34 protein-coding genes (1 of these 34 running past the window's edge) are annotated in these 57,671 nt (G+C 64.4%); 14 read left to right on the top strand and 20 right to left on the bottom strand.

Annotation, left to right across the window (positions count from 1 at the left end):
- The 8 genes from GLS40_RS17585 to GLS40_RS17550 form a co-directional block, all read right to left on the bottom strand.
- Positions 1 to 266, bottom strand: the beginning of a protein-coding gene (locus GLS40_RS17585) for a TniB family NTP-binding protein (protein ID WP_160383864.1). 739 nt of this gene lie to the left of the window's left edge; the window shows 266 of its 1,005 coding nt (coding positions 1-266); its start codon is at positions 264 to 266; the stop codon falls past the left edge of the window.
- Positions 259 to 2,016, bottom strand: a complete 1,758-nt coding sequence (locus GLS40_RS17580) for a Mu transposase C-terminal domain-containing protein (protein ID WP_160383863.1) — start codon at positions 2,014 to 2,016, stop codon at positions 259 to 261. Before GLS40_RS17580 ends, GLS40_RS17585 begins: the two co-directional genes overlap by 8 nt.
- Positions 1,974 to 2,426, bottom strand: a complete 453-nt coding sequence (locus tag GLS40_RS17575) for a hypothetical protein (RefSeq protein ID WP_160383862.1) — start codon at positions 2,424 to 2,426, stop codon at positions 1,974 to 1,976. Before GLS40_RS17575 ends, GLS40_RS17580 begins: the two co-directional genes overlap by 43 nt.
- Positions 2,423 to 3,115 carry a hypothetical protein gene (locus GLS40_RS17570; protein WP_160383861.1) on the bottom strand — a complete coding sequence of 231 codons (693 nt, stop codon included), beginning with the start codon at positions 3,113 to 3,115 and terminating at the stop codon, positions 2,423 to 2,425. Before GLS40_RS17570 ends, GLS40_RS17575 begins: the two co-directional genes overlap by 4 nt.
- 187 nt (positions 3,116 to 3,302) lie before the next feature.
- Positions 3,303 to 3,578, bottom strand: coding sequence for a helix-turn-helix domain-containing protein (locus GLS40_RS17565; protein ID WP_160383860.1), 276 nt, complete (start codon positions 3,576 to 3,578; stop codon positions 3,303 to 3,305).
- Between the two features lie 816 nt (positions 3,579 to 4,394).
- Positions 4,395 to 5,030, bottom strand: coding sequence for a hypothetical protein (locus GLS40_RS17560; RefSeq protein ID WP_160383859.1), 636 nt, complete (start codon positions 5,028 to 5,030; stop codon positions 4,395 to 4,397).
- Between the two features lie 363 nt (positions 5,031 to 5,393).
- On the bottom strand, positions 5,394 to 6,326 hold the full coding sequence (locus tag GLS40_RS17555) for a DUF4238 domain-containing protein (protein ID WP_160383858.1): 933 nt from the start codon (positions 6,324 to 6,326) through the stop codon (positions 5,394 to 5,396).
- Positions 6,327 to 6,551: 225 nt separating this feature from the next.
- The gene (locus GLS40_RS17550; RefSeq protein WP_160383857.1) at positions 6,552 to 10,538 is read right to left on the bottom strand and encodes a hypothetical protein; all 3,987 of its coding nucleotides are present in this window, start codon (positions 10,536 to 10,538) and stop codon (positions 6,552 to 6,554) included.
- Between the two features lie 404 nt (positions 10,539 to 10,942).
- Between GLS40_RS17550 and GLS40_RS17545 the strand changes: the two genes are divergently transcribed.
- The gene (locus GLS40_RS17545; protein WP_160383856.1) at positions 10,943 to 11,347 is read left to right on the top strand and encodes a hypothetical protein; all 405 of its coding nucleotides are present in this window, start codon (positions 10,943 to 10,945) and stop codon (positions 11,345 to 11,347) included.
- Positions 11,348 to 11,584: 237 nt separating this feature from the next.
- Here GLS40_RS17545 and GLS40_RS17540 read toward each other — a convergent pair whose 3' ends face one another.
- The gene (locus GLS40_RS17540) at positions 11,585 to 11,974 is read right to left on the bottom strand and encodes a hypothetical protein (protein ID WP_160383855.1); all 390 of its coding nucleotides are present in this window, start codon (positions 11,972 to 11,974) and stop codon (positions 11,585 to 11,587) included.
- A gap of 143 nt (positions 11,975 to 12,117) precedes the next feature.
- Here GLS40_RS17540 and GLS40_RS17535 point away from each other — a divergent pair, with 143 nt between their 5' ends.
- Positions 12,118 to 12,300 carry a helix-turn-helix domain-containing protein gene (locus GLS40_RS17535; protein WP_202076298.1) on the top strand — a complete coding sequence of 61 codons (183 nt, stop codon included), beginning with the start codon at positions 12,118 to 12,120 and terminating at the stop codon, positions 12,298 to 12,300.
- 199 nt (positions 12,301 to 12,499) lie between these two features.
- Here the strand turns inward: GLS40_RS17535 and GLS40_RS17530 are convergent, their stop codons facing one another.
- The gene (locus tag GLS40_RS17530; protein WP_160383854.1) at positions 12,500 to 14,788 is read right to left on the bottom strand and encodes an adenosylcobalamin-dependent ribonucleoside-diphosphate reductase; all 2,289 of its coding nucleotides are present in this window, start codon (positions 14,786 to 14,788) and stop codon (positions 12,500 to 12,502) included.
- Between the two features lie 167 nt (positions 14,789 to 14,955).
- Between GLS40_RS17530 and GLS40_RS17525 the strand changes: the two genes are divergently transcribed.
- Positions 14,956 to 15,384, top strand: a complete 429-nt coding sequence (locus GLS40_RS17525) for a DUF1489 family protein (RefSeq protein ID WP_160383853.1) — start codon at positions 14,956 to 14,958, stop codon at positions 15,382 to 15,384.
- Positions 15,385 to 15,447: 63 nt separating this feature from the next.
- Here the strand turns inward: GLS40_RS17525 and GLS40_RS17520 are convergent, their stop codons facing one another.
- The 6 genes from GLS40_RS17520 to hisS all read right to left on the bottom strand — a co-directional run bounded on the left by GLS40_RS17520 (position 15,448) and on the right by hisS (position 38,975).
- Positions 15,448 to 19,059 (bottom strand): VCBS domain-containing protein, encoded by a 3,612-nt coding sequence (locus GLS40_RS17520; protein ID WP_160383852.1) that lies wholly within the window; start codon positions 19,057 to 19,059, stop codon positions 15,448 to 15,450.
- Positions 19,029 to 31,664, bottom strand: coding sequence for a beta strand repeat-containing protein (locus GLS40_RS17515; protein ID WP_160383851.1), 12,636 nt, complete (start codon positions 31,662 to 31,664; stop codon positions 19,029 to 19,031). The genes GLS40_RS17520 and GLS40_RS17515 overlap by 31 nt, the downstream gene beginning before the upstream one ends.
- Positions 31,665 to 32,483: 819 nt before the next feature.
- Entirely contained in the window at positions 32,484 to 35,564 is a 3,081-nt protein-coding gene (locus GLS40_RS17510) for a M10 family metallopeptidase C-terminal domain-containing protein (protein ID WP_160383850.1), read from the bottom strand.
- Between the two features lie 131 nt (positions 35,565 to 35,695).
- Complete coding sequence (gene hisG, locus GLS40_RS17505) at positions 35,696 to 36,391, bottom strand: ATP phosphoribosyltransferase (protein ID WP_160383849.1); 696 nt, start codon at positions 36,389 to 36,391, stop codon at positions 35,696 to 35,698.
- On the bottom strand, positions 36,388 to 37,485 hold the full coding sequence (locus GLS40_RS17500; protein ID WP_160383848.1) for an ATP phosphoribosyltransferase regulatory subunit: 1,098 nt from the start codon (positions 37,483 to 37,485) through the stop codon (positions 36,388 to 36,390). Before GLS40_RS17500 ends, hisG begins: the two co-directional genes overlap by 4 nt.
- A complete protein-coding gene (gene hisS / locus GLS40_RS17495) occupies positions 37,485 to 38,975 on the bottom strand; it encodes a histidine--tRNA ligase (protein WP_160383847.1) in 1,491 nt (496 codons plus the stop codon). The genes GLS40_RS17500 and hisS overlap by 1 nt, the downstream gene beginning before the upstream one ends.
- A 184-nt stretch (positions 38,976 to 39,159) precedes the next feature.
- Here hisS and GLS40_RS17490 point away from each other — a divergent pair, with 184 nt between their 5' ends.
- Positions 39,160 to 39,354: a SlyX family protein gene (locus GLS40_RS17490; protein ID WP_160383846.1), complete on the top strand. Its 195-nt coding sequence runs from the start codon at positions 39,160 to 39,162 to the stop codon at positions 39,352 to 39,354.
- A 39-nt stretch (positions 39,355 to 39,393) separates the two neighbouring features.
- Here the strand turns inward: GLS40_RS17490 and GLS40_RS17485 are convergent, their stop codons facing one another.
- From GLS40_RS17485 to GLS40_RS17475, 3 genes are all read right to left on the bottom strand, one after another.
- Positions 39,394 to 40,350: a hypothetical protein gene (locus tag GLS40_RS17485; RefSeq protein WP_160383845.1), complete on the bottom strand. Its 957-nt coding sequence runs from the start codon at positions 40,348 to 40,350 to the stop codon at positions 39,394 to 39,396.
- A gap of 113 nt (positions 40,351 to 40,463) precedes the next feature.
- Positions 40,464 to 44,042, bottom strand: coding sequence for a DNA polymerase III subunit alpha (gene dnaE / locus GLS40_RS17480; protein WP_160383844.1), 3,579 nt, complete (start codon positions 44,040 to 44,042; stop codon positions 40,464 to 40,466).
- Positions 44,043 to 44,156: 114 nt separating this feature from the next.
- Positions 44,157 to 44,513: a VOC family protein gene (locus GLS40_RS17475; protein ID WP_160383843.1), complete on the bottom strand. Its 357-nt coding sequence runs from the start codon at positions 44,511 to 44,513 to the stop codon at positions 44,157 to 44,159.
- A gap of 223 nt (positions 44,514 to 44,736) precedes the next feature.
- On the opposite strand from GLS40_RS17475, the gene xdhA reads away from it, so the two are divergent.
- The 10 genes from xdhA (at position 44,737) to GLS40_RS17425 (ending at position 56,702) form a co-directional block, all read left to right on the top strand.
- On the top strand, positions 44,737 to 46,125 hold the full coding sequence (gene xdhA, locus GLS40_RS17470; protein WP_160383842.1) for a xanthine dehydrogenase small subunit: 1,389 nt from the start codon (positions 44,737 to 44,739) through the stop codon (positions 46,123 to 46,125).
- Positions 46,122 to 48,593, top strand: a complete 2,472-nt coding sequence (locus GLS40_RS17465) for a xanthine dehydrogenase molybdopterin binding subunit (protein ID WP_160383841.1) — start codon at positions 46,122 to 46,124, stop codon at positions 48,591 to 48,593. Before xdhA ends, GLS40_RS17465 begins: the two co-directional genes overlap by 4 nt.
- Positions 48,583 to 49,536 (top strand): xanthine dehydrogenase accessory protein XdhC, encoded by a 954-nt coding sequence (gene xdhC / locus GLS40_RS17460; RefSeq protein WP_160383840.1) that lies wholly within the window; start codon positions 48,583 to 48,585, stop codon positions 49,534 to 49,536. Before GLS40_RS17465 ends, xdhC begins: the two co-directional genes overlap by 11 nt.
- Positions 49,533 to 51,056 (top strand): ABC transporter ATP-binding protein, encoded by a 1,524-nt coding sequence (locus tag GLS40_RS17455; protein ID WP_160383839.1) that lies wholly within the window; start codon positions 49,533 to 49,535, stop codon positions 51,054 to 51,056. The genes xdhC and GLS40_RS17455 overlap by 4 nt, the downstream gene beginning before the upstream one ends.
- Before the next feature lie 204 nt (positions 51,057 to 51,260).
- Positions 51,261 to 52,343, top strand: coding sequence for an ABC transporter permease (locus GLS40_RS17450; protein ID WP_160383838.1), 1,083 nt, complete (start codon positions 51,261 to 51,263; stop codon positions 52,341 to 52,343).
- A complete protein-coding gene (locus GLS40_RS17445) occupies positions 52,343 to 53,263 on the top strand; it encodes an ABC transporter permease (RefSeq protein WP_160383837.1) in 921 nt (306 codons plus the stop codon). The genes GLS40_RS17450 and GLS40_RS17445 overlap by 1 nt, the downstream gene beginning before the upstream one ends.
- 42 nt (positions 53,264 to 53,305) lie before the next feature.
- Positions 53,306 to 54,394, top strand: a complete 1,089-nt coding sequence (locus GLS40_RS17440) for a BMP family ABC transporter substrate-binding protein (protein ID WP_160383836.1) — start codon at positions 53,306 to 53,308, stop codon at positions 54,392 to 54,394.
- 192 nt (positions 54,395 to 54,586) lie between these two features.
- A complete protein-coding gene (locus GLS40_RS17435) occupies positions 54,587 to 54,775 on the top strand; it encodes a hypothetical protein (RefSeq protein WP_160383835.1) in 189 nt (62 codons plus the stop codon).
- A 151-nt stretch (positions 54,776 to 54,926) separates the two neighbouring features.
- Positions 54,927 to 56,015 (top strand): NAD(P)/FAD-dependent oxidoreductase, encoded by a 1,089-nt coding sequence (locus GLS40_RS17430; RefSeq protein ID WP_160383834.1) that lies wholly within the window; start codon positions 54,927 to 54,929, stop codon positions 56,013 to 56,015.
- 3 nt (positions 56,016 to 56,018) lie between these two features.
- A complete protein-coding gene (locus GLS40_RS17425) occupies positions 56,019 to 56,702 on the top strand; it encodes a DUF938 domain-containing protein (RefSeq protein ID WP_160383833.1) in 684 nt (227 codons plus the stop codon).
- A gap of 33 nt (positions 56,703 to 56,735) precedes the next feature.
- On the opposite strand, the gene GLS40_RS17420 is transcribed toward GLS40_RS17425, so the two are convergent.
- On the bottom strand, positions 56,736 to 57,671 hold a 936-nt coding region (locus GLS40_RS17420; RefSeq protein WP_160383832.1), incomplete at its 5' end, for an AsmA-like C-terminal region-containing protein.

The following is a 57,671-nucleotide window of genomic DNA, read 5'->3' as shown; positions in this document are numbered from 1 at the left end:
CGTTGCGTGCTCGGTGGTCGCAGCATAGGGTGAGAAAAGATGCAGCGCTCTACTGCCGTGGTCTTCCCGGATCCAGACGGGCCCAGAACGACCAAGCCAGAAGCCTTGCCCCGCCGGGGCCTTCCCTCTTCTATATCGAGTAGCAAGGTTGCGAGCTTCAAGCCAAACTCCTGGGAAACCCTGTGAAAAATATCATTCTCCACGAAAATGTCGTCGAGCTCCCGCAAAGCTTTCGCGACCCTCATCTGCGCTTCATAATCAACCATCGCCGCGCCCCCGAAACACCAGGTCATTTTCAGGAATGATCTCATCGTCACAGACCGTCACAGCTGTCAGGCCGACAGTTGCGTCCGTTCCGTTTTCCAATTCCCCAGATTCAGAGCGACCAGTGACCTGAAAGGTGGTTGCAGTCAGCTCGCTTCGCGCCGGATCGTCCGCCAGCGGTTCAAGTTCCAGGCCCATGAAGACTGATCGCTCGACCTGATTTATCTGCTTAGCGCTGAGCGCAAAGGGAGTAACGCTTAACAGACGCCATGGCTCTTCGTTCATCGCCCGGATGTCTTCGAGAGCTGCGCGAACAATGTGCCGCTTCATCTGTGCGAGGTCGTGGTTGCGTTGGCGGATTTCACGTACTTTGTTGATCCAAAGCTCCAAGCGAATTCCCTCGAATCCACCCCCATTTGGCAAACATCGAACCCACTCCTGCCCCAAAAGGACGTCGATGGCCCCCATGTCCTCTGGATTCACACGGACTTGCACATGCTGCTCGTTGTCAGGGCCATGGATGAAGTGGTTCTGCAGTTGTGGGCTGTTGTAACTGACGCCGCAGACCACCACGCCGTTTCCGCGCACGTTCCGCCTCGTTCGCAAACCGAAGATTGCCCGCCGCTCGGCGGGCAATGGAGGAGGGACGATCGGATATTTAGTCCCTAGGCGCTCCCACGCGTCAGAAGGTGCTTCCCCCTGCAACCCTTCATGAGGACGGTTATGGTATACATCGACCACGTAGCGGATGAGCATTTTTGCCAACTGATCATCCGTCAGTGTGGCGCTGCCTTTCGAGTCAAAGTCCCCTCGTTCAAACGGATTCGAAAAAGTGCGTCCATTGGCCTCCTGAAACAGGTCAGTATTAAAGGTACCAAAAACCCGTTCGATAAAGGCTCGCAACCAAGGTGTCGCAGCAGCGGGGGCGTCGTGATCGCCTCCAAGAGCGGCCACAGTTTGGGCGAAAATGAAGGCAATGAACGCGCTTCCCTGGTCGGTCACAACTGCCGAGAGTCCGGCGTGTTGGTGCCAGCTGCACTGCGCCCCTGCCGCTCGAGCCAAATCACTTTTGTCACGTGTCACCAATGCCAAACACTTAACCGCTTCGGCGGCTGACGTAGCCTTGCAGATATGGAGCGCCAAGATACAGCGAGTAGTGGCGCATATAGCGACGTACATCCAACGCCGTCCCCGCGGCACCCGCTTTCGTTCCTCCTCTGAAAGCAGATGCCAAATAAAGGAATTGGTCGCGAGGGTCATAACATCGATTTCGCATTCGTCGATCTCGATCCTCTCGGCTGGATACAGAGATGACACCCCATTCTCGAAGACAGCGAACTTCTTGCGTGTGGCGTCGAGACCATACCGCTGGCAGGCTACGTAAAACTTGTCGAGCTTGCCTATGGCTCGCCGCACTGTGCTTGCGCCCGGAACTGGCCACGGCCTCATCCCCTCGGCGAGGCGGCGAGAATTCATTTCTTCAAAGGCGGCTTGGGTATCCTCGATAATTCTCTTTTTCGTCTTCCGGCGACGCGTTGCGTAGCCTTGGACGCAACGCGTGAGCAGCGCCATCGCCTCCGGTGGGAACCTGGGAGTCCGATTTCCAGAATTTGAATAATTTTCTTGCAATCCGATCGCGCGATATCCGCTGCGCTCGTAACTCCAGAACCAGCGCAATAGCGTTCGAGGGGACGGCTCCTCTTTGAAATTCAGATCAGTCCCAGCACGCTTTTTCTTGCCCTCCTTCTGCATCGCACCCATTTTCGTGAAACGTCAATTGACACTTCCGTGAGGACGGCTGCAATCGAACGATCAGTCCGAAGAGCATGACCGCCAACCAGCAGTCTGTTCAGCTCGTCGCAGTAAAGCTTCTTCCAAAGAACCTTTTGCTGCACGGGGTCATCCGGAACCTCTACCTCTAGCCTGTTGCGTATTGCGGGATTCGTTTTCAGCGCCGCGCCGTCACGGACGTACTTCAATCTCTCTAACCTGCCCAACTCATCCAGCTGGTCATGTGAAAAATACTCTGTGACGCGCGGCTCACACACGGTCTCGAGGCTAATACCGTTCCGATCCTGATCCACGAAAATATACTCCGTCTGATCTATCGTGAACAAATCACCGCCGCAGTATTGCCAGAGGTTTGGGCGCACCATGTTCATGCCAGTCTCCCCGCGCGAACCACAGTAGAGTAGTCGATCACGCCGCTACTGACTTGCACCAACAGGCCCGAAAAGACCGCAACGAACGCAGCACGGAAGGCGCGGCCTCCTAGCCCAACAACCTCAACCAGCCGCCCCAAGGTGATCTGTCCAGTCAGTGTGCCGATGAACCGACGAACTGCAGCGTCAGCTTCGGTGTCCTCAACCTTGCGGAGTGCGTGAAAGCGCGCATTATTCGCCTCCGTCGCACGCGAAATCGTGCGGTCGGTGAAGAGCGTTACCTCATCTGCAAATTTGGGCGAGATCGACTGAGCGATGCACCCGAGCTTGAGGTCCAGGCGCTCTTTCACCGCAAGCGCGTATGGCTTTACTGCAACGGCAATACGGCGCCCATCGCCACGCTCGACCAGCAAGTCGAATACATGGGTATGCTGGGCGTTATCCAGCCCGCGATAAGGAACCGGACCGACTTGAGCGCGAACCGAAACGACATCGGGTTGCGCTAAGTAATGTTGGGCCGCTTTCCGCTCCAGGATCGCTTCCGTGATGATCGCCGTGTTCGGTGCGCCATGTCGCCCTGGCAAGGTGATAAGGCTGGTTCCGTGCCCACGGGCGCGGCGGTTGATCTTACGTGCACCTTGCAAGATCACCGGCTGCAGAACAGGGCGTTCTGAATGTATCGAAGACATTTTGCCTCCCCTAGAGTGTCAGAGAAAAGGCCAAGGGAGGCCGTTCGCGCTCCAGCAAGGGCACGTCAGGCTTGACTCTCGGCACGACAGAGGGGATCAAAGACGCAGTGAAGCTTCCAATTTCACGACATCTTTCAAAGGTCAGGACGTTCCAGCGTTCTGGCCTTTGCCGTTTCCGGGAACCCGATCAGGTTTCTGGCTCGGTTCCCTCCTTCTTTGATTTCGTAGAATTCTTATCGTCGGGCCGACGGTATCTGTCAGGCCAGATTTCTGCAGGGTCCTTGCCAAGCTTCCGAGCGACAGCTGCCTGAATTTTCTGACTTTTCATGGCTCCAGAAACGCAACTGGAAATGGCGCCAAACGAAACGCCGAGTTCCACAGCAATGCTGCTGAAGTTGTGCCCGCGAAGGCGAAGCTCGTATTTGAGACGCTCTCGGAGAGCAGTGTCGATCTTGTCGCTCAAAGCCAAGTCCAGACGCATAGGTTGAATATTTAACCTAGCGATACGAATCAGGAGATTTATCAGCAAGCTATTTCATGCGACTTAGCTGCGCCGCCTAACTACACCAGCTCGAAGGCCTAACCTATTGCAATGTAAATAATTAATTCAAATTCTTACATAAAAGAAGTGCTCGTCCCAAGTGAAACAACAACTTGGCGAAGAACGTCAGTCTCCCGCCAACGCACAGCCAATCTAAGCCCCGTCAGTAAGTCGACAACTGTGTGACACTTTGTCGCATGATATTTGGAGAAAAGAGGTCGGGGTTCTTAAGCACACCAAATCAGGTTGCTCTCTGAGATGCCGCCATAAATTGTGTGAGCTCAAAATTGTGCGCCTCTTGTGGGCTGCGCACGCTTTTGCCGTCCGATAAGTGCCGGGTCGGATGCCGTGCGGCGTACCACGTTCTCCAGCATTGCCTTGCCGTCACTCGGCCAATCCCGCCGTTCGCAAGGGCCACCACTGCAGCAGTCCGACTTCCCACACCGGACATTTATGACACCGCGCGGCATCGCCCAAGTGACCGAGGACCGCAGTGCGGAACTCTTCCAGCCGTTCGCCGCGAGTGCTTGATTTACACTGCGGCTGCTACGACCCTCAGGAAAGAGCGGCCCAGAGCCGACCTTGGCCAGGATCACCGTTGCCGCAGCGCCGCTTCCCCATGCCGGACCTTCATGGCACCGCGCAGCATCGTCCAGGGCACCGAGGTCCGCAGTGCGGACTTTTCTGCCGTTGACATCGCTTGCGCCAACGACCGCTTTGCGTTGAGCGTGGTGAGTCCTACCGCCCCACCAATATTGCGCAAACTTTGAAAAACACTGCCACTGTTGGGTAAGTCAGAAGTGTCACACCGGCAGCGAACAAAACAAAACACGTCCACCGTGCGGCCTCAAAACGAGTGTTTTGAAAAGAGAACCACAATGCAAGAATGTCTCTGTCATACATCTCGCTGGCTTTGGGCCGGTCGTGTTCTTTGTAGTGATTGAAGGTATCTTGGATACGCGAGGTATCCTTGGGCAATTTCTTGTCCAGAACAGTACGAATTCGACGGTTGAACTCGTGGTGAAACACCTTGGTGTTCTCAGAAACGTAGTCCTCAACGTGCCAAAATTTCTTTATTTCATGGGGGCATAGGCCTTGGAATATTACAGTAGATAGACCGAGCGCGGAAAGAGCTATGTAGATATTCACCACCTTGCGAAGCATGAAGTCATCGTCGAGCCTAGCGAAACCGCCATCACCACAAGCCGCACTTTCAAATGCAACACACGCCCATTCCATAGACGAGCCGACCAGCGCAACAAACGCGTCGTTGAAAATAATAAAGTACCCAAAGACTGGAACAAAGACGCTCAGTTTCGCAAATTTTGAGCTGCCAAATGATCGCAGCAGCTCCCACGTTGGAGTGAAAAACATTTAGGGTTCCCTGCTTTTTATGGTCGCTCACATATTCAGTTTATCGTCAGGATTGTCCATCATGTTGGTCCTGAGTGGTAAGGTGCGGACATCGGCGCGACTCGCAGCATTCGGCACTTAGGGCTCGAAGCCGACATGCGGCGGTGCGGCAAGGGCCAGCCGCTGGTCGCGCCACGCGCGACGTCACTCACGGCCCAAAGTTGTCGTTTGCTGATGGTCTTCATCGTTGCGAAGCGGCCCTTCAAAGCCGCCGTTCGCTGAATGAGCCAAATCTGGACGAGTTTGAATTGAGAATTCGCAGACGGAGTACCAATCTGAAGCGGGCATTTACAGGGCAGCTGCCGACGCATCGCAACGATGGCTCTACCCGAGCGGGCTTTCCTCAGCTACTATCTCATGTCCCCGCATCGCGGCGAAGCGTTCCATGTGGGTAGAATGCCGCCGCGCCGCGAAGTGCTTCTGGACGAAGGACTTCATATTGTGATCCACCCCAAAGACGAATTTAACCGCGTGTTGGACAGTGGTTTTGTTCACGCTCTTCGCCTGTTGGCGTCGGTTCTGTGCCGCGATTCGTAACATGGTTTCGGTTTCGCGAGACGCGACGAAGAGACGGGTCGGGCCGATGGGCATCAAGATGAACGCATTAGGTTCCGAGAGTGTCATTGTCATCCACACGGGTCGATCCGAAGTCAGCAATGGTATGCCACAGCCCTCGAAGTCGAGCACCATCCAGCGCATGTTGTTAATAATCTGGCCTATGCCCGAATGATCCATGGATCGTCGGGCGATCGTCAGCGCAAAGCGGTCTTCGGTGTGTGGATCAAGCGTGGCAAGCCAGTCGTCAACGCTTTCGGGCGCACCTTCCGGGCGTTCCGCCTCGTATGCCGCTTGCAAGCCGGGAGTCGCTTCGCTCCACGCCTCTTTGACCGATGACTTGAGTTGTGCGATTTCAGACGGTGTCCTGATCGACTGCGCCCATACGAAACGCGACCAAGCACTTCTTAACCGTTGCTCCCATTTGGATTCCGGCAGACCTTGCTCAAGCAGGCCCAGCGCCTCGGCGGCTTCCGAATCCAATCGGGACATGAAATCTCGTTCCATATCGGCAATAGGCGGGCCATCGGGCGTCCGCATCGAATACAGATGCTCTTCATATGCGGTCCCTTTAGGCGAAACGCGCTTTGAAACCACCCTGTCACCATGGGGGCGGTTAAACCGGCACACTTTATCATCCCCGCCCGCCCAGCGGTTGAGGTAGAAGACTGCCAAATAGTGATGATCGACCGGGTCGCTCATGGTGGTTCGCCTTGCAGGGATGCCAAGATACAGGGGTCACAGTCATACCGCAACACTGGCCAGAAATTGCTCTCCTACAGTAGCAGCAATAACGTCTCATCGAAGTTTTCGGTGGTCTGAAACTGCCCTAAAAAAGCAAAAGAACCGTAGTATCAAACGCTTTCAGTGAGGGTTGATCTTTGAGCCTTCTTGCCACCGTTAATAACCTTGGGTGACATCGGTAGTCTACTTGGCGAAGCGCTCTGCGATCTCAGCGAACGTAACCAAAGCAACACTGTGCATGTCCGTGATCTCCGAATACTGCAAAGGCGTCGGTTCGCTGAATAGCAGAACGCGCTCAATCTGGCTGATCTTCAATTTGACGAATGCTCCCACCAAATCCATTTCAGTTTCAATTGCTTCGCATCGGTCAAGGTGCTTCTTTAGATCATCCTTTTTGCCTTTTTCATTTGTCGTGCCTTGATACTTCTCCAGTCGTTTTGCAATCTCGCCTATGGTCTTATCCATTGACAAATCCTTGCACTCAATAACAAGGACACGCCCCTCAGCTTCATTCCACGCCAAGACATCTACATCGCCAAAGTCCTGGGTTTTCTTGCGATTGAACAACTGCCCATCGGAGAGGTTGGCTTGAGCTTGCCACCCTATCTCTCGGAAGCACGCGGCCACCTTTTCGTTGAAAGCCTCGCCCGTTTCGGCATTTATCCGGTCAATCCACTTGAACATCGGACCATTCTCTCGGAACAACCGCCGCTCCAAATCACCTGTTCGCGCCCCGATTATGAATTTGTCTAAATGGGTTGCGATCATAGCCGGTGCAACAAAGAGCATCGGATCATCGCCATTATCAAACTGGATGATCGGACGCGTTACGATGGACAGCGGCCTCTGAAAACGCCAAGGCGCCCAGGCCCAATCCCCCATGCCTTTGGGTGAACTGCTCCATGTGTCGCGTAGGGTGTAGGTGAACGGCACAAGGCAAGAAAGGACAACATCTGGTGGCAGTTCCGTTTCTTTGACCAATCGGGAAATCAGCTCAGAGCGCAACCATTTGGCAACAGCCTCTCTGTTGGCTTCCAAAATATTGTAGAAACCATTCCATACTGCCTGCATGATTTCGAAAGGAAAACCATACTCCTGCTGCCAAACCTTCGCGAACTCTTCGTTGCGTCTTGCTTGTTTTGCTGCTTCCTCACGTCCACTTTCTTCGGGGTCAGAAGCCTCTTCGTCTTTCGTCCGTGTCTCCCCGTAGTGCCTGCCGTAATTAGCACTTGCATTAGCCAATCCCCGACCTTGATACATTTCGCCGAAAGGATTGACGATCTTGTCAGAGAAGCCATGATCCATCATGACTTCCCCGGCGGCTGAAATCTCTATCTTGGCAGGCATCGCGCGTGACTTGATTGCGTCAGAATAACCACCGAGGTGATGCATTTGTGAGGCCATCGCCATCAATGGCCCGACATCATGTATGCCAGGGACAATACCTTCGCCGATTGGGCATTCACACAATGCGGCCTCAATGATTATTCTGGACGTTAAACAGGTTGCGTTGAGTTGCCCCAACTCCTCAATGGCCTTCTTCGAAGCCAGGGCCGCCTCGTCACTGAGTGCTTCGACCGCGCCGAAGGTCCGTTTCCACGTATCTATTTCTGTTGAAGCTCGTTCATGGTTGCGCAGACAGAGTTCAACCAACGCGCCTCTTTCGTAGAGCGCAAGATCAGACTTGAATTTGGCAATCAGCGCCCGCACCAACTTCCGCAAGTAAGCCGTACAGGATTCCACACCTTCAATTTTGTAGGGGGCAGAGCGGTCTTGTGCCATCCACCCTAGACCTAGGCGCATAGTTGCATCATCGAACCGCGAAATAACAAATGCATCTTCTGTAAGGTCTTCGCGTATGAAGTCGCGGGTTTCTGGGATCGCGAAGGCATGGAAGTGGCGCGCCCTATCTGATTTCACAACGGCTTGAGTCATCTCCACGAGGAGCTGATCGTCTGCTTCTACTTGTAACAGCTCGATAGATGCCTTGAGCAAAGCGCGCGCAAGCCCGCGCTCTGCAATATTGTCGACGCGCCTTTCCGCAGACAAAAAGCCTTCATTGACGGTGATAACGCATTCTCGGTGACTCGAACCGTCAGTGGCGCCGCTCTGCACGAAAAGTGCCTTGATTTCTTCGTTTGTCAGCACGTCGTCTTGCCCGTCAGGCATCGTCGTGTCGGCAAAATGGAGCTTGCAAAGAATGGTATTTCCCAGTGGCGTATCAGCACGTTCGTCCAGGTGCTTGAACACGAACTCTGCCCAATGGGTTGCCATGTTAAGAATTTGGTATTGAATTTTAGGGTCGAGGGTTCTTTCGACTGTCGCTTCGATCCAGTAGACATTGCGTTGCCCGGTATAAACCGACCGGAATTTGTGAGTCTTGAAAGCGTCAATATCGGCGTAAAACGGCGAAAGGGTTTCCGAACCGTAGCGCGGTGAACCATGCACTCTGCGCAAGTTGGCGATATCCCCTTCCGGCCTTCGGATCGCTTTAATATCTGCCCCCATATAGGCCTTAATGCGAGGTCCGAGTACGCACGTCAGGGGGATAGTTATCCCGCCAAAGGGTTTTCCGCCTTCTTCGTTCCGGATCTTGTGATGTTCGATGATGTGGCCATCGTTGCCCACCATCCAGCCATAGAGATTCAACAGCCCATTGTTATTGAAGAAACCGAAACCAAGCGCCTCGAACCGATCTCGCGCATCCAGAATCTTGAGGAGATCAAGCACGCCGAACGTCGGAGTATGGTGCAGGGTCAACAAATCAGGCGGCGGCAACATTTCAGAGCGCCAATGTTCTGGGTTTTCTTGAAGGCCTGCACCGAAGAACCGGCCCCAGCCGCATGGCACGATTATGGTCAGGCCCTCACGGAATCCGTCCTTAATCGAACATCCTTGATAAGCATGATTGATGCATTTCCCGATAAGCTCAGAGTCAGCGTCAGCATCATTCGATGTCATGAAGGTGCCATCTTCGAAATGATCAAAGTTGTCGAAGATGAAGAGAAGATGAAGATAGCGGCCTGCATCAATTTCCTTCACAAGCTGCGCAATGGTCTGGTTTCCGATCCGCTGCGTCTGCAAAAGCGGCGGGGAAGTCTTGAGAATTCCTTCATTCTCAAAGTGAGCGATGTACGCACGGATCAGCGCTTCCTCGATCTCCTTCTTCATGCCTGTCCGCAGGCAATAGGAAATTGTAAAATGTCGAACTGCAAGCCCGATACACGCAGGCAAGAAAACGATGACACCGTCCTTGCTTGGTGTGATCGGCATGGCTTCTAACGGCGTGTGTCCCATCGAGAAGTCGGCAAGATTTGGGATGGAGTCTTGCTGAATAATAAAGGGCGCAAGATCGTCAATGGAAATGCCCAAGGAAGCTAGGTCGTCGTGAGAGTAGGCCGCTCTTCGGCGCATCTCCGGCAGAAAATTTTGATCAGGTTTTCCGATATGGGCACGCGGGACAGTCTCTCCAACGCAATAAGCTGGAAGACCTGAGCGCTCGGCAATCACTTCGGACAGGCGCAAGACAGCGCGGATGGCGTTTTTTAAAAACAGGTATTGCCCACTGGAAGGCATATGCTCAACAATCGACAAGAAGAGTTGTGTGTAGAAGCGGTTGCCTTCACCCGTTCCTTCAAACACTCGATAAGTAACGCCTTCAAAGGTGACATTTGCCACGAAGACATCTTCCGCCGCATCTTCCTGCCGCCCGCAGGTTCCTTTATCCAATTGATTGAACCATGCAACAAATTGTGCAGGTTGGGGCCTGTTCTTACCCTTGGCGTAGATAAAGGCCAGATGGATCAATACATCCAAGCGATAGGCATTGGATTGCAATTCAGGTAGAGTTGACATCCCTCCTAGTATCGCGAGGCAATCGTGAAAACGGCTTTTTCTCAATGCATTGCGTACGACAGAGTATTCTGTTCCAAATTCTTTGAAGCTATGGCTAGGCTCCGGCGGAGAAAAGGCCTCAGGATCAAAGTCTTCGCCCAATGAGACAATTGCGGAATCGGCATCAGGTGGACCACCTTTTCCCTTGATGAAGTCTGAAATCGCTTGAAAGAGTTCCTCTTCGTCTGACAACTGCGCCTCACTCACAATTTGCGAAAACCATGCCGCAACCCTAACGATACTCGACACATATTGAACGAGCCAGACCTTATACAAGAGGTTCCTCTTTCGGCGCGTTCAGAGGGCTGGTTTCTGTCCGTTGACGTCATAAAAATTCTCGTTTGCCTACAGCAGCGGCCCAACCGGTAATATGGGCCGTGAATGGCTGCTTTTCGTATTCCGAACCAAGGGTTGCACATCCGCAGAGAACGGCAGCTCTCCGCCCCCAGTGTCGATCGAGGGGGCTTCGACCTTGGTCCTCGCCTGAATGTCCGCTTCGGCGGTGCGGCAGGGGTGGCTTCGCGACCGCGGCGAATGACCCGCCCATTGAGCCGCCACCCACAGGCGAATGCATCTGCATGGAGCCAATGTCTCGTCTTTATAACGTCAGCATAAAGCGTACTGCGAGGGCTTCTTGTGAACGTGAACTTACGAGACGATTAGCCCTCCGGTTCCGACCCATGTTCCACATCACCCCAATGTTTGTTAGGCGCAAGTTTTCGGGCTCGGCGTTCGATTTCGGTTATTCGAACGGGGCAGAAATTCCACTGATCCACGCCAACGTTCACGGCGTTGCGCGAACCCTGCCATTGATTATGGACGTGGCCGAAGAGCTGAAGCGCCCCGCGGCGGGCATGGTTCCATGTGATCATCGGATAGTGGCAAAGTGTGTTGGGCACCCCGCGCCCATCCTCGATCTCGACCATGTGCCGGACTGTATCCCAAGGCAGCTCCAGCGTCGCGGCAAGATCGTGATTACCGACGACAAGGTGCTGGCGCGCCCCTGGCAATTGAAGGAAAATGCGCTCGACATAAGCGCTATCCTTCGCTCGTTCACCGAAGGCAAAGTCACCCAGGATCCATAGGTCATCCTCGGGCCCGACACTCTCCCAGAGGTTTGCGATCAGCATGTCGTCCATGTGCCCGGCTGATCGGAACGGCCGTTTACAGAAGCGGATAATGTTCTCGTGACCGAAGTGCGTGTCGGCCGTGTACCAAATCGCCATAACCCTCCTTTCGATGTTGCATCCTGCCCAACTTGGCAGGCTCCAAAGCACACGATCTCTCCTTATATGCAGACCAGCCTGCGCACGCTTCGCCCTTTAGATTTGCAGTCGCCGGTGAACATTGCAGTAGACCTTTGCTGCAGGGTCGAATTCTCTCGGGTCTGGCGCGACGTCTTTCGGCGAAGCATAGTTCCGACAGGGTCTTCCCGCTTTTGTCAAAGCCTCGCACGGGAGCTCGCCGCCCATCTGCAGCTCCGCCCAAGCCCGCAGCACATCTTCAGGCATTTCGAGCCGCTCGGCTGCAAATTTCATGACGTTCGACACGACTTCCGGAAGATCTGTGGCCTCGATCCCCAGCGTCTTTCCTGGGAGCAACTGTATCCACCCGCTGCCACCCGCTTCTGACAACCAGTACTCAAAATGAAGTCCCGGGTAGCCCTCCATCTCCTCCGCAAGTTTCTCCAGTTTTACCAAGTCGATGATCATTGCAGCCTCTCCTTTGCTTCGACGTCCAGATCGGGCGCCGGAATGTCTCTTAAAACCGGTAGAGTTAAAACCGACATTCGCCAATAGCATCGGGGGTGAAACGGACACCCAAGAGCCCCCTGAGAGACGTACTTGCCCGCAATATGCGGCTGCTTCGTGCTGAGAAAGGGTGGTCTCAGGAACGCCTTGCCGAGGAGGCGGGCCTCAACAGGACCTATTTGAGTGCTGTAGAGCGGTCTGAGCAGAATATCTCGATCGACAACCTCTACCGTGTCGCGAAGGGGCTGGGCGTCGAGGCTCATACCCTACTGATACACCTCGATTAGAAATTTATCTTCTTAAAAACAAATAGATAAACAGAAAACGGGCCTACCCTCTGCAGGTAGGCCCGTTGCTTTTTTACTGACATCCACAGCGCCCGACATCGGCCCGTGGGCAATCTATGCGGTGACAGTGGGCACCAAACCGCACCAAATGGGCAAACTATGGGTCAGTTCAGACATCATAAAGGCACACATCGCCCCCTCACCCGCATTTGGAATGCCCGCAGGACGAGCAGGTCATGCAGCCTTCGATCATCTGCATCGTGTACTGCCCGCAGGAGGGGCAGGCCTTGCCGCGGGTGCCGCTGTCCAGCCCGACGACCTTGGCCTGCGGGTCGGATTTCAGGCCAAGCCCCTCGCCCGCGATGAAGCCGATGGAAACCAGGTGCGTCTCGATCACCCCGCCGATGGCCGCGAGGATCGAGGGGATGTATTTGCCCTTGATCCAGGCCCCGCCGCGCGGGTCGAAGACGGCCTTCAGTTCCTCGACGACGAAACTCACGTCCCCGCCGCGCCGGAACACCGCGCTGATCATCCGGGTCAGCGCCACCGTCCAGGCGAAATGCTCCATGTTCTTGGAGTTGATGAAGACTTCGAACGGCCGCCGGTGCCCGCCGATGACGATGTCGTTGATCGTGATGTAGATCGCATGCTCGCTGTCGGGCCACTTCAGCTTGTAGGTGTTGCCTTCCAGGGCAGTGGGCCGGTCGAGCGGATCCTGCATGTAGACGACCTCGCCGCCCTCGACGGGCTGCGGAATACTGGCCTGGGCCTCGCCCGGGGCCTCTTCGGTGGTTTCCGACACCGTCAGCACCGACCCCGTCACATCGTTCGGCCGGTAGGTCGTGCAGCCCTTGCAGCCCGAATCCCAGGCCTGCATATAGACGTCCTTGAAGGCCTCGAAGCCGATGTCCTCGGGGCAGTTGATCGTCTTGGAGATCGACGAGTCGACCCATTTCTGCGCCGCCGCCTGCATCTTGACATGCTCCGAGGGGCTCAACGTCTGGGCGTTGACGAAATAATCCGGCAGGGGCGCGTCGCCCTTCACGTCGCGCCACATCTGCACGGCGTAATCCACCACCTTCTCCTCGGTGCGCGATCCGTCCTTCTGCAGCACCTTGCGGGTGTAGGAATAGGCAAAGACCGGCTCGATCCCCGAGGAGACATTCCCGGCGTAAAGGCTGATCGTCCCGGTCGGCGCGATCGACGTCAGCAGCGCGTTGCGGATGCCATGTTCGCGCACTGCGTCGCGCACATCGTCATCCATGGTCATCATATTGCCCGAGGCGAGGTAGGGATCGGCCTCAAACAGCGGAAAGGCCCCCTTTTCCCGCGCCAGCCCGACCGAGGCGAGGTAGCTTTCGCGGGCGATCAGCTTCAGCCAGGCCTCGGTCTGCGCCGCCGCCTCGTCCGAGCCATAGCGCAGGCCCAGCATCAGCAGCGCATCGGCCAGCCCGGTGACGCCCAGCCCGATGCGGCGCTTGGCATGGGCTTCGGCCTCCTGCTCGGGCAGCGGGAATTTCGAGGCGTCGACCGTGTTGTCCATCATCCGGATGGCGGTGCGCACCAGGGTGCCCAGTGCCGCGGCATCCAGCCGGGCGGTATCGCTAAAGGGCGCCTCGACCAGCCGCGCCAGGTTGACCGACCCCAGCAGGCAGGCGCCATAGGGCGGCAGGGGCTGCTCGCCACAGGGGTTGGTGGCGGCGATGGTTTCGGCATAATTCAGGTTGTTGGCGGCGTTGATCCGGTCGATGAAGATCACCCCCGGTTCGGCGTAATCGTAGGTCGCCTTCATGATCCGGTTCCACAGATCGCGCGCCTGCACGGTGTGGTAGACCTTGCCGTCAAAGATCAGGTCCCAGGAGCCATCCGCCTTGACCGCCTCCATGAAGGCATCGGTGACCAGGACCGAGACGTTGAACATCCGCAGCCGCGCGGCATCGGATTTGGCGGTGATGAAATCCTCGATATCCGGGTGATCGCAGCGCATCGTCGCCATCATCGCCCCCCGGCGCGACCCGGCGGACATGATCGTACGGCACATCGCGTCCCAGACATCCATGAAGGACAGCGGGCCCGAGGCATCGGCGGCCACGCCCTTCACATCCGCGCCCTTGGGCCGGATGGTGCTGAAGTCGTAGCCGATCCCGCCGCCCTGCTGCATGGTGACGGCCGCTTCCTTCAGCATGTCGAAAATGCCGGCCAGGCTGTCGGGGATCGTGCCCATGACGAAGCAGTTGAACAGCGTCACCCGCCGCCCCGTCCCGGCCCCGGCGGTGATCCGCCCGGCGGGCAGGAATTTGAAATCTTCGAGCGCCTCGTAGAACGGCTGTTCCCAGGCCTCGGGCGTTTCCTCGACCGAGGCCAGCGCCCGTGCGATTCGCCGCCAGGAATCCTCGACAGAGCGGTCGATGGGCGTGCCATCGGCCTCTTTGAAGCGGTATTTCATGTCCCAGACCTGTTCGGCAATGGGGGCGGCAAAACGGCTCATGGGTCTGTCCTCGGGCAAGGTGGTGTCTCAGGTTAGCAGGGCGGGCCCCGGGTCTCCATCAGATATGCGTGCTGCGACACAGGCGCGGCACCCTTGACCTTATGGACGATCGGGAAAGGTAGATATAAGGTAAACGGACTCAGATTGCCACAAGATATGGGGGTCACGTGGCGAAAACCCACATCATAAAGCTATCGGTTGGAACGGAGTCGGTCGAGGACCTCGCCGCATGGCAGTGCCTTCCACAGGCGCGGACCGCCGACGGGCTGCCCCGGCATGTCACCCGCATGTGGCCCAAGCGCGAAGCCGAGGTGCTGGACGGAGGCTCGATCTACTGGATCGTGAAGGGGCTGGTGCAATGCCGCCAGCGCATCCTCCGGTTCGACGAGGTCATCCGCGAGGACGGCATCCGCCGCTGCGCCCTTGTCCTTGACCCCGAACTGGTCCGGGTGACCCCGGCACAGCGGCGCCCGTTCCAGGGCTGGCGCTACCTCGCGGACGCGGATGCGCCGCGGGATCTCTCCCGCGGCGCATCGCTGGACGACGATCTGCCCCCTGCCCTTTCGGCAGCCCTCGCCGAAATCGGCGTCAAATAGGCCACCCGGCATCGGCCCGGGGGACGGAACCGGGCGCCCTGACGCCCGGTCCGCAGCGGGGCGTCAGCCCCATTCGGTCCCGGTATAGAGACCCGCCTGCGCCAGGGCGAAGAAGTTCACATCCTCGTCCGGGTGCGTGGTTTCGACATCCAGCGTCGTGTCCTCGGCGATCCGCAGGTCGATGCCGTTGGCGTTCAGGCCGCTGGCGCGCAGGATCGCCGTCTCGCTGTCGTTGAAGCTGGCAAGCTGTGCCAGCACCAGCGGCGACGCGTCGAAGGTCTCGTTGAACAGGAAGGTATCCGTGTCCGACGACAGGGCATCCTCCAAGGTTCCGGCCTCGAAGGTCTGGCCGTTCCACTGGCCTGCGCCGCTGTCGATGGCGAACCAGCCGATGTCCTCGAAGGTGTGCGTGCCGCCGTTCAGCGCCTCTTCCTCTTCCATCGCGACCGAGAAGCCGGTGTTCGAGACCGAAGTCTGACGTGTCGAGACCAGGTCCGGGCCAAAGTAGCTCTGAACCTGACTGAACACCGCCGGACCTTCTGCAAAGGCCGAGTCGAAGGTCACGTCGTTGAAACCCTCGTGGGTCAGCAGCTTGCTGTTCAGTTTGCCGACTTCCAGCTTGGTGCCGTCGCCCAGATCCCAGCTTCCGGCCTCCATCACCGCGTAGGTCAGCGTCTCGTAGCCGTGCACGCCATCCTCGTTGCTCGGCTCCTGCAGCCAGATCGTGAAGCTGTCGGAGTCGAGGTGGCGGATACGGGCCACAGCCGCACCGGGTTCCGAATTCTCGAGCCCCAGAACGAAGACCACCGGGTTGATGAAGTCGTGATCCAGCTCGATCGTCATCGGGGTCGAGTTGACCATCGTGGTGCCGAACTCGGCGATGACGGTCTGTTGCGCCGTACCGCCAAGGCTGCCCGACGTGCCTTCGAAGGCCAGGAAGTCGACACGTTCCTTGTTGTGCACGACCTCCGCGTCGAACGTCTGGTCCTCCTGGGCGAAGGCGACAAAGCTGTCTTCGTCCACCGCGGCAACGTTGAGCTCGGCCGGGTTGCCCCCGTTCCGGTTGCCCAGCACCGCAAACACGGTCGGTGCCGCATCGAAGGTGGTGCCGAAGCCGACATCGACAGAGTTGTGACCCACCGCGTCGCCCGTTGCACCGGCGATGAAGCCGTCACCCTGCCCGCTTTCGACCGCAAGCCAACCAACAGTCTCGGGCTTGTGGTAGCCGTTGATATTGTTGATCTCTTCCTCTTCCAGCGACAGGCTGAAGCCACCCGAGGTGGGATCGTCCTGGCGCGAGTAGACGAAGTCGGCGCCGTTCACGGTCTGCGTCTGGCTGATGATCGTCGGCGTGGTGCCGAAGTCGTCACCGAAGGCAATCGACTCGAAGCCCTGGTTGGTCATCTTGCCGGTGTCGACGGTTCCGGCCTCGATCACCGTCCCGTCGTCCAGGGTCCAGCGGCCCTTCTCGACAACCATCCAGTTGACGATCTCGGGGTTGTGAACCTTGTCCGAATGGTTCGGCTCCTGCAGGCGCATCTCGAACCCGTTGGCGTCGACATTGCGGACACGCACGGTGACCGGATCGCCGGTGGCACCGATGATCGTGGCGAACACGACCGGGTCGACGTAGGACTTGTCGAAGGTGACCGAGACAAAGCTCGTGCCGACCGACATGCTGCCGTACTGCAGGATCGCCGGGGACGGCGCGTTCGGCTCATCCAGCACGTTGAGACCGGTGGTCGTCACCGAGGTATCGCCGCTGGCATCCGTGGCCGTGATCGACAGGGTCCGGGTTTCCGCCGGAGGCGTGTCCGAGGTGTTCACGAACTGCACCGCGCTCATGATGGCGTTGACCATCGTGTCGGTGATGCCCGCGCCGAAGGCCACGTTCAGTGCCGCGCCGCTCTCTCCGCCGGTGTAGCTGCCGACGATCTGGCCATCGTAGAAGATGTTGCCAGAGGCCGCCTGCAGGATGTTGCCGGGATCGGTCTTGATGAACAGCCTGTCGTCCGCCGTTGCACCGGCCAGCGAGAAGACCGCCGAACCGCCGCCAAAGCCGGCGCCGTCCGCATCCGTGAGCGTCACATTCTCGCCCAGGGTCCGTGCGGTGTTCTCCTCGGCCAGCAGGAACGGGCTGATGCCGGTGACAACCGGAAGATCGGTCTCGCCGGACACCTCGACGGTGACGGTGGCGGTGGATTCCTCGCCATCCAACGTGCGGACGGTATAGGTGAAGGTATCCGTCACCGTGTCGCCGTCGCGCCCTGCATCCGTCGGCTTGTAGGTGACCGAACCGCCGCTCAGCGTCACGTCTCCGACGGTTCCGGTCGTGTCGATGGACACGATCTGGAACTCGTCGATCGCGTCGAGGTCGCTGTCATTGGCCAGCAGCGTCGCGGTCAGGTCGATGGCAGCGTCATCCTCATGGGCCGTGATGCTGTCGTCTCCGGTGATCAGCGGATCGTCGGCGCCGACAAAGTCCACGACCAGGGTGGTCGTATCCGTCGCCGAGGGGGTGCCGCTGTCATCGGTGACCGCCAGCTCGTAGGTCACGGACAGGGTCTCGCCTCCGTCGAGGAAGTCGAGGTCCATGTCCTGCAGGCCAAAGGTCAGCTGCGTGGTCTGGTTGCCGGTGGCCGCGCCCGGGAAGCTGGTGGTCAGGACCGCCAGCGCCGATTGCAGGGCCGCCAGGTTGGCACCGGTGTGGATGATCCCGCGGTTGCTGACCGCCGAAAGCGCCGAGACCGAAACCGTCGCCCCGTCCGTCAGATCGGCGTCCGAGAAGGTCAGCAGGCCGAAGGCGGCGCTGGAGGGCTGGGGATCGGAGCTGCCGGACTGGCCCGCGGCCTCGTTGACCGTTGCCGGTTGGGCCGCCGTCAGGAAGGCCGCGCTGATCACCGGGGCATCGTTGCGCCCCTCCACCGTGATCGAGACCGAGGTCGCGGCCGAAGTCGGGCCGTCCGACACGGCGTAGGTGAAGGTCAGAACCTCGCTTTCACCTTCCGCCAGGTCGTTGAACTCGTTCGCGTCGAAGCTGATGCCGGTTGCATCGTTCACGACCAGCGAGGTCAGGGTCCGCCCGCCATCCGTGCGGGTCAGGCCCGACAGGGTGATGGTATCGCTGGTGTCAACGTCCGAGGCATTGGACAGCAGTTCCGAAAGTGCGACCGCAACCGTGCCCGCGTCCTCGTCCGTGGTGACCGTCACCGCCGCACCCGCCTGGACCGCGTCGTTCTCGCCCTCGATGGTCACCGTGATGGTGGCCGGGTCGCTGGCGTTCTGGGTGTCCGTCGCAAGCACCTCGATGGTGACTTCGGCGGTTTCCCCGTCGGCCAGGTATTCGAACTGCCCCATCGGGTTGTAGGACAGGGTGCTGCCGACGAGCGTCGTCACCCCGGTCCCGGCCGGCGTCGTCACATCGAAGTCGATGGTGGAGGGCAGGTCATCCGCGTCGACATCCGACACCAGGGTCTGCAGATCGACCAGGACAGAGGCCCCCGCGTCTTCCGACACGGTATAGGCCGCGTCGTCCAGCATGGGCGCATCATTGGTGCCGGTGACCTGCAATTCCACGTCGAAGGTCGTCGTGGCGTTCTCGTCATCGGTCACCGAGACGGTGATCGTGATCGGCTGCACGTCGTTCAGGTCGAGCGCATCCAGATCGCTGGGCACATAGACCAGCTTGGCACGCCGCCCGAAGTGTCGATGGAGGCGGTGCCGAATGCGCCCTGAGCGTCGATTGCGAAGGTCAGGTCATCCGTCGCCTCGTCCAGGTCGATCCCCGCCCCGACAAAGCCGGCATCCGAGAAGGCCAGCGAGAAGCTGCCGTTTTCCTCGATCAGCGTGCCGGTCAGGTCGTAGCTGGGCGCGGGTTGCGGCGCGTCGTTCACCCCGGTCAGGTTCACCGTGACGGTCTGGCTGGCCGAATTCCCGTCAGCGTCCTCCATCGTGTAGGTGAAGCTGTCGGTCGTCGTCTCGCCTTCGACCAGGTCTTCGAACTGGCCGTTCGGGTCGTAGACGAAGGACCCGTCGGTCTGCATCGTCACCATCGCACCCGAGGCCAGCGTCACCGACACACCGGTGTTGCCGGTCCCACCGTTCACGCCCGTGACCGTCAGGGCACTCGACCCGTCCGCCACGTCGAAGTCGTTGTCCAGCGCCGAACCGGCGATGGTGTCGTCTTCGCTGGTGGCCACGCTGTCCGCATTCGCGACAACCGAGACGGTGGCGTCGTTGAACTGCACCGCGTCGATATTGGTCAGCAGGTCGGTCCCCTGCCCCGAGGTGACCGTGAGGACACCGCCGAGATAGGCGAAGGTGGCATTGGTGCTGTCGTCGTCGACGATGAAGGTGTTGACCCCTTCGCCGCCGTCTACCGCGTTGTCGTCGGAGGAGCCGGTGATCGTGTCATTGCCGCCGCCCAGCACCGCATTCTCGATGCCGCTCAGCACATCCGCGCCGAAGGCACCCGAGACCGCGCCCGACGCCAGGTTGACCGACTGCGACGCCGAGGTCGCCGAGGCATCGTAGGTATCGGAGCCCGCGCCGCCGGTGATGGTGTCGGCCCCGAGGCTGGCGAAGAAGGTGTTGTCGCCCGCATCGCCGGACAGGTCATCCCCGGCCGAGCCGCCCAGGATGTTCTCGATCCCGGTCAGGCCCAGGAAGTCGACATCGGGACCAAAGGCATAGCCCGCCCCCGTGACGATCGACGGGAAGGGGTTGCTGCCCAGCTGAACAATGACCGAGGTGGTGGCGTTCGACAGGTCCAGCAGGTCGATGCCAGCACCGCCGACCAGTTCGTCGGTGCCTGCCGAGGCCACGAAGGTATCGTCGCCGTCGCCGCCCAGCACAGTGTCGTCGCCGGCGCCGTCCTCCAGCAGGTTGTCACCCGCATCGCCGGTGATCATGTCGTTGCCGGCGGTGCCGATCACGTTCTCGATCCCGTCAAAGCTGTCGGTGTCGCCGTGGCTGTCGGTTGCCGTGCCGTTCGACATGCCGACCACCACCGCGCCGGCACCGCCGTCCTGGCTGTAGTCGAGCGTGTCGATGCCCGCCCCGCCATGCACGGTGTCGTTCCCGGCCTGGCCAGCGATGACGTCGTCACCCGTGGCGGCAAAGATCTCGTCTGCGCCATCGCCCGCCAGGATCGTATCGTCGCCTTCCAGGCCACGGATCTCGTCGGGGTTGACGGTGCCGTTGAGCAGATCGCCCGCACTGGTGCCCACGATCAGCGCCGCAATGTCGAAGTTGAAGCTGGCCTGAACCGAAAGCGCACCGTCCGAGGCGGTCACGGTGACCGAGTTCTCGCCCACGCCCGACAGGATCGGCGTGCCCGAGATGACCCCCGTGGCCGTGTTGATCGTCAGGCCATCCGGCAGGCCGGTGGCGCTGAAGGTCAGCGTCGGGCTGTCCACGTCGCTGAAGAACGCGCTGGCATCCAGGGAGAAGGGCACGGTGGTCTGGCCCGTCTGGTCCGCGATGCCGGTGGTTTCCGGCGCGTCGTTCACATTGGTGACGGTCAGGTTGAACGTGTCCGACACGCTCAGGTTGGTGCTGTCCGTCGCGGTGACGGTGATCACATGCAGGCCCACGTCGGGATCATCCGGGGTGCCGGTGATCTCGCCGGTTGCGGTGTTGAACGACAGGCCGTCCGGCAGACCCGAGATCGCATAGCTCAGCGACTCGGTCGAGCCGGGTTCGTTCACGTCCGCGTCGACGAAGTAGGCCGACAGGTCGATCGAGACGACATCGTTCTCGGCCACCGTCATGTCGGGGACCGGGCTGTCCACCACCGGCGCGTCATCGACGCGGGTGATTTCGATATCGAAGGTCTGCGAGGTCGTCAGGCTGCCGCCGTCGGTCGCCGTCACGGTGACCGAATGCACGCCAACCGCCGCGTCGTCCGCCGTGCCGCTGATCACGCCGGTTGCGGTGTTGATGCTGAGCCCGGCCGGCAGAGCGGTTGCGCTGTAGGTCAGCGTGTCGCCGGCATCCACATCCGCAAAGGCCCCTGCGGTGGCCGCGTCGAAGCTGACAGCCGCCTCTTCGGCAAAGGTCTGGCCCGGGATGCTGGACGAGGTCGGGCCATCGTTCGCGCCCTGCACTTCAATCGTGACGGTGCCGGTTTCGCTGAGCGCCCCGTCGGAGACCGTGAAGGTCGCCACCACGTCGGTCGAGCTGCCCGAGGCCAGGGACTGGTAGGCATCCTGCGAGGCGTCGATCTGCAGCACGCCGGTGGTGGAGTTGTAGGTCAGACCGGCATCGGTCAGCGAGACGGACTGCCCGCCGATGGTCACCGAGTCGAAGCTGAAGGACGAGGAGTCCAGCACGTTGTCGACATCCGTGGCCAAGACGCCGACGGACGGACCTGCGAAGGTCCAGTTGCTTGAGGTGTCCTCCGCGAGGGAACCCAGACTGATATCCTTGGCCACCGGCGCATCGTTCACATTGGTGACTTCGATGTCGAAGGTGAAGGGCACAGCGTTGACGCCATCCGAGGCCAGGATCGTCACGCTGGCGCCCGTGGTCACGTCATCGTTGGTCGGCGTGCCGATCAGGTTGCCGGTTCCGGCCTCGATGCTCAACCAGGCCGGGGCCGAGTCGATCGAGAAGGTCAGCGCGCCGCCTTCGGGATCGCTGATCAGCGACGCGAGGCTCAGCGAGAAGGCCGTGTCCTCGTCCACCGTCTGATTGGCGATCGTGCCCTCGGGTGCCTCGTTCACGTCGTTGAGCGAGAAGGCGAAGGTCTCGGTCCGCGACAGGCCGTCGCCATCCGTGGCCGTGATGGTCACCGAGATCGGGCTGGCCCCGCCGGTCGACTCGTAGTCGAGCGTACCGGAGTCGACGACCAGGTTGCCCCCGGTGACCGCGAAATCGGCCCCCGCATAAGTGTCGGTCACCGTGTAGGTGATGTCGACAGAGCCGTCGCTGTCCAGGCCATCCGTCGTGGTGACGGCGCCAAGATCGGTGGTGTTCTCGTCGAAGGCCGTGCCGGCAAAGGCAATATCGGTCGGCTTCTGGATGGTGGCATCGTTGAACTCCACCCGTTCGACGTTCTTCAGGATGGTTCCGCCAAAGGTGATCTCACCCGTGCTCAGCTGGTGGACCGTCACATCCGCCAGGGCCACGTCCGGCAGGATGACGGTGTCGAACCCTGCACCGCCGTCGACGGAGTCATTTGCCGCACCCGGCAGGGTAAAGGTGTTGTTGCCCGTCGTGCCGGTTATTACATCGTCCGAGGTCGTAGCGTACACGTTCTCGAAGTTCACGGCGGATTCTGTGTTGCCGTAGGTATCCGTCGCGGCCCCGGTCACGAGGTTCACGGTGATACCGCCGCCGCCGGCCTCGTCGCCGTAATCCAGCGTGTCGAGACCCGCGCCGCCGTCCATGGTGTCGGACCCTGCACCACCGGTGATGGTGTCGTCGCCGGCCAGGCCCGAGATGGCCTCGGACCCGTCGCCAATGTTGTCGAGCCCGGTCAGATCGTCATTGCCGGCCGTACCCTTGGCGCCCGTGACGGTCAGGACATTGGCCAGTTCGCCTTCGGCCAATGATTGGAACGCTGTGGGGGAGCCATAATCAAGCCCCGAGAAGTCGCCTGTTGCGCTGGCAGCCACAGTATCCGATGCGATCTGGCCGGCGGCCAGGAACTGCAGCAGGTCCGCCCTGACGTCACCCGACGAAGGCTCCGTTGAGAACGGAGTATTTCCCCCGTTCGTCGTGGTGCCAGCGGTCATGTTCGCCTGCCCCATCCACCTCAGGCCTTCGCTCAGGTTGGTCTGCTGGGTGGCGGTGAGAGTGATCGAGGTGTCCGATTCCAGCTCGTCGATCACGCTGTCCCAATGGGCGGAGTTATTCAGCTGGAAAGACCCTGCCGCGATGACGGTGCTGAACGCCGCGTAGGCCGCATTGGCCAGTTCCGCGGTGGTGAAGTTGTCGGAGCCCAGGTCGTCCAAGACATCGAAGGCAGAGGCCATGACCTGCACCGCGTTGCGCACGGTCGCTGCCGTGAGCGCGACGTAGACGGCGTCATTGAATGTCTGCTGGCCAATCGTGCCGTTCGCCACGCCCAGGATATAGTCTGTCGTCACCACATCGGTGGCGGCGGACACGTTGATCAACGGACCGAGGTTGGCCTTGAGCGTGTCATGGCCGAGTCCCCCCGCGGCAAGCGGCCCCAGCAGCGAGGTCAGCGGCGACACCTGGTTCGAGGTCACGAAATTGCCCGACACGATGTTCACAAACGGCGCCGAGAATTCGCCCACGACGACCGCGCCGGTTGCGAGGTTGGTCCCGGTGTTGCCCGGAACGGCACGGACAGCGGCCAGGAAGGGATTGAAAGCCGGATCCGACGTCTGCGCGTTGAAATCGGCGTTGCCCGTGAAGCTGAAGTCGCCGTCACCGTCCAGCGACACAACGGCCTCGCCCGCGTCAAGCATGCTGTTGTTGTTGGAGTCGAAGTAGACCTGACCGCCAGAGATGTAGCCGATGCCATCGGGATCCGAGGAGGAGAAGGACAGCACAACGCTGACATCCAAGTCCGTCGAAACCGACTGGCCGCCGGTGTCGGTGGCCGTGATCTCGATCGTGTAGGACCCACGGTCGTCGTCATCGATCGTGAAGCTCGGCGTATAGGTGTAGTCGGGCGACAGGGTGATCACCCCGGTCGCGCCGTCGATGCTGATGTCGTTGGCATCGAACCCGCCCAGGTCGGTGACGCTGTAGGTCAGCTCGTCATCGGCGTCCTGGTCATCCTCGAAGTAGTCGAAGACATTGAGCGTGGTGTTGTTCGCCTCGCTGTTGAACTTGACACCCACCGTGGTCGCCGGGATCGGCGAGGCGGTCGGCGCGGCGTTGGCCGAGGTCACATTCAGCGCAAAGCTGCGGGTCAGCGTGCCGCCATTGCCGTCGCTGGCCTGCACCCCGACCGTGAAGCTGCCGCTTTCCGTCGGAGTGCCCGAGATCACGCCGGTCGTCTCATTGATCGAGATCCCCGCCGGCGCACCGGTCAGCGTGTAGGTCAGCGTATCGCCGACATCCGGATCGGCAAATTTGCCCGAGACATCGAGATCGGCAAAGGCCTCGTCCTCGGTGGCGGTTTTCGGGCCGATGGCGGCGCCGACGGCCACGGGCGCGTCGTTGGTGTTCGTGACCTCAAGCTCGAAGATGTCCGAGGTCGAACTGGTGCCGTCCGACGCGGTGACCTTGACCGAAATGGTGCCCACGTTCGCATTGAGCGGCGTGCCGGTGAAGGTGCCGGTGGTGGCGTTGAAGCTCAACCAGCTGGGCAGCGGGTTGTCGTCGGCCAGGGTTGCGCTCAACGTCAGGTTGTCGCCATCCGCATCCGAGAAGTTACCGGCCACGCTGTAGGTAAAGGCCGAGTCTTCCGCCGTCGAAACGTCGGCAATTGCCACAACTTCCGGTGCGTCGTTCACATTGTCCACGGTCAGCGAGAAGCTGGTCGAGACGGAGTCCGAGCCGTCGCTTGCGGTGACCGTCACGACGAAGGTGCCGGTGTCGGCATCTTGGGGCGTGCCGGAAATGATGCCGGTGCCGGTGTCGATGCTCAGGTTCCCCGGCAGGCCGGTGGCCGTATAGGTCAGCGTGTCGCCCACATCCACATCGGCAAAGGCGGCCGAGGCGTCGTAGCTGAACGCGGCGTCCTCCGTCGCGCTCTGGTCGGCGATGCCCGAGGTGGTCGGCGCGTCGTTCACGTTGGTGACGGTCAGGTCGAAGGTCTGGCTGCTGGTCAGCCCGCCCCCGTCCGTGGCGGTCACGGTCACCGAGGCGGTGCCGACCGCCGGATCGTCCGGGGTGCCCGAGATCACGCCGGTGGAGGCGTTGATCGTCAGGCCCGTCGGCAGGCCGGTGGCCGAGTAGGTCAGGCTGTCGCCCAGGTCCACATCGGCAAAGTTGCCGGCGGTGGCCGCATCAAAGCTGAAGGGGGATTCCTCCTGTGTGGTCTGATCGGCAATCGGATCCGAGGTCGGCGCGTCGTTCACATTGTTCACGGTCAGCGAGAAGGTGCGCGACGTCGTCAGGCCGCCGGTATCCTCGGCCGTGACCTTGATCGACAGCACGGCGACGTCGTCGTTGTCCGGCGTGCCGCTGAAGACCGCGTTGATCCCGTCGAACCCGAGCCAGGCCGGCAGCGGATCGCCATTGGCCAGCGTCGCCGTGTAGGTCAGCGTGTCGCCGATATCCTCGTCGGCGAAGTTGCCCGAAATGTCGAGGGTCAGCACCGTGTCCTCATCCACCGACTGCGGCGCGATCGGGGTCGAGGTGGGGGCGTCGTTGATGTTGGTGACCGTGACCAGGAAGGTGTCCTGATAGGTCAGGCCGGTGGCCTTCTCGACCGCCACGATGGTGGTGAAGATCCCCTGCCCGTTGGTCGGAGTCCCGCTGATGACCCCGGTGGCGAGGTCCAGCGTCATGCCCGTGGGCAGGTTGCTGGCCGAGAAGTCGAAGAGCGAGGCATCGACGCCCAGCAGGGCGGCGGTGTCGATCGAGGTGAACTCGTTCTCGTCCAGCGTCGCGTCGGGCACCTTGGTCAGGAAGCCCGCGGTCGTGGTGTCGTTGAACAGGACGCCTTCGATATTGGTGATGATGTCGCCGTTCACCTGCACCGTACCGGTGGAGCTGGTCGAGACAACCGCCGAACCGCGCGCGCCGCCAACCACGAAGTCGGTGCCCGCGCCGCCGTCGATCACGTCGCTGTCCGCGCCGCCGTCGATGGTGTCGTCACCCGCACCGCCGTCGATGGAATCCCCGCCCGCGCCGCCGGTGATGTAGTCGTCATTGGCCGAGCCGGTGATCGTGTCGCCTGCCGCGCTGCCGTTGATGTTGAACGCCAGGTCGACGCCGATGAACGTGTTCGGATCAAGGGTCGAGCCGGTGGTTTCCTCGGCATAGACAGCGGCGAGCCAGTCGGCGCCGTTCGCGGTGGCGTCGAAGGTGTTGCCGCTGATCTCGGTATTGGCCTCACGGGCGCGCAGCGCGGTGGCATAGCGGTTGGTGTAGCCGGTGAACTCGTTGTCCGAGATGGTCGAATTGGCCGCGTCGATGGTGACCAGGGTGTTGCCCTGCTCTTGCAGCGCGGCGTTGATGCCGCCTGCCGTGCCCGACACGACGTTGTTGGTAAAGGTGATGTCCGAGGTGTTCTGACCGTTCCCGCCAATCGTCACCAGCTGGCGCGGCACGTTGTTGCCGACGTTGAACTGGGTCGCAAAGCCGAAGCCTTCGGGCTCTGCGCCGGTGAAGGTCTGGCCGGTGAACTCGTTGCCGTCGATCAGCACATGGCTGACGGCAGCGCCGTATTCCGACAGCAGGCCCGCATCGCCGCGCGCCTCGATCACGTTGTTCTGGATCGTGATGCCGGTATGCGCGCCCTGCAGGTAGATCGCCGCGTTCTCGATTGCGCCGTTGCCGTTGTTGCCCAGCACGGTGAAGCCGTCGATGCGCACGTCATTGACACCCGAGGTCAGGGTGATTGCACCCAGCTGGCCGTTCTGGCCGTCGATGGTGACGGCGCCGGTGGCCAGCAGTTCGATCGACTTGTCGATCACGACGTCCTCGGCATAGGTGCCGGCGGCCACCAGGACGGTGTCGCCCGCATTGGCCGCCGCAACGGCTGCCGAAATCGTCTGGAACTCGCTGTCGCCGCCCACGAAGAGGTAGCGCGCATTGGTGAATTCCAGGATCTCGATCCCCGACATGCTGTCAGTCTCGCCCGTGCCGTCATCGGTGACGGAGGAAGAGTTGAACGAATAGCTGGCGTTGCTGTCCTCGATCACCGCGGTGTCGATGCCGCCGCCGCCGACGATGCTGTCCGCGCCCGCGCCACCGATGATGGTGTCATCGCCCAGGCCGCCGTCGATGGTGTCGTCACCGTCCATGCCGGCCAGCATGTTGCCGCCGCTGTTGCCGGTGATGGTGTTGGCCAGATCGTTGCCGGTGCCCGAAGGCCCGGTCGAGTTGTAGACCGAGGTCGTGATGTTATCGAACCAGAAGCCCTCGTTGTCGCCGCCCGGGCCGTCCTGCGCGGTGCCCGACCCCGAGGCCCGGAACAGCAGGCGGCTGGTCTGGTTGTCCTCGGCATTGTCGGCATGGAGGCCGCCAAGCGCGTCGCGATAGTTCTCGAATGTCGTCGATTCCCCGATGAATTCGCCGTCGAGGTAGAATTTCACCACGTCATTGTCGGGACCGTCGATATAGGTCACCGCCACGGTCAGCTCATGCGCGATGGTGGCGTCGACCCCCTCGATCAGCGTCCGGTTGCCGGTGAAGGAGGTGAAATCGTTGTCGGTCTCGCCGGTGTCCCAGTTGCCGTCGAGCTTGGGATCGGCCACCGCGATACGGAGTCCGTCTGCGGTTTTCTCGATCACCATGAAGTTGTTGCGGTCGCTGCCGTCATCGGTGCCCAGGTCGACCTCAAGCCGCGAGTTGTCGGCATTGACGGTGTCGATGGCGCCGAAGGTAAAGCTCACCTGCTGGCTGTCATAATCCGCCGTGGTCTGCGGCTCACCCGCCGTCGCGCCAAGCGCAGGCGAGATCGGCCCGCCGAAGTCGCCGCTGGTCGGATCCGAGCTCATCGCGAAGACCTGATTGCCGGGATCGTTCGGGTCGGTGATGACGGACTGATCCTTGCTGCCCGCAACCGCCCAGCCGTTTTCGCCATCGGTGATCGGACCCAGGTCGAAGTCTTCGAAATCCTCGGTCTCCGAAACCGGGTCGACCAGGGTCAGGGTCTCGATATTGGCACCCAGGGTCACGCTTTCGCTCGACTGGACGGTGTCGTCGCCGCCCGCCGCGCCGCCGATGCTTTCGGCCAGGGTGTCGCCCGCGCCAGCCAGGTAGAGGTCGTCGCCCTCGCCCCCGTCCATCACGTCGGCGCCTGCGCCGCCGTCCAGCGTGTCGTTGCCGGTGCCGCCCAGCACGGTGTCGTCGCCGTCGCCGCCCAAGACCATGTCGTTGTCGGCGCCGCCGTCCACGACGTCATTGCCCGCGCCGCCATCGACGGTGTCATCGCCCGCGCCGCCGGTCAGGCTGTCGTCATCCGCGTCGCCCGAGACGGAGTCCGCCCCTGCCCCGCCGTCAACCGTGTCGTTGCCGTCCCCGGCATACACGAAATCGTCGCCGCCCAGCATGTTGAACGTATCGCCAAAGGCGGTGCCGGTGAAATAATCCGTCCCGTCCGAGCCGTCCTGCGTGGCAGGCGAAACGGCCAGATCGCCGTAGAATTCCACGTTGTTGCCGTCATAGAGGCCGCTGAGGACAACGGGATTCGACCCGCCCTGGACCGTCTGCAGCCCGGTGATCGGGTTGGAGAAGATATTGCCCGAAATCGTCGGGTTGCCCTCGCTGTAGGACACAACGCCCGACAGGATGTGGTCGATTTCGTTGTTGGTGATGACCGCGCCGTCGGTGGTGTAGGAATAGATCCCCGCGCTGAAGCTGTCGTTCGACGTGCCGGTCAGGGTGTTGCCCGACACGATGGTCCCCGCCGCCGCCGAGAAGAGCAGGACATGGGTCGTGATGTAGTCATCGCGCTGGTAGCCGATTTCCGAAATGATGTTGCCGGTCACATTGCCGAATGCGCCACCCGAGATCTGGATGCCGTTCTGCGCGATGGCATTCGAATTCGGCAGGAAGCCGGACCCGTTCACCACGTTGTTGTCGACCAGGACGGTCAGCCCCTCGCCCGCGGCGACAATGCCGGTCTTCTGGTAATCCTCGATCGTGTTGCCGGTCACGCTGACCTGGCGCGTGGCGCTGTCGTCGCTGATCACGACCACGCCGTTGCCGCGCTGGTTCCCGCTGGGATAGCCGCCGTTCAGCGGATCGCGCACGCCGGTCACGGTGCTGTCGGTCAGAGCGCCCGAGGCATTGTAGAACAGCACGCCTTCGTAATCCGTGGAGCCGCCGGAGGGCATCAGGTTCGCCTGGCCCAGCCCGTCGAGCATCAGGTTGTCCAGCGTCACGTCGGTGCTGTCGCGCACGACGAAGATCGCCGCGCGGTTCTTGGACCCGCCATCGGCAGTGGTATGGGTGAACTCGATGATCGCGGGCATCTCGACCGTCGCGCCGTTGCCATTGATCGTCAGATCGTCCTTGCCGTCGATCAGCACCTGTTCCGAGAAGGTGGCCCCGGATTCGAGGTTGATCACATCGCCCGCTTCGGCCGCATCCACGGCCGCCTGGATCGACATGCCTTCAACAACCTGGAATTCGCCAGCCGCATCAAGGATGTAGTCGCCCGCACCGGCTGCCGCGGCCGCTTCGGCCACGGTGTCGTACTGGCGCTTGAGCCCGCCGGCCCCGTAGAGCGAGATGTCGCCCGTCGCCGCCGTGGACAGCGAGATGGACTCCACCGCGATGCCGCCCGCCACGTCGATATTGGTGAACCAGCCATAGCGGTTGCCGCCTGCGACGGTGTCGATATCGTCGGCCGGATCGGTCCGGATCTCGGTGAAGACCCAGTCGCCGGCGGCGTCATAGACGTTCATCGCCACTTCGAGGTCGCCGCTGTCGTTCTCGTAGAAGCGATGTTCGAAGGTGAACCAGCCGCTGGACGAGATCGAGGCGTGGTTGCCGGTTTCCAGGTTCAGGATCGGGTCGAAATTCGTGTTGTTCGATGCGCCGACCAGGATCGTGCCGGTGTCGCCATCCTTGGTCACATGGAAGACGAAGTCGCGCAGGTGGCCGCCCGACTGGGTGCTCGCCGCGACCGACCAGTCAAAGCCTTCGCCCACGGCCATGCCCATGTCGAGGTAGATCGTCGTGCTGGCCGAATAGCCATCGGCGAAATCGCTGCGATAGCTGTCGAACCGGGTGAAGGGCCCGGTCAGGCCGCCATCCGCATCGGTCTGGGCGATCACGGCGTAATTGCCGCCGTCGGGCGTGTTCAGCCCGCCGTCACCGTCGTTCATCACGGTGATCGAACCCGACCAGCCGCTGTTTTCCTCAAGCAGCCCGGCAAAGCCGGAGTCGAAATCCGCGTCGAACCGGCTCTGATAGGCCGAGATGTCGTCGCTGTTGGCATCCAGTTCGAAGGTGATGCCGGGGGTGCCGGCAAATTCCAGGGACTCGATGCCGGTCAGGCTGTCGGTGCCGTCGCCGCCCACGGAGTCGGTGATGGTGTAGCCGGTCGCGGTCTGCGCGATCACGTAATCCTCGCGCGCCCCGGAATAGAGCGCTGTGTCGGTGCCGGTGCCGCCATCCAGCGCGTCATTGCCCGCGCCGCCGATCAGCGTGTCATCGCCACCAAGGCCATTGATGGTTTCGTCCCCGCCGTAATCGGTGTCACCTTCGGCCGGTGCGTTCAGCGTATCGGCCGCATTGGTGCCGGTGATGCTGTCGCTGGCGCCGGTGCCGCGCATGGTCACGCCATTGACGCCGCTGTCGGGCGTGATGGTGAAACCGCTGAAATCAATATCGTTCTGCGGCAGCGAGGCACCGGGGTAGTTGCCCGGATAGCCCGCATTGGCCGCCGCATCCTGGCCCGAGCTGCCGATCGGATCGACAAACACCAGATTGCCCCATTCGGCATGGCCGGTGAGGCTGGAATTCGTGACGTTCAGCGCGTCGAGATCGGTATACCCCTGAATCATCACCTGGGCCTTGTGGTAGGCCCCGTTGACCGTGACGTTGTCGAGCGTCAGCCCGGCCAGCGCATTGGTGACGTCATAGGTCGCGCTGTCAAAGCCCGACACCTGGATCGCCGTGTCACCCTTGGTGGCGGTCGCATCGCCGACCAGGCTGGACGAGGTGATGTCCACGTTGGTCAGGGTCGCCGCGCCGAGGAATTCGAACAGGACGATATCGCCATTGCCGTTCGGGCCGTTGTGGCCGTTGTCGGCGAAATCGACATTGGTGACGGTGACCGACCCGAGGGTCTTGGACAGGCTGCCGAGACCATGAACCCGGTTGTCCTGAATCAGCATGTCCTGCAGGTCGAGATTGGACAGGACCGTGGTGCTTGCCACCCTGACGCCGGTCCCGGTGGAGCCGTTGATCTGAATGCCCGAGATGGAAACCGTTTCGCTGCCGCCCTGATCGATATCGCCGGTGATCGAGAATGCGTCGCCGCTGGCTGGTGCAATGATGGTGTTCCCGACACCCGCCCCGTTGATCTCCAGAGCCTTGTCGATTGTCACCGACTCCGAATATGTGCCGGCGCCGATTTCCAGCCGCCACCCGCTGCTCGCGGCGTCAACTGCGTCCTGGATCGTGGTGAAGGTACCCTGCGAAACGTTGGCGGAATTGAAAAGCTCGATCATGGAAATTTCCCCAATAAGATACCGGCCCACGCGAAACACGCGCGGAATCATGCCGAAGTCATTTGTCGGGATACCCTCATCGATCCTGGGATATTTCCCGGTCGAAATACGGCAGCCCCCCTGTCCGCCACTGAATAGAATTCAATGATTGTCGTCGATCAAGGAAAATTTAACCAATTGGTATGCAGAAGAAATCGAAGGCATGGAATCAGGAAGTCCGAAACATTGAATCCAACTCAACTGATTGTATTTACTATATTTTTTATGACATTTCGACTTATTGATATAGAATCATGGCGCAATACACTTTATCCGTGTGCTGCGCCAAGACTCTAACTAAGCCCTTAAAAACAAGGGATTTGCATCACCTCAGCCGCGCAATCGAAATGCTTCAGCGGCAAGGAATATTTCCCTCTGGCAAGATGGACCGCGCCAGGAACCTCTCGCGAAGGCATGCTTGTATACCTCTGAAAAACAAGCGGATTTTCGCCGCATCCAAAATTTCTGCGTTGCCGCATTTTGCTGAAATACGCAAGCCGGCAAAAAATACCTTGACAGACATTGCAATGCGATTTGCCCATCCAAACAATGGTCATTAAAATTGATCAGGCAAGCCGCACGACAATCTTGGGTTGTTTCTCGGCATTGCCGACGTCAAACATTCGTTATTGGAGAAGCGTTTAACGCGCGTTGGACCGGTGGAAATTCAATACGGCCTCGCACTGATTCATAAGGACAAACGGCATTGACCGGCCCCGCCGGTGCCGGGATTGGCCACCGCGGCGGCCGTCACCCCTCTTGCATCGGGGCCATTACGGATCAGAATGCCTCTGTCGCGTAAAGGACGCCGATACCCGACAGCGAGAGGTAGCCCGAATGATGCAGCTCGCCGGTCAGGTCGTCCTGGGGCAACAGCGCGGGATCACCGGCATGGGCGTCCACGGCGAACAGGGATGGGGGCCGCACCTCCCCCTCCGGCAGAGCGGCGGGGGTTACCTCGTACCCCACCGGCAACTCGGCCTGCCCGTCCTCCAACCAGCCGGTCCGAAAGACAAAACCGGCATCCTCCTCCTGTCCCCCGCCGGCCGCGATCGCGATTCTGCCGATGCTGTCCACCTCGTCCCGGCCGCGCGTGCCGGCAGCATGCCACCCGACAGCGGGCGCGGCCGTCTGCACGGCCGTGAAGATCGCAGGCCCCGCGCCGAAAGGCTCCGCCAGCCCGGACAGGTCGCCCTGGCCGCCCGGCAACAGCCCGACGTCCAGCAAGGTGCCATCCGGCAAACTCCATCGCCCGGCCTCCAGCACCAGGTACATCATGTCCACCGGGCCCGGGGCATTGGCCTCGGCACCGGCCAGAACGAAGCTGCTCTCTGACGTCCATTGGACATCCAGCATACGGCCCAGCGTGTCCCCGGCCTCGACCGCGACGACAACGGGGGCGGTATAGGCATGCGCCAGCGTGACCTCGGAATGGGGGCCGCCCAGGGTGGCGTGCCCCGCTTCGCCCATCCGGGTGCCCGCGGGGCTGCCGGTCAGGCTGCCCTGCTCGCCCTCCAGGGTCAGGACGGCAAAATCCTCGGCCACATGGCGGGTTTCCGCATCCCGCGACTGGTCCTCGCGAATGGCAAAGCCGCCGGTCCCGGACGCATCCCGTTCCAGATAGGCGCTGTCCCTGCCGCGCATCGAGGAAAGGCCCGCCAGGACCGTACCGGCCAGCGGCACCGCGGGACCGTCGCCCAGAACGCCCCTGTGGGTCACGCCGCGCTCCACCATCCCGGCACCAAGGACCCCGGTCGCCCCGCCCTCGACAGCCAGCCAGCCGACCTGCTCGGTCACGTGGCCGCTGTTATTGCGCGCCTCTTCCTCCTGCAGCGTGAGGGCAAAGCCTCCGTCCGTCCGCCCCGCCACGCGCGCGATCACCCAGTCCCGGCCCTCGGAGGTCTGAACCTGGCCAAGGATGGCCGCGTCCTCTGCCAAATCCGTCGCGACCTCGACCCCCCCGCGGCTCGACAGACGCCCCGTCTCCTCGATCCCTGCCTCCAGGATCCGGCCGTCTTCCAGCTGCCAGCGCCCTGCCTCGACCACCACCCAGTGAACGGTGCCTGGGGCAATCTCTCCATCGGCGTAGCGCGGCTCTTGCAGCCGCATGGTGGCGCCGTCCGGGCCCACATCCGACAGGCGCACGGCAACCGGGTCGGCAAAGGCCCCGTCGAGCATGGTCAGAACCACCGGGCGGGTGAAGGCGTGATCGAACCTCACCTGCACCTCCTCGGCGCCGACCTCTGCCTGGCCCCATTCCATGATGACCGGGAGGTCCGGTTCAGCCCCTGGCGCGTCAGGCTGCGTCGTGGTGTCCTCGCCTGTCGGGATATCCGCCACGGTGCCATCCGCGAACAGCGTGTTGCGCGCCAGCAGGCTGCCCCCGTCCGGGCAGGCGCCCACGAGGTCGGAGGCAGCGCCCGAGACCTCGCAGCCGTCGAGCAAGAGATCACCGTCCCCCTGCGCCCATGCAATGGCACCCTCGCCCTGCGTCAGCAGCGACAGCCCGCTGACCGAAACCGCCCCGGCCCCTGCGTCCAGCACCAGCGCGGGCCCGCCGCCGCCGTCCAGGACCGTGCGCCCGACCCCGGCCCCCAGCACCTCCAGCGGTCGGTCGAGGGTCAGCGCACCCGCATGCCCCCCCTCCGCCAGCAGCAGCCGGTCGCCCGGCCCGGCGGCCGCAACCGCCGCCGCAAGGTCCATGCCGGGCAGCACCACCCAGGTGGATCGCGTTCCGTCGTAAAGGCACAGGACCTCGACACTTTCCAGCGTCACGGTCCCCCCGGCATGGAGCAGGAGGCCGTTTGCGCTGCCCCCCGTCACCTCCAGCCCGGTCAAATCCGGTGTCTCGCCCGGCGCGATCCCGATCACGGCCATGTCCTGCCCGGCCCCGCCCAGGATCACGTCCGCGCCCCCACCGCCCCACAGCCGGTTGGCGGCGGCATTGCCGATCAGGATATCGTCACCCGATCCGCCCCTTGCGTCCTCGATCACCGCGCCGGGGGCGATGGAGACATTCCCACTCAGCCCGCCCACGTCCGAGACCTGCCCCTCCCGCAGGTCGATCCGCTGATCCGCCGCGAACCCGGAGAAATCGAACATGTCGTGCCCGCCGCCGTCCCAGACCGACAGGACGGGCGCGCCGGTCGTCTCGAAATCGTAGACGGTGCCGGGCAATGTGCTGCCAAAGCCGTAGACCGTGTCGCCCCCGCGCGCGCCCGGGTTGACGCCATAGATCGACTGGATGGCCAGGATGTCGGCCAGCAGCGGGGTCGAGGCATGGACCCGTCCGCCCTCGCCCACGTGATCGGCCCCGGTCACCTGGGCGTCGAAATAGGACATCAGGGAATACTGGCGGCTGTCCGCGTCAAGATGCCGGTCCCGTTCGACACTGGCCGTGCCGTCGTAATTGCCGCCGTGGCCCAGCCCGATGGCATGGCCGATCTCGTGCAGCAGGGTCATCCAGCCATAGCCGCCCGGGGTAGACAGATCCGACCAGCCCGGGACATCCGCGTCGATGCTGACGCGGGCAAAGTATATGTCCGGCTCGGGGTAGACGAAGACGGCCGTCGACGCCCGCCCGTTGCTGCCCTCGCGCAGGGTCAGCGGCGCCCCCGAGGCGACCTGTTCGAAGCGGATCGCCGCGACATCCGACCAGGCCGCGAGGGCGCGGACGATGGCGTCTTGCTGCGCGACGCTCCAGCCGCCCTCCAGCGTGTAGGTCACGACCGGCTGCGCCCAGGCCCGGGCATCGCCGCCGTGATCCTGCCAGTAGCCGGCTGTCAGATAGGCCAACAGTTCCATGACCGACGACAGGTCGGTCCCGGTCGGGGCTTCCCCCGCGTCCAATGCTTGCACCACGATCCACTCCACCTTGGTGGAGCGATCGCTAGTTGGGCGAGGTCTACAGTCCCTTACCGAAATCTGGCGGAAAGAAGGTCATTCCCGCCAATCGTTCCGACCTTGGGGCGTCGCCTGCCCCGGGGTCGCGCTCAGCCGACGTTCAGCAGCGCGGTCAGGTCCTGCAGGGCATCGCGGTCGGCGGCCTCCATCGGCGCGGTGCGCGAGCGGAAGAGCGTCGCCTGGCTGCGCAGGATCAGCCCGTCGTCGAGCAGCTTCAGGTGGTTCGCCCGCATCGTCTCGCCGGTCGAGGTGATGTCGGCGATGGCCTCGGCGGTCTCGTTCTTCACCGTGCCCTCGGTCGCGCCCTGGCTGTCGACCAGCTGGTAATCCGCCACCCCGTTGTCGCGCAGGAAGTCCCGCACCAGCCGGTGGTACTTCGTCGCGATCCGCAGCCGGAAGCCGTGCACCCGGCGAAAGGCCGCCGCCGCCGCGTCGAGATCGTCGAGCGTATCGACATCCACCCAGCAGTTCGGCACCGACAGCACCAGATCGGCATGGCCGAACCCCAGTTCGGCCAGCTCTTCGACCTGCATGTCCCACTGGCCCAGCTTTTCGCGCACCAGATCGGTGCCGGTCACGCCCAGATGGATGCGGCCCGCCGACAGCTCGCGCGGGATCTCCCCGGCCGACAGCAGCACGAGTTCCACCCCCGCGATCCCCTCGACCCGGCCCGCATATTCGCGCTCCGACCCGGCGCGGCCCAGCGTCACGCCGCGCGCGCCGAACCAGTCGAATGTCTTGTCCATCAGCCGCCCCTTGGACGGCACACCCAGCTTCAGGCTCATCCCAGCCCCCCGAGGTCCAGCACCAGCCCGGGGCGGATCACACCGCCCACGGCCGGGATCTCGCGCCCCTGCCCCAGCACCCGGGTCAGCGCGTCATAGCGCCCGCCCGTGGCCACCGGCGGCAGGTCCGGTCGCGCCTCGGCGTAAAAGCCGAAGACGAAGCCGTCGTAATATTCCATATGGGTGCGGCCATAGGCGGCCTCGAAATCCAGATGCTCGACGTCGATGCCACGCGCGGCCAGCGCATCGGCCCGGGCGGCCAGGCGATCGACGGCGGGCAGGATCGCGGGCAGGTCCACGGCGATGTCGCGCAGATGCTCCAGCGCATAGGGCATGGTCTCGCGCACGGCGAGCACCGCGTCGATCATCGCGACCTCGTGGTCGGACATCGGGGCGGCGGCGGCGTCTTCGCGCAGGGCCTCGATCCGGTCCTCGATCTCGGCGCGGCGGCGCAGGCCGATGTCGGGGCCGGCGGTTTCGAACGGATCGGCGGCGGCCAGCATGGCCAGGCGCGCCGCAGGCGGCGCCACCCGGCCCGAAAACCGGTCGAGCAATGCCCGAAAGCGCCGGGGCCGCCAGACATGGCGCATCAGCGCATGCTTGCGCCGCTCGGTCGTGGCCAGCCCGCCCACAGCCGCCGTCAGGATGCCGATATCCCCGGTCGCGGCCCTCAGCGACAGCGGCGCGAGGATGCGTTGGAACAGGGCAAAGACCTCGGCATCCGCCGCCGGGGGATTGTCGCGGTCGAACAGCTCGAACCCCGCCTGCAGGTATTCGTTGGCCCGCTCGGGGTCGTCCTCCTGCCGGCGGAAGACCTCTCCGCAATAGCAGTAGCGCGCGGGCTCGGCCCCGCCGTCCATATGCATCTGCACCACCGGAACGGTGAAATCCGGGCGCAGCATCTGTTCGCCCCGCATCGCGTCCGAGGTGACATAAGCGCGGGCGCGGATGTCCTCTCCGTAAAGATCCAGCAGCAGGTCGGCGGGCTGCAGGATCGCCGCCTCGACCGGCAGCGCCCCCTCGGCCTCGAACAGCGCGCGCAGGCGGGCCGCCTCGGCCCGGGCGGCGGCGCGATAGGGTGTCGTGACCGGCATCAGCCCTGTCCTTCTCCGGCCAGGATCTCGCGCAGCTTGGCGACAAGCTCGCCGCGCGGCACCTCGAACTGCGAGGGGCGTTCCTTCCATTCCTCCAGCGTGGCGTTTTCGGCGATCTTCGCGCCCAGGATCAGATCCTTGACCTGCACCACGCCGCGCGCCTTTTCGTCCGCGCCCTCGATCACCGCGGCGGGAGACCCGCGCCGGTCGGCATATTTGAGCTGGTTGCCGAAGTTCTTGGGGTTGCCCAGGTAAACCTCGGCCCGGATCCCGGCATTGCGGATATCGGCAACCATCTGCATGTAATCGGCCATCCGGTCGCGGTCCATCACGGTCACCACCACCGGCCCCTGCGCCGCGCCGCCGATCCGCCCCTTTTCGCGCAGCGCGGCAAGCAGGCGGTCGACGCCGATGGAGACGCCCGTCGCGGGCACGGACTGGCCGGTGAAGCGCTTCACCAGGTCGTCATAGCGCCCCCCGCCCGAGACACTGCCGAACTGGCGCTTGCGGCCCTTGTCGTCGAGGATCTCGAAGGTCAGTTCGGCCTCGAACACCGGGCCGGTATAGTAGCCGAGGCCCCGCACGACCGAAGGATCCACGTCGATCCGGTCGGCGCCATAACCCTGCGCGTCCAGCAGGGCGGCGATCTGTTCCAGCTCGTCCACGCCCTCGGCCCCGATGGGTGATCCACCGATGGCCGCGCGCAGGTTGGCGAGCGTCGCCGCGACATCCGCGCCCTTGGAAGTCAGGAAGGCCAGCACCGGCTCGGCCTGGGCCGCGCTCAGCCCCACGCCGTCGATATAGGCGCCCGAGGCATCCAGCCGCCCCTTGCCCAGAAGCTCGCGCACCCCGGCCTCGCCCACCTTGTCGAACTTGTCGATGGTGCGGAGCACGTCAGCGGCCTGGCCCGCGTCGGTGACGCCCATGGCCTCCAGCACGCCGTTCAGGACCTTGCGGTTGTTCACCCGCACCACATAGTCGCCGCGCGGGATGCCGACCTCTTCCAGGCAATCCGACAGCATCGCGCAGATCTCGGCATCCGCCGCGGGAGAGGCGGTGCCCACGGTATCGGCGTCGCACTGGTAGAACTGGCGGAACCGCCCCGGCCCCGGCTTCTCGTTGCGCCAGACCGGGCCCATGGCGTAGCGGCGGTAGGGCGTCGGCAGGTCGTTGCGGTGCTGGGCATAGACCCGGGCCAGCGGGGCCGTCAGGTCATAGCGCAGCGCCAGCCAGTCGCCCTTGCCGTCGTCATCGGCCTCCTGCCAGGCAAAGACACCCTCGTTCGGGCGGTCGACGTCGGGCAGGAACTTGCCAAGCGCCTCGACCGTCTCGACAGCCGAGGATTCCAGCGCCTCGAACCCGTAGCGATGGTAGACGGCGGCAATTTTCGCAAGCATCTCCGCCCGTTCGGTCACCTCGGTGCCGAAGTAGTCGCGAAACCCCTTGGGCGTCTCCGCCCGGGGCCGCGGGGTCTTCTTGTCCTTGGCCATCTCGCGCCCTCGCTAGCTGTCGCGGCGGGGTCTAGCCGAAGGGCACGGTGCAGGCAAGCGGCCCCGGTCCGCAGGCTTCCGCTAAGTCAACCGGGTGACAGAGGTGGCTTATCCGGTTTTTCCGGATAAGCTTCCCTTGGGGTCAGTGAGGTAGTATTGGGCCGCGAAACGCGGAGTGGGGGACATGCTGGCACTGGAAGAACAAGTCGCGCATCTGCAACGAAACGTCGACGAACTCTCGGACATCGTGACCCGTCAGCAGACGGAAATCGCGATGCTCACGCGGCGGGTGCAGCTGCTGATGGAACGCGAGGCCGAACGCGAGAGCCAGGCCGGGATGGGCGTCCACATGGGCGACGAGAAGCCGCCGCACTGGTGAGCGCGCGGCCCGCAAGGCCGGCGCGACCGGGGCGATGTCTCAGCCCTCGATTTCCTGCGCCAGGACCTCGCCGTCATGCAGCAGCAGGTTCGACCAGCGCGAGCCGTCGCCGAACCGCTCATAAACGGTCAGGAACACCGTATCCTTCTGCATTCGCCCGATCCGTGCGCCGCAGGGCTTGTTCTTGCCCACGCCGCAGACCTGGCGCTTGACCTTCTCATAGGCCCGGTCGGTGTCGCCCCAGGGCAGCGCCGTGCCCGAGGGGCCGTAGCGCAGGGTCTCGTGCATCGCCACATCGCCGAACAGGCCAAGCGCGCCGGTGACCTGGCGGGCACAGCGGTCGTCGAACCCGGTGATGAAGAAGGTATGCGGCTGGGTCGACCCGGGCACGCTGTCGTGCAGGCGGAACTGCGCCTGGCGCGCGATTTCCTTGCCCAGCTCGCGGCGCGACAGGCCGCAGACCTTGGCGACCTGGCCAAAGGGCAGCATCGTGCCGGGCTGAACCTCCATCGTGTCGAGACCGCTGCCGCTGCCGCTGCCGGTTGCGCCGCCGCCGGCGAACAGGCCGCCGAGGAAACCGCCGCCGCCCGCGCGCTGCGGGGCAGCGGTGGCGGCCGGGGACTCGCCGGCGGGCATGGCGGCCTGGACCACGGGGGCCGCGTCGTCACCTGCGCCGGTCGCGCCACCGGCCAGGGTTTCGGCCCCGTCGCTGGCGGGCGGCTGTTGGCCGGAACGCCTGAAGATGCCGAAAAGGCCCCCGCGCGTGTCCGTCGCGGCCGCCGAGGCAAGCTGAGTCTCGCCCTCGGTGGCGGCTTCGGCCGCGGCGGCCGCGCGCGCCTCTGTCAGGATGCCGGGGGCGTCCTCGGGCGCCAGCACGCCGACCTTGGGCGCATCGGCGGGCATGTCGAGGTCGGACAGCTTGTCGACGCGGTCCAGCGGGTCGCCGCAGCCCGCCAGCAGCAGGCACGACACGAAGATCATGACAATACGCGTCACGGACGAATCCCCCCGGAGCAATTCATTGCATTGGCCTACACCATTCGTCGGCGCAGGGCCATGCCGCGGGCCGGGAGGGCCCGGGAAGGGGGCACGGGCCGGCTGTCATCCGCTCAGAATTCCTCGACCGCCATCACGCCGCCGAGGCTCTTGATCGCGCCCTTGATCTGCGGCGTGACCGGGTATTCGGCACCGGTGTCGATATCCACCTCGCCCGGCAGGGCCGGATCCATCAGGCAGAAGCGGATCGGCCCCCGCCCGGCCTTCACCGTCTGCGCCGCCCCGTCCAGCACCGAGGCGACGGCGGCGATCGCGCCCGGATTTTCGACGAAAATCCGCAGCCCCGAGGCGCCGGCATCGGCGACCACCCCGTCGATGGGCACCACCGAGCGGGCCAGCAGTTTCAGCTGATCGCTTTCCATCGTCGCCTCGACCGTCAGCACCACCTTGGAGCCGTTGTCCAGGTGCTCGCGTGCGGTTTCCAGCGTGTCCGAGAAGATCGTGACCTCATAGGCGCCGGACGGGTCCGAAAGCTGGGCAAAGGCAAACCGGTTGCCCCGCGCCGACTTCCGCTCCTGCCGCCCGGCCACCACGCCGGCCATCTTGGCCAGCAGCGGCCCGCCCTCGGCCAGGCGCGCCACCTCGTCCAGCGTCTTGATGTCCTTGCGCCGGAGCGGGCCCATGTAATCGTCCAGCGGATGGCCCGAGAGATAGAAGCCCACCGCCTTGAACTCCTCGGCCAGACGTTCGGCGGGCAGCCAGTCGTCCACCGGGGCCAGGCGCGGTTCGGGCAGGTCGTCGCCCGCATCGCCGAAAAGCGACACCTGGTTGGAGGTCTTCTGCTCCCATACCGCCGCCGAATAGGCGACCAGCGCATCGAGGCTGTCGAACACCCGCCGCCGGTTCGGGTCGAGCTGGTCAAAGGCGCCGGAGCGCGCCAGCATCTCCAGCGGCCGCTTGCCGACGCGCTTGAGTTCCACCCGCCGGGCGAAGTCGTAGAGGTTGACGAAGGGCTTGCCCGTGGTGCCCCGGGCCTGACCCGGGGCCGCGCCCTGACCTGCCGCCTGACCCGAGGGGTCCCGGCCCGGGGCCGGGACGCCGCTGCGCCCCTCGACCACCAGCCGCATCGCGTCCAGCCCGACGTTCTTGAGCGCGCCGAGGGCATAGACCAGTTCCCCGTTCACGACCTTGAACGCCGCATCCGAGCGGTTCACGCAGGGCGGCACCCAGGGCAGGCCCTGGGCCTTGCGCAGCTCCTCGAAATAGACCCCCAGCTTGTCGGTCAGGTGGATATCGCAGTTCATGACGCCCGCCATGAACTCCACCGGGTGGTTCGCCTTCAGCCAGGCGGTCTGGTAGGACACCACCGCATAGGCCGCCGCGTGGGACTTGTTGAAACCGTAGTTGGCGAATTTCTCCAGCAGGTCGAAGACCTCCGAGGCCTTCTTCTTCTCGACCCCGTTCTCGCCCGCGCCCTTCTCGAACTTGGGGCGTTCGGCGTCCATCGCCTCCTTGATCTTCTTGCCCATCGCCCGGCGCAGCAGGTCGGCGCCGCCCAGCGAATAGCCCGCCATGACCTGGGCGATCTGCATCACCTGTTCCTGGTAGACGATGATGCCCTGCGTCTCCTCCAGGATATGGTCGATCAGCGGATGGACCGAGGCGCGTTCCCTGAGCCCGTTCTTGACCTCGCAATAGACCGGGATGTTCTCCATGGGCCCCGGCCGGTAGAGCGCCACCAGCGCGACGATATCCTCGATGCAGGTCGGCTTCATCCGCTTCAGAGCATCCATCATGCCCGAGCTTTCCACCTGGAACACCGCCACCGTCTTGGCCCGGGCGTAAAGGTCGTAGGTCTTCTCGTCGTCCAGCGGGATGGCGTTGATCTGGTTCTCGGCCCCCGGCGCGGGCTCGTAAAGCCGCGTGCCGTCCGCCGCCACATGCAGGTCGCGACCGCCCGCGTGGATCTGCTCGATGGCGTTCTGGATCACCGTCAGGGTCTTGAGGCCCAGGAAGTCGAATTTCACCAGCCCGGCCTGTTCGACCCATTTCATGTTGAACTGCGTCGCCGGCATGTCCGACCGCGGATCCTGGTAGAGCGGCACCAGCCGGTCCAGCGGCCGGTCCCCGATCACCACCCCGGCGGCATGGGTCGAGGCGTTGCGCAGCAGCCCCTCCACCTGCATGCCGTATTCCAGCAGGCGGTTCACGACCTCCTCGTTCCTGGCCTCGGCCCGCAGGCGTTCCTCCTGGGCCAGCGCCTGTTCGATGCTGACGGGCTTGACGCCCTCCACCGGGATCATCTTGGACAGGCGGTCGACCTGGCCATAGGGCATCTGCAGCACCCGGCCGATGTCGCGCACCGCGGCCTTGGACAGAAGCGCACCGAAGGTGATGATCTGGCCCACCTTGTCGCGGCCGTATTTCTCCTGAACGTAGCGGATCACTTCCTCGCGCCGGTCCATGCAGAAGTCGATGTCGAAATCCGGCATCGAGACCCGTTCGGGATTCAGGAACCGTTCGAACAGCAGCGAATAGCGCAGCGGGTCAAGGTCGGTGATCGTCAGCGCATAGGCCACAAGCGAACCTGCCCCCGACCCACGGCCCGGGCCCACCGGGATGTCGTGATCCTTGGCCCATTTGATGAAATCGGCCACGATCAGGAAGTAGCCGGGAAAGCCCATCCCCTCGATGATCCCCAGCTCGAATTCCAGCCGCTTCTCGTAATCCTCGACCGAGGCGGCAGGCGGGATCACCGCCAGACGGTCCTTCAGCCCCTGCTTGGCCTGGCGGCGCAGTTCCTCGACCTCGTCATCGGCGAACCTGGGCAGGATCGGATCGCGCTTGGGCGCCTTGTAGGCGCAGCGTTTCGCGATCTCGACGGTGTTCTCGATGGCCTCGGGCAGGTCGGCGAACAGCGTCACCATCTCCTGCTGCGACTTGAAATAATGCTGCGGCGTCAGGCGGCGGCGGGGCTGCTGCTGGTCGACATAGGCGCCCTCGGCGATGCAGATCAGGGCGTCATGCGCCTCGTACATCTTCGTCTCGGGGAAATAGACGTCGTTGGTGGCCACCAGCGGCAGATCCATCGCATAGGCCATTTCGACAAAGCCGCGTTCGGTCAGCCGCTCCTTGTCCGGCGCGCCGCCTTCGCCCGGATGGCGCTGAAGCTCGACATAGAGCCGGTCGGGATAGATCGCGGCCAGCGTGTCCATCAGCTCTTGCGCGGCGGGGCGCTGGCCGGCCTGCAGCAACAGGCCCACCGGGCCGTCCGGGCCGCCCGACAAGCAGATCAGCCCGGCGGAAAACTCGCGCAACTCGTCGATGGTGACCTGCGGCTCCTGCCCGCCCTTGTCGACGTAAAGGCAGGTGCTCAGCCGCATCAGGTTCTCATAGCCCTCTTCGTTCTGCGCCAGCAGGACGACGGGCGCGGGGGGCTTGGGCTGCTGGCCCGGCACCACAGGCAGGTAGGACAGATCGACCTGGCAGCCCAGGATCGGCTGCACCCCGGCCCCGCTGGCGGTGACCGAGAATTCCAGCGCGCAGAACATCGAATTGGTGTCGGTCACCGCAACCGCCGGCATCTGCATCTTGTCGCAGAGCGCGGGCAGCTTCTTCAGCCGCACCGCGCCTTCCAGCAGGGAATATTCGGTGTGGGTGCGCAGGTGGATGAATCGCGGTTCGCTGGTCATGGTCACACCATATCTTGGGCCGCCGGGACCGGGAAGCCAGGGATTTGCACCACCGGCGGAATTGGACTGGCCGGGCAGGACGCCGCCCCCCGGGCGGTCCCGCCGGGGAGTGGGTCAGGTGCCGATCAGCTCGATCCGGTTGCCGAAGGGATCGGCGACATAGACCCGCGCGACGCCCGGGATGGCGTCATCGGGCAGCACCGCGACATCCGCCGCCTCCAGCCGCGCCACCAGGGCGGGCAGATCCGTCACGGCAAAGGCCGGATGCGCCTTGCGGGCGGGGCGGAAATCGCCCTCGACCCCCAGATGCACGCGCAACGCGCCCGTCTCGAACCAGCAGCCGCCCCGCGCCGCCAGCCTGGGCGGCTTGGCGACCTCGGGCAGGCCCAGCAGGGCGGAGTAGAAACCGCGCGCCAGGTCCTCGCCCCCTTCGGGCATGGCCAGCTGGACATGGTGGATCGCCTGCAACATGCGCCGGTTCTGGACCCTGCACCAAACGGGCGCAAGGCCCGAGCGTCCAGCGATTGCGCATCCGGAGCCACAGCGCGGGCATGGCGGCGCCGGGCAGGCGACGAAAGACTTGCAATATGGCCACCTGCCGGGTTTCCTTGGAAAAACAGCAGGCCGCGCGCCCCTTATGCCGCATCGGGGACGCAACTTTCCGGCCCAACAGGGTAAGGCGGCGGTATAGCACATGAAGATCTCCTTTCACCTGAACGGAGAACGAGTCGATCTGGCCGGGGTGGACCCTCAGACCACCCTGCTGGACTGGCTGCGCGAGGAGCGTGCCCTGACCGGCACCAAGGAAGGCTGCAACGAGGGCGATTGCGGCGCCTGCACGGTGATGATCCGCGACGACTCCGGGCTGCGGGCGCTGAATGCCTGCATCCTGCTGATGCCGCAGCTGCACGGGCGCAGCGTGGTGACGGTCGAAGGGCTGGCCAGCCGCGACGGCAGCCTGCATCCGGTGCAGAAGGCGATGGTGACGCACCACGGCTCGCAATGCGGGTTCTGCACGCCCGGCATCGTGATGTCGCTGGCGGTGGCCCATGCCGCGGGCGAAAAGGATGTGGACGCGGTGCTGGCGGGCAACCTCTGCCGCTGCACCGGCTATGCCCCCATCGTGCGCGCCGCCGAGGCCGCCCGCGCCGAAAAGACGCCCGACGATTTCCTGGGCCGCATCGCGCCCGCCCCCGTCGGCCCGGCCGAGGACGACCTGACCGAAGGCGCCGCCGCCGTGATCGACAGCGCGGACGCGCTGGCCGACTGGTGCCTGGCCCATCCCGAGGGCCATATCGTCGGCGGCGCGACCGACCTGGGGCTGCATGTCACCAAGGGGCTGAAGGACCTTGGCCCGCTGGCCTTTGTCGGGCGCTGCCGCGACCTGAAACAGATCAGCATCTCGGGGCGCGAGATGACCTTTGGCGCCGGTGTCTCGATCACCGACATGGCCCGGGCACTGATCCCGATGCACCCGGATTTCACCGCGATGCTGTCGCGGTTCGGATCCGTGCAGGTGCGCAACGCCGCGACCATCGGCGGCAATATCGCCAACGGCTCTCCCATCGGGGATGCGCCGCCTGCGCTGATCGCGCTTGGCGCCACGCTGCACCTGCGGCGCGGGGCCGAGCGGCGCAGCATGCCGCTGGAGTCCTTCTTCCTCGACTACGGCAAGCAGGACCGCCAGCCGGGCGAGTTCGTCGAGGCCGTCTCGATCCCGCGCCAGACCGACCGGCTGGCCTGCTACAAGCTGTCCAAGCGGTTCGATCAGGACATCTCGGCCGTCTGCGGCTGCTTCAACATCCATGTGAACGAGGGGCGCGTGGCCCGGGCGCGCATCGCCTTCGGCGGCATGGCAGGGGTGCCCAAACGCGCCAGAGCGGTCGAGGCGGCGCTGACCGGCCAGCCCTGGAACGACGACACCATCGCCTTGGCCTGGACCGCGTGGGAAGAGGATTTCCAGCCGCTGTCGGACATGCGCGCCTCGGCCTCCTACCGGCTGGAAACCGCGCGCAACATGCTGATCCGGTACTACCTGGAAGACCTCGGCGCGCAGACCCGTGTGCGGGCGGTGTCGGCATGAGCGTCGCCCGCCCCCTGCCCCATGACAGCGCCGAACTGCATGTCACCGGCGCCGCCCGCTATGTCGACGACATCCCCCTGCCCGCCGGTGCGCTGCACCTGGCATTCGGCACCAGCCCCGTCGCCCGGGGGCGCATCGTCTCGCTGGACCTGGCGGCGGTGAGGCGCGCGCCCGGCGTCTCGGCCGTGCTGACGACGGATGACCTGCCCTTTGCCAATGACGTCTCGCCCTCGATCCATGACGAGCCGCTGCTGGCCGTCGCCGAGGTGTTCTACGTCGGCCAGCCGCTGTTCATCGTGGCCGCCGACAGCCACCTGGCCGCGCGCAAGGCCGCGACGCTGGCAAAGGTCGAGATCGAGGAAATGGAGGCGCTGCTGTCCATCGACGCGGCGCTGGCGGCGAACAGCCGGTTCGAGGACGGGCCGCGCATCTATGAAAAGGGCGACGCGCGCGCCGCCATCGCCGCCGCGCCCCTGACCGCCCGGGGGCGGTTCGAGATCGGCGGCCAGGAGCATTTCTACCTGGAGGGCCAGGCCGCCGCCGCCGTGGTGCAGGAGGGCGGCGACATGCTGGTCTATTCCTCGACCCAGCACCCGACCGAGATCCAGCACAAGGTGGCCGAGGCGATCGGCACCCCGATGAACGCCGTCCGGGTCGAGATGCGCCGCATGGGTGGCGGCTTTGGCGGCAAGGAGAGTCAGGGCAATGCGCTGGCGGTGTCCTGTGCCGTGGTTTCGCGGCTGACCGGGCGGCCCTGCCGGATGCGCTATGACCGGGATGACGACATGATCATCACCGGCAAGCGGCACGATTTCCGCATCGACTACACGGTGGGGTTCGATGCGACGGGAAAAATCCTTGGCGTCGACTTCGTGCACTATACCCGCTGCGGCTGGTCGCAGGACCTGTCGCTGCCGGTGGCGGACCGGGCGATGCTGCATGCGGACAATGCCTATCTGCTGCCCGCCTGCCGGATCGAAAGCCACCGGTTGAAGACCAACATGTGCAGCGCCACCGCCTTTCGCGGCTTTGGCGGGCCGCAGGGCATGGTGGGGATCGAGCGGGTGGTGGATCACGTGGCCCATGTGCTGGAGCGCGACCCGCTGGAGGTGAAGCGGGTGAATTTCTACACCGACGCGGCCGATATGGCAGCCGGTGCCGCCGGCCCCGGCCGCGGAGGGGGGCTGTCTGCCCCCCGTCCCGGCGAGGCCGGGACTCCCCCCGAGAGTATTTCCGACGAGATGAAGACGGGCGGACCGGAAGAGGAGCTGACCTCGCGCGGGGCGGCGGCGGTTGTGGGCCCCGATGTGGTGCAGGCGGCACCGGGCGGGGTGCAGACGACGCCCTACGGCATGCCGGTCGAGGACTGCATCATCAACGCCATGACCGATGCCCTGGCGCAGGAAAGCCGGTATCGCGAGCGCCGGGCCGAGGTGGCCGCCTGGAACGAGGGCCAGCCGATCCTGAAGAAGGGCATCGCGCTGACCCCGGTGAAATTCGGGATCTCCTTCACCCTGACCCATCTGAACCAGGCCGGCGCGCTGGTGCATGTCTATCAGGACGGGTCGGTCCACATGAACCACGGCGGCACCGAGATGGGCCAGGGCCTGTTCCGCAAGGTGCAGCAGGTGGCGGCCGAGGGGTTCGGTATCGACGCCGGGGCGGTGAAGATCACCGCGACGGATACCGGCAAGGTGCCGAATACCTCGGCCACGGCGGCCTCCTCCGGGTCGGATCTGAACGGCATGGCGGTGAAGGCCGCCTGCGACACGATCCGCGGGCGCATGGCCGAGCTGATCGGGCGGCTGCATCAGGTGGCCCCGTCTGAGGTGATCTTTGCCGGTGGCCGTGTCAGGGCGGGCGCGGCGGAGATGAGCTTTGCCGAGGCGGCGGCGCTGACCTATCAGAACCGGGTGAGCCTGTCGGCCACCGGCTATTACCGCACGCCCAAGGTGGAATGGGACCGCATCGCCGGGCGGGGCCGGCCGTTCTATTACTTTGCCTATGGCGCGGCGGTGAGCGAGGTGGTGATCGACACGCTGACGGGCGAGTACCGCATCCTGCGCACCGATATCCTGCACGACGCCGGGCGCAGCCTGAACCCGGCGCTGGACATCGGCCAGATCGAGGGCGGATTTGTCCAGGGCGCGGGCTGGCTGACAACCGAGGAGCTGGTCTGGGACGACAGGGGGCGGCTGCGGACGCATGCGCCCTCGACCTACAAGATCCCGGCCTGCGGCGACCGGCCGGACATCTTCAACGTGGCGCTCTGGGACGGGGACAACCGCGAGGAGACGATCTATCGCTCCAAGGCCGTGGGCGAGCCGCCGTTCATGCTGGGGATCTCGGTCCTGATGGCCCTGTCTGACGCGGTGGCCGCTTGCGGGACCTCCTATCCCGCGCTGGATGCGCCCGCCACGCCCGAGAAGGTGCTGGCCGCGGTGATGCGGGTGCGCGATGGCCTTTGACGCGGACAGGCTGAGCGCGCTGGCCGCTGCCCACGGGCCGGTGGTCCGGGTCGTGGTGGCAGGGGTGCGCGGTTCGACCCCGCGCGAGGCCGGGGCGGCGATGGCCGTCTGGGCCGAGGGGTTCGAGGGCACGATCGGCGGCGGCGCGCTGGAGCTGGAGGCGATCCGCCTGGCCCGCGCCGGGCTGCGGGCGCCGCGCGTGCTGCACCGGGCCCTGGGCCCCGAGCTGGGCCAATGCTGCGGCGGGGCGGTGACGCTGGTGCTGGAAGCGGTGGATGCGGACCTGCTGGAGCGCGCCCGGGGCGAGGTTGTCGCCCGCCCGGTGGAGGCCGGGGCCGGGGAGATGCCGCTGGAGATCCGGCGCATGCTGGCCGAGGCCCGGGCGCAGGGTGTCGAGGCGCCGACACGGCTGGTGGAGGGCTGGCTGGCCGAGCCGGTGGCGCGGCCCCGGCGCAACATCTGGATCTGGGGCGCGGGCCATGTGGGCCGGGCGCTGGTGGCGGTGCTGTCCCCCCTGCCCGGGCTGGCGATCACCTGGGTCGACACCGGGGCCGACCGGTTTCCCGACACCCCGCCCGAGGGCGTGAGCGTGGTGCCCGCCGCCGATCCGGCCCTGCTGGCGGCCCATGCGCCGGTCGAGGCCGAACACCTGGTGCTGACCTATTCCCATGCGCTGGATCTGGCGCTCTGCGATGCGCTGCTGCGGCGGGGTTTCGGGCGCTGCGGGCTGATCGGGTCGGCGACGAAATGGGCGCGGTTCCGGCGGCGGCTGTCGGGCATGGGCCATGCGGATGCGCAGATTTCGCGCATCGACTGCCCCATCGGTGACCCGTCTTTGGGCAAGCACCCGCAGGCGATTGCCGTGGGCGTGGCCACCTGCATACTGGCACATGGGTTGGGATCGGGGGCGCGCCAAGACGCCCGGCAAGGGAAGATCGCGTGACGGGGACGGACATACTTCTGTCGCTCAGGGGGCTGACCAAGGCCTATCCGGGCGTGGTGGCCAATGCCGATGTCGGCTTCGACATCCGGCGCGGCGAGGTGCATGCCCTGCTGGGCGAGAACGGCGCGGGCAAATCCACGCTGGTCAAGATGATCTACGGGCTGGTCAAGCCGGATGCGGGCGAGATGACCCTGATGGGCAAGCCCTTCGCCCCGGCCGAACCCAAGGCCGCGCGGGCGGCGGGCGTGGCGATGGTGTTCCAGCATTTCAGCCTGTTCGACGCGCTGAACGTGGCCGAGAACATCGCGCTCGGCATGGCGGACCCGCCCGAGATGCGGGACCTGGCCAAACGCATCCGCGAGGTCTCGGAGGCCTATGGCCTGCCGCTGGACCCGTTTCGCACCGTGGGCGACCTGTCGGCGGGCGAGCGGCAGCGGGTCGAGATCGTGCGCTGCCTGCTGCAGGATCCGAAGCTGCTGATCATGGACGAGCCGACCTCGGTGCTGACGCCGCAGGAGGTGGACATCCTCTTTGCGACGCTGCGCAAGCTGTCGGCGGAGGGGACCTCGATCCTCTATATCTCGCACAAGCTGGAGGAGATCCGCGCGCTCTGCGACGGGGCGACGATCCTGCGGCTTGGCAAGAAGGTCGCGACCTGCGTGCCGCGCGAGACCACGGCGCGCGAGATGGCCGAGCTGATGGTGGGCACCGAGCTGCATGTGCCGGAGCGCGCGGGCAAGCTGCCGGGCAAGGTCAAGCTGGAGCTGAAGGGGCTGAGCGCGGCGGCGCCCACGCAATTCGGAACCGCGCTGAAGGAGATCACCCTGCAGGTGCGGGCGGGCGAGGTGCTGGGGCTGGCCGGGGTGGCCGGGAACGGGCAGGACGAATTGCTGGCCGCGCTGTCCGGCGAGATCACGAGCGCGCCGGGGATGGTGGTGTTCGAGGGGCGCGAGATCGGCGCCCTGGGGCCGAACGGGCGGCGTCGCCTGGGCCTGCTGACGGGGCCGGAGGAACGGCTGGGCCATGCGGCCGCGCCCGACATGAGCCTGACGGAAAATGCCCTGCTGACCGGGGCGGAACGCGAGGGGCTGGTGTCGAACGGGTTCCTGAAATGGGGCAAGGCGCGCAGCTTTGCCGAGGCGATCATCGAGCGCTTCGACGTGCGCACCCCGGGGCCGGAGAATGCGGCGCGTTCGCTGTCGGGCGGGAACCTGCAGAAATTCGTCATCGGGCGCGAGGTGATGCAGCGGCCCGAGGTGCTGGTGGTCAACCAGCCGACCTGGGGCGTGGATGCCATGGCCGCCGCCGTGATCCGGCAGGCGCTGCTGGACCTGGCCGAGGGCGGGACCGCCGTGATCGTGATCTCGCAGGATCTGGACGAGCTGATGGAGGTCTCGGACCGCTTTGCCGCGCTCAACGAGGGGCGGCTGAGCGAGGTGGTGCCGGCGAAGGGGCTGACGGTCGAGGCGATCGGGCTGATGATGGGCGGGGCGCACGGGATGGAGGTGGCGCATGTGTGACGTTGCGCCGCCCGATGGCGTCGCGCGGGGGATCGCGGCCGAATTCCACCCGCAAGGGGTGGCCTTCGGACGCGATGCCTCCGGCGGGAGTATTTCTGACGAGATGAAGCGGGGGGATGCGCATGGGTCCGCCGCGGGTGCGGGTGACGGGGCGGGAGCCGGGGAAGGCGAATGCCGGGCACCCGGGCATGCGGAGGGCGGGCGATGCTGAAGCTGGAGAAACGGCGGCAGCCGTCGCGGGCCTGGGCCTGGGGCGCGCCGGTGGTGGCGGTGATCGCGACGATCCTCGCAGGCGGGCTGCTGTTCGCGCTGGACGGGACCGATCCGGTGGCCGTGATCCGGACGATCTTCTGGGATCCGCTGTTCGGGCAGCATGCGTCGTTCTACCGCCCGCAGCTGCTGGTGAAGGCGGCGCCGCTGGTGCTGATCGCCATCGGCCTGAGCCTGGGTTTCCGGGCCGGGATCTGGAACATCGGCGCCGAGGGGCAGTACATCATCGGCGCCCTGACCGGGGCCGGCTGCGCGCTGGCCTTCTACCCGATGGAGGGCTGGTTCATCTTTCCGCTGATGGTGATCTGCGGGGCGCTCGGCGGATGTCTATGGGCGATGATCCCGGCGGCGCTGAAGGTGGTGTTCGGGACCAACGAGATCCTCGTCTCGCTGATGCTCGTCTATGTGGCGGAGAAGATCCTCGCCTCCATGTCGCTGGGATTGCTGAAGAACCCCGAGGGCTACGGCTTTCCGGGCAGCCGCAACCTGGCGCAGTACCCCTCGGCCCACAATGCCGAGATCGTGGCGGGCACCGGCATGCACTGGGGCGTCGCGGCGGCGCTGATCGCGGTGATCTTCGCCTATGTGCTGCTGAACCGGCACCTGCTGGGCTTTCAGATCCGGCTGACCGGCGAGGCCCCGCGCGCCGCGCGCTTCGCGGGCGTGGTGCCCGCGCGGCTGGTCGTCTTCTGCCTCGGCGCCTCGGGGGCGCTGGCCGGGCTGGCGGGGATGTTCGAGGTGGCGGGCCCCTCGGGGCAGATCTCGATCGACTTCAACGTGGGCTACGGCTTCACCGCGATCATCGTCGCCTTCCTGGGGCGGCTGCACCCCGTGGGGATCCTGCTGGCGGGTCTGCTGATGGCGCTGACCTATGTGGGCGGCGGCATCTCGCAATCGGCGCAGGGGCTGCCGGCGGCGACCATCCAGATGTTCCAGGGGATGCTGCTGTTCTTCCTGCTGGCCTTCGACGTCTTAACCAACTACCGGCTGCGGCTGACCCGGCGCGAGGTGGCCTGATGGACCTGTCCGCAATCAATCCCGTCCTGCTGGTCGCCTCGCTGATCGTGGCGGCGGTGCCCTTCCTGCTGGCGGCGATCGGCGAGCTGGTGGCCGAGAAATCCGGCATGCTGAACCTCGGCGTCGAGGGGATGATGATCACCGGCGCGATCTGCGGCTTCGCGGCGGCGGTCCAGAGCGGCTCGCCGCTGACAGGGTTCCTCGCGGCGGCGGCGGGCGGAGCGGCGCTGTCGCTGCTCTATGCCTTCCTGACGCTCGCCACGCTGGCCAACCAGGTGGCCAGCGGTCTGGCCCTGACGCTGTTCGGGCTGGGCCTGTCGTCGAAGCTTGGGCGGGGCTACGTCGGGATCAAGCCGCCGGCCAGCGCGACGCTCGACATCCCGGTGCTGAGCGATCTGCCGGTCGTGGGGCGCATCCTCTTCTCGCACGACGTGATGGTCTATTTCTCGTTCGCGCTGGTCGCGGCGGTCTGGGCCTTCCTGAAATACACCCGCGCCGGCCTGATCCTGCGCGCGGTCGGAGAGAACCACGACGCGGCACATGCCCTGGGGTACAAGGTCAAGCTGATCCGGCTGATGGCGATCGCCTTCGGCGGCGCCTGCGCGGGGCTGGGCGGGGCCTACATCAGCCTGATCCGCGTCCCGCAATGGACAGAGGGCATGACCGCGGGCGCCGGCTGGATCGCGCTGGCGCTGGTGGTCTTTGCCTCGTGGAAGCCCTGGCGCGTCCTGCTGGGCGCCTGGCTGTTCGGCGGCGTGACCGTGCTGCAGCTGAACCTGCAGGCGGCGGGTATTGCCATTCCCGTCGAATACCTGTCGATCAGCCCGTATCTGATCACCATTCTGGTGCTCGTCGTCATGTCCGCCGACCGGAGCCGCGCGCCGGCCTCGCTCGGCCGGATCTTCCACGCCTCGCAATAGGGCGTCACACTCACGCAAGAGACCAACAAGGGAGACATCAACATGCTCAGAAGAACGTTCCTCGGGACCGCCGCGATGGCGCTCGCCCTGGCCCTGACCGGCGGCGTCCACGCGGCCAGCCATTCGGACAAGGTGAAGGTCGGCTTCGTCTACGTCGGCCCCGTCGGCGACGGCGGCTGGACCTACGAACACGACAAGGGCCGTCAGGCGGTCGAGGCGGAATTCGGCGACAAGGTCGAGACCGTGTTCGTCGAAAGCGTGCCCGAAGGGCCGGATGCGGAACGGGTGATGACCCAGATGGCGCTGGACGGCGCCAAGCTGATCTTCACCACCTCGTTCGGCTACATGGATCCGACCATCAACGTCGCGAAGAAATTCCCCGACGTGAAGTTCGAGCACGCCACCGGCTACAAGACCGCGCCGAACGTCGGCACCTATTCCGCACGCTTCTATGAAGGTCGCGCGGTGCAGGGCACGATCGCGGGCCGCATGACCGAAAGCAACATCATCGGCTACATCGGGTCCTACCCGATCCCCGAGGTGATCCGCGGCATCAACTCGGCCTATATCCACGCGAAGAAGGTGAACCCGGACGTCGAGTTCAAGATCGTCTGGGCCTTCACCTGGTTCGACCCGGCGAAAGAAGCGGACGCCGCGCGCACGCTGATCGAGCAGGGCGCCGACGTGATCCTGCAGCACACCGATTCGACCGCGCCCCAGGCGGCTGCGGAAGCGGCGGGCAACGTCTATACCTTCGGTCAGGCCTCGGACATGGCGGAATTCGCGCCGAAGCCGCGGATCTCGTCGATCATCGACAACTGGGCGCCCTACTACATCAAGCAGGTCAAGGCGGTCATGGACGGCACTTGGAAAAGCGAGATGACCTGGGACGGCATCGGCCCCGGCATGGTCGGCATCGGCGAGATCACGGATGCCGTGCCCGCCGAGGTCAAGGCCGAGGCCCTCGCGCTGAAGGACAGCATCGCCTCGGGCGCGTACCACCCCTTCACCGGCCCGCTGAAGAAGCAGGACGGCAGCGACTGGCTGGCCGAGGGCGAGACCGCCGATGACCGCACGCTGGCCGGCATGAACTTCTACGTCGAAGGGCTGACCGGGGACATCCCGCAGTAACCGCGCCGGGTTGAGAGACAGGAACGCCCGCCGCATCCGGCGGGCGTCTTTCCCTTGCCGCACGTCGCCGCCCGCTGCCCGCAGTTGGCGATGGCGGCGGTCGGCCCCCGGCGAAGCGCGCGGGCGCCTCTTGCCCGGCACGGGGTTTTCGGGCATTGCGGGCCGTCCGGCGAACGGACATGGAGATCCTCGATGGACTATTCGAAATCTGGCGGGCAGCGCGGCCCGAAGGGCGCGCCGAAACACCGCGAACACAACGCCTGGGGTTCCGACCGCAAGCAGCAGGGCGGGCGCGCGTCCAAGGAAGAGCTGGTCGAGCGGCTGAAGGCCGCCGCCCGCAAGACCGACACCCCCGGCGACGACAGCGCCCCCGGCGCCTGACGGCGATCCCGCGCAGCCGATTTTTCCGATACGGAAGAAGGCAGGCCGCGAGTCGTACCCCGGATGTGGCAAGAGCCATGCAATTTCCGGATACCTCCCCTCAGGTCAACGAGGCTTCTAGTCCGGCGGAAGTCGTGGCAAATTGTCTCATATGGGGAGGAACGAAGCCGATTTCCTGATCGTTGGCGGAGGCATCGCGGGTGTCTCGGCGGCGGCACGTCTGGCCGGTACGGGCCGGGTGCTGCTGCTGGAGGCCGAGGATGCGCTGGCCTATCACGCCTCGGGACGTTCGGCCGCCATGTTCCTTGAGAAATACGGTAACGCGACCGTGCGGGCGCTGAACGAGGCGAGTGCAGATCACCATGCACATTCAGATGGCGGCGTTTTGACGCCAAGGGCGATGCTGCTGGTCGGGCGGCCGGGCGAGGAAGACGCCTTTGCCGCCGAGGCCACGGATTTCGGGCTGGACCGGATCGAGATGGGTCAGGCGCGCGGGATGGTCCCGATCCTGAACCCGCTGACCTGCAACCGCGCGGCGATGCGCGAGGATACCTATGACCTGGACACCGACCTGCTGATCCAGAACTTCCTGCGCCGGGCGCGCGCCGGCGGGGCCGAGATCCGCCTGAAGACCCGTATCGACGCGATCCGGTTCGAGGGCGGGCGCTGGATCGTCCGCAGCGGGGACGAGGATTTCCAGGCCGCGACGCTGGTGAATGCCGCGGGTGCCTGGGCCGACCATGTGGCCGAGCTGGCCGGCGTGACCCGGCTGGGCATCGTGCCGAGGCGCCGCTCGATGGCGCGGATCCCGGCACCGGGCGGGCACGACACCCGCGACTGGCCCTTCATCGACGCCGTGGGCGAACGCTGGTACGCCAAGCCCGACGCCGGCAAGCTGATCGTCTCGCCCTCCGAAGAGGACCCGACCGAGGCGCATGATGCCTGGGCCGACGACATGGTCCTGGCCGAGGGCCTCGCCCGGTACGAGGAAATGGTGACCGAGCCGGTCACCCGCGTCGAACATTCCTGGGCCGGGCTGCGCAGCTTCGCCCCCGACCGGACGCTGGTCATCGGCCGCGATCCGGGTCGTCCCGAATTCTTCTGGCTGGCCGGCCAGGGGGGCTATGGCTTCCAGACCGCGCCCGCCGCCAGCCAGCTTGCCGCCGACCTCCTGTCCGGCCGCCCGTCCGAATTGCCTGCCAACGTCGTCACCGCGCTCGACCCCAAAAGACTGACCTAGCCCATGGCCGAAAATCATCCCGCCCACCCCGATCACCCCGTGACCCGCGATTTCGCGCAGGGCGCCGAAGGCGACAGGCTCTTCGCCCCGGCCGCCGCGCGCAACTCCGAACCGATCGGCGACCTGATGCAGGCCGTCGCCCCGACCCATGGCCGCGCGCTGGAGCTCGCGTCGGGCACCGGGCAGCATGTGGCGATGCTGGCGCGGCTGATGCCCGGCCTCAGCTGGCAGCCCTCGGAAATCGACCCGGCGCGCCGCCGTTCGATCGACGCCTATGCCGCCGACACCGGGCTGGGCAATATCCGCCGTGCCGCGCAGATCGACGCGGTCACGCATGGCTGGGCCACGCGGCACGGGCTGCAGGACCTGATCTTCCTGTCGAACCTGCTGCATCTGATCTCGCGCAGCGAGGCCGACACCCTGATCGAGGAAGTCGCCCATGCCCTGGCCCCCGGCGGCATCTTTGTCCTCTACGGCCCGTTCAAACGCGCCGGAGAGCTGACCTCGGAGGGCGATGCCCGGTTCCATGCCCAGCTTGTCGCCGCCGATCCCCGGACCGGCTACAAGGACGATTTCGACGTGATCGAGATGCTGCACGCCAACTGGCTGGAGCTCGACCGCGTGGTCGAGATGCCCGCCAACAACCTGGCCTTTGTCGCGCGCCGGCCCAACGGGATGGCGCTGTAACGTCCGCCCGCCGCCGCGACCGCGCGACCGCCGCTATTGCTTCAGCAGGTTGCGCAGACCCTTGCGGGCCTCTTCCTCCAGCTTGCGCCGGGCCGCGTCTTCCAGGCTTTCCCCCTCGTTCGGGGTCACGCCCAGCTCCTCGCCCACCTTGCGGCCGACCTCGTCGCGCACCTTGTCCTCCAGCGCCTTGCGCTCCTCGGCAAAGTTCAGGCGGATCGCGGCCTCCAGGTCGGGGGTGATCTGCGGGCTGCTCCAGGGGCCGCGCACCCGGACGGGGATGGCGATGCCGCGCCCGTCGCGGGCCTCCATCGCCACCGGGGTGACCGTATAGTCGATATCCCGCGCGCCTAGGCCCACGCGGCCCTTGCCGCCCGCCCGGATCGAGCCGACCTCCAGCACCAGGTCATCGTTCAGCAGGTTGCCGTTCTCCAGCCGGAATCCCGCCGCCAGACGGTCGAAGACGGTCGTTCCGCCGCCCACCTCGCCCGAGCGCATCAGCCGGTCCAGGTCGATGCCCAGGATCGTGCCCTTGGCGAAATCTATGGCGCCATTGCCCGACAGCGAATTCATGATTGCCGCGACCGAGGGGCCGACGCCCAGGAAATTCACCGCCGCATTGCCCTTGCCGGTGAACCGGGTGATCCCGCCCAGGTCCGACAGCAGGCGGGCGAGTTCGACGCCGTTGGCCTTGATGTCCCCGCCGACCGACAGGCCCGAGCGGTTGTTGACGATGAACTGCCCCAGCAGCACGCCGCCAAAGGCGTGCACCTCCTGCAGATCGGCCACGGCGCGCGAACGGTCGATGCTGATCAAGGTACGCACCGGTCCCAGCAGGGTGGTGCCCAGGTCGACCGACTGCGCGGCGAAAGAGACCTGCCCGTCGATCAGCCCCAGGGCCGAGGCGTCGAGCGGCGCCGTCGACCAGCCGAGCGCGGGCGCGCCGGCGGCCGCGGGGGGTGGCGCGGGCGC

The organism is Pseudooceanicola pacificus (assembly GCF_009789075.1).
Taxonomy (GTDB): Bacteria; Pseudomonadota; Alphaproteobacteria; order Rhodobacterales; family Rhodobacteraceae; genus Pseudooceanicola; species Pseudooceanicola pacificus.
The sequence above is the reverse complement of the archived record's forward strand: the minus strand, read 5'-3'. Positions and strand labels throughout refer to the sequence as shown.

Bases quoted from the DNA above. Each gene is read 5' to 3' on its own strand.
- GLS40_RS17445 (WP_160383837.1), top strand. From the start codon at position 52,343: ATGGACCTGTCCGCAATCAATCCCGTCCTGCTGGTCGCCTCGCTGATC.
- GLS40_RS17545 (WP_160383856.1), top strand. From the start codon at position 10,943: ATGTTCCACATCACCCCAATGTTTGTTAGGCGCAAGTTTTCGGGCTCG.
- hisG (WP_160383849.1), bottom strand. From the start codon at position 36,391: ATGAGCCTGAAGCTGGGTGTGCCGTCCAAGGGGCGGCTGATGGACAAG.
- hisS (WP_160383847.1), bottom strand. From the start codon at position 38,975: ATGGCCAAGGACAAGAAGACCCCGCGGCCCCGGGCGGAGACGCCCAAG.
- xdhC (WP_160383840.1), top strand. From the start codon at position 48,583: ATGGCCTTTGACGCGGACAGGCTGAGCGCGCTGGCCGCTGCCCACGGG.
- GLS40_RS17560 (WP_160383859.1), bottom strand. From the start codon at position 5,030: ATGTTTTTCACTCCAACGTGGGAGCTGCTGCGATCATTTGGCAGCTCA.
- dnaE (WP_160383844.1), bottom strand. From the start codon at position 44,042: ATGACCAGCGAACCGCGATTCATCCACCTGCGCACCCACACCGAATAT.
- GLS40_RS17570 (WP_160383861.1), bottom strand. From the start codon at position 3,115: ATGTCTTCGATACATTCAGAACGCCCTGTTCTGCAGCCGGTGATCTTG.
- GLS40_RS17555 (WP_160383858.1), bottom strand. From the start codon at position 6,326: ATGAGCGACCCGGTCGATCATCACTATTTGGCAGTCTTCTACCTCAAC.
- GLS40_RS17475 (WP_160383843.1), bottom strand. From the start codon at position 44,513: ATGTTGCAGGCGATCCACCATGTCCAGCTGGCCATGCCCGAAGGGGGC.
- GLS40_RS17530 (WP_160383854.1), bottom strand. From the start codon at position 14,788: ATGAGCCGTTTTGCCGCCCCCATTGCCGAACAGGTCTGGGACATGAAA.
- xdhA (WP_160383842.1), top strand. From the start codon at position 44,737: ATGAAGATCTCCTTTCACCTGAACGGAGAACGAGTCGATCTGGCCGGG.
- GLS40_RS17435 (WP_160383835.1), top strand. From the start codon at position 54,587: ATGGACTATTCGAAATCTGGCGGGCAGCGCGGCCCGAAGGGCGCGCCG.
- GLS40_RS17465 (WP_160383841.1), top strand. From the start codon at position 46,122: ATGAGCGTCGCCCGCCCCCTGCCCCATGACAGCGCCGAACTGCATGTC.
- GLS40_RS17450 (WP_160383838.1), top strand. From the start codon at position 51,261: ATGCTGAAGCTGGAGAAACGGCGGCAGCCGTCGCGGGCCTGGGCCTGG.
- GLS40_RS17580 (WP_160383863.1), bottom strand. From the start codon at position 2,016: ATGCAGAAGGAGGGCAAGAAAAAGCGTGCTGGGACTGATCTGAATTTC.
- GLS40_RS17490 (WP_160383846.1), top strand. From the start codon at position 39,160: ATGCTGGCACTGGAAGAACAAGTCGCGCATCTGCAACGAAACGTCGAC.
- GLS40_RS17500 (WP_160383848.1), bottom strand. From the start codon at position 37,485: ATGCCGGTCACGACACCCTATCGCGCCGCCGCCCGGGCCGAGGCGGCC.
- GLS40_RS17515 (WP_160383851.1), bottom strand. From the start codon at position 31,664: ATGATCGAGCTTTTCAATTCCGCCAACGTTTCGCAGGGTACCTTCACC.
- GLS40_RS17425 (WP_160383833.1), top strand. From the start codon at position 56,019: ATGGCCGAAAATCATCCCGCCCACCCCGATCACCCCGTGACCCGCGAT.
- GLS40_RS17440 (WP_160383836.1), top strand. From the start codon at position 53,306: ATGCTCAGAAGAACGTTCCTCGGGACCGCCGCGATGGCGCTCGCCCTG.
- GLS40_RS17540 (WP_160383855.1), bottom strand. From the start codon at position 11,974: ATGATCATCGACTTGGTAAAACTGGAGAAACTTGCGGAGGAGATGGAG.
- GLS40_RS17430 (WP_160383834.1), top strand. From the start codon at position 54,927: ATGGGGAGGAACGAAGCCGATTTCCTGATCGTTGGCGGAGGCATCGCG.
- GLS40_RS17535 (WP_202076298.1), top strand. From the start codon at position 12,118: ATGCGGCTGCTTCGTGCTGAGAAAGGGTGGTCTCAGGAACGCCTTGCC.
- GLS40_RS17575 (WP_160383862.1), bottom strand. From the start codon at position 2,426: ATGAACATGGTGCGCCCAAACCTCTGGCAATACTGCGGCGGTGATTTG.